This is a genomic window from Vicingus serpentipes (assembly GCF_007993035.1).
GTDB classification, from domain to species: Bacteria; Bacteroidota; Bacteroidia; order Flavobacteriales_E; family Vicingaceae; genus Vicingus; species Vicingus serpentipes.
The window spans coordinates 346,028-403,698 of the sequence record NZ_VOOS01000001.1 but is presented as its reverse complement, the minus strand read 5'-3'; the positions used below and the strand labels follow the sequence as shown (position 1 = coordinate 403,698).

Annotated in this window: 54 protein-coding genes (2 of these 54 running past the window's edge); 22 read left to right on the top strand and 32 right to left on the bottom strand. The window is 30.8% G+C overall.

The features are described from left to right. From serS to FRY74_RS01780, 7 genes are all read left to right on the top strand, one after another. A protein-coding gene (gene serS / locus FRY74_RS01810; RefSeq protein ID WP_147098030.1) for a serine--tRNA ligase crosses the window boundary here: on the top strand, window positions 1–260 show its end. Its footprint begins 1,012 nt before the window's first position; only the last 260 of its 1,272 coding nucleotides appear in the window; its start codon lies beyond the left edge, outside the window; the stop codon is at window positions 258–260. Between the two features lie 7 nt (window positions 261–267). Then, entirely contained in the window at window positions 268–807 is a 540-nt protein-coding gene (locus tag FRY74_RS01805) for a hypothetical protein (RefSeq protein ID WP_147098028.1), read from the top strand. Further along, complete coding sequence (locus FRY74_RS01800; protein ID WP_147098026.1) at window positions 807–2,663, top strand: hypothetical protein; 1,857 nt, start codon at window positions 807–809, stop codon at window positions 2,661–2,663. The genes FRY74_RS01805 and FRY74_RS01800 overlap by 1 nt, the downstream gene beginning before the upstream one ends. Beyond that, a complete protein-coding gene (locus FRY74_RS01795; RefSeq protein WP_147098024.1) occupies window positions 2,663–2,956 on the top strand; it encodes a DUF2752 domain-containing protein in 294 nt (97 codons plus the stop codon). The genes FRY74_RS01800 and FRY74_RS01795 overlap by 1 nt, the downstream gene beginning before the upstream one ends. Continuing rightward, window positions 2,953–4,446, top strand: coding sequence for an NAD(P)H-hydrate dehydratase (locus tag FRY74_RS01790; protein ID WP_147098022.1), 1,494 nt, complete (start codon window positions 2,953–2,955; stop codon window positions 4,444–4,446). Before FRY74_RS01795 ends, FRY74_RS01790 begins: the two co-directional genes overlap by 4 nt. Before the next feature lie 63 nt (window positions 4,447–4,509). Next, entirely contained in the window at window positions 4,510–5,046 is a 537-nt protein-coding gene (locus FRY74_RS01785) for a DUF5606 family protein (protein ID WP_147098020.1), read from the top strand. A gap of 64 nt (window positions 5,047–5,110) precedes the next feature. Next, window positions 5,111–6,835 (top strand): M3 family oligoendopeptidase, encoded by a 1,725-nt coding sequence (locus FRY74_RS01780; RefSeq protein ID WP_147098017.1) that lies wholly within the window; start codon window positions 5,111–5,113, stop codon window positions 6,833–6,835. Between the two features lie 55 nt (window positions 6,836–6,890). Here FRY74_RS01780 and FRY74_RS01775 read toward each other — a convergent pair whose 3' ends face one another. Both FRY74_RS01775 and FRY74_RS01770 read right to left on the bottom strand, forming a co-directional pair. Then, on the bottom strand, window positions 6,891–7,337 hold the full coding sequence (locus FRY74_RS01775) for a DUF1572 domain-containing protein (protein WP_223265797.1): 447 nt from the start codon (window positions 7,335–7,337) through the stop codon (window positions 6,891–6,893). A 132-nt stretch (window positions 7,338–7,469) separates the two neighbouring features. Further along, window positions 7,470–8,918, bottom strand: coding sequence for an ArnT family glycosyltransferase (locus tag FRY74_RS01770; protein ID WP_147098013.1), 1,449 nt, complete (start codon window positions 8,916–8,918; stop codon window positions 7,470–7,472). Window positions 8,919–8,986: 68 nt separating this feature from the next. Between FRY74_RS01770 and FRY74_RS01765 the strand changes: the two genes are divergently transcribed. The 8 genes from FRY74_RS01765 (at window position 8,987) to FRY74_RS01730 (ending at window position 15,741) form a co-directional block, all read left to right on the top strand. After that, window positions 8,987–9,337, top strand: coding sequence for a PadR family transcriptional regulator (locus FRY74_RS01765; protein WP_147098011.1), 351 nt, complete (start codon window positions 8,987–8,989; stop codon window positions 9,335–9,337). Next, on the top strand, window positions 9,325–10,536 hold the full coding sequence (locus FRY74_RS01760) for a tripartite tricarboxylate transporter TctB family protein (RefSeq protein WP_147098009.1): 1,212 nt from the start codon (window positions 9,325–9,327) through the stop codon (window positions 10,534–10,536). The genes FRY74_RS01765 and FRY74_RS01760 overlap by 13 nt, the downstream gene beginning before the upstream one ends. A 221-nt stretch (window positions 10,537–10,757) precedes the next feature. Further along, window positions 10,758–11,657: a MerR family transcriptional regulator gene (locus FRY74_RS01755; protein WP_147098007.1), complete on the top strand. Its 900-nt coding sequence runs from the start codon at window positions 10,758–10,760 to the stop codon at window positions 11,655–11,657. Window positions 11,658–11,724: 67 nt separating this feature from the next. After that, window positions 11,725–13,215, top strand: coding sequence for a phytoene desaturase family protein (locus tag FRY74_RS01750; RefSeq protein ID WP_147098005.1), 1,491 nt, complete (start codon window positions 11,725–11,727; stop codon window positions 13,213–13,215). Further along, a complete protein-coding gene (locus FRY74_RS01745; RefSeq protein ID WP_147098003.1) occupies window positions 13,199–14,038 on the top strand; it encodes a phytoene/squalene synthase family protein in 840 nt (279 codons plus the stop codon). Before FRY74_RS01750 ends, FRY74_RS01745 begins: the two co-directional genes overlap by 17 nt. 11 nt (window positions 14,039–14,049) lie before the next feature. Further along, window positions 14,050–14,589, top strand: coding sequence for an isopentenyl-diphosphate Delta-isomerase (idi, locus tag FRY74_RS01740; RefSeq protein ID WP_147098001.1), 540 nt, complete (start codon window positions 14,050–14,052; stop codon window positions 14,587–14,589). Window position 14,590: 1 nt separating this feature from the next. Next, window positions 14,591–15,031, top strand: coding sequence for a sterol desaturase family protein (locus tag FRY74_RS01735; protein ID WP_147097999.1), 441 nt, complete (start codon window positions 14,591–14,593; stop codon window positions 15,029–15,031). 2 nt (window positions 15,032–15,033) lie between these two features. Next, entirely contained in the window at window positions 15,034–15,741 is a 708-nt protein-coding gene (locus FRY74_RS01730; protein WP_147097997.1) for a lycopene cyclase domain-containing protein, read from the top strand. 3 nt (window positions 15,742–15,744) lie between these two features. Here the strand turns inward: FRY74_RS01730 and FRY74_RS01725 are convergent, their stop codons facing one another. Next, entirely contained in the window at window positions 15,745–16,605 is an 861-nt protein-coding gene (locus FRY74_RS01725; RefSeq protein ID WP_147097995.1) for a hypothetical protein, read from the bottom strand. Window positions 16,606–16,676: 71 nt separating this feature from the next. Further along, window positions 16,677–17,024: a 4Fe-4S dicluster domain-containing protein gene (locus FRY74_RS01720; protein ID WP_147097994.1), complete on the bottom strand. Its 348-nt coding sequence runs from the start codon at window positions 17,022–17,024 to the stop codon at window positions 16,677–16,679. A gap of 45 nt (window positions 17,025–17,069) precedes the next feature. Here FRY74_RS01720 and FRY74_RS01715 point away from each other — a divergent pair, with 45 nt between their 5' ends. Both FRY74_RS01715 and FRY74_RS01710 read left to right on the top strand, forming a co-directional pair. Beyond that, window positions 17,070–18,125 carry an acyl-CoA reductase gene (locus FRY74_RS01715; RefSeq protein ID WP_147097992.1) on the top strand — a complete coding sequence of 352 codons (1,056 nt, stop codon included), beginning with the start codon at window positions 17,070–17,072 and terminating at the stop codon, window positions 18,123–18,125. A gap of 65 nt (window positions 18,126–18,190) precedes the next feature. Continuing rightward, window positions 18,191–20,626: an outer membrane beta-barrel family protein gene (locus tag FRY74_RS01710; RefSeq protein ID WP_147097990.1), complete on the top strand. Its 2,436-nt coding sequence runs from the start codon at window positions 18,191–18,193 to the stop codon at window positions 20,624–20,626. A gap of 49 nt (window positions 20,627–20,675) precedes the next feature. On the opposite strand, the gene FRY74_RS01705 is transcribed toward FRY74_RS01710, so the two are convergent. The 6 genes from FRY74_RS01705 to FRY74_RS01680 form a co-directional block, all read right to left on the bottom strand. After that, window positions 20,676–21,677: a sensor histidine kinase gene (locus FRY74_RS01705; RefSeq protein ID WP_147097988.1), complete on the bottom strand. Its 1,002-nt coding sequence runs from the start codon at window positions 21,675–21,677 to the stop codon at window positions 20,676–20,678. Between the two features lie 278 nt (window positions 21,678–21,955). Then, complete coding sequence (gene priA, locus FRY74_RS01700) at window positions 21,956–24,445, bottom strand: replication restart helicase PriA (RefSeq protein ID WP_189765241.1); 2,490 nt, start codon at window positions 24,443–24,445, stop codon at window positions 21,956–21,958. A gap of 40 nt (window positions 24,446–24,485) precedes the next feature. Further along, entirely contained in the window at window positions 24,486–25,457 is a 972-nt protein-coding gene (gene pfkA, locus FRY74_RS01695; protein WP_147097986.1) for a 6-phosphofructokinase, read from the bottom strand. Next, window positions 25,454–25,831 (bottom strand): hypothetical protein, encoded by a 378-nt coding sequence (locus tag FRY74_RS01690; protein WP_147097984.1) that lies wholly within the window; start codon window positions 25,829–25,831, stop codon window positions 25,454–25,456. The genes pfkA and FRY74_RS01690 overlap by 4 nt, the downstream gene beginning before the upstream one ends. A gap of 78 nt (window positions 25,832–25,909) precedes the next feature. Beyond that, the gene (locus FRY74_RS01685; RefSeq protein WP_170227918.1) at window positions 25,910–28,042 is read right to left on the bottom strand and encodes an OmpA family protein; all 2,133 of its coding nucleotides are present in this window, start codon (window positions 28,040–28,042) and stop codon (window positions 25,910–25,912) included. 114 nt (window positions 28,043–28,156) lie between these two features. Then, window positions 28,157–29,215 (bottom strand): tetratricopeptide repeat protein, encoded by a 1,059-nt coding sequence (locus FRY74_RS01680; protein ID WP_147097979.1) that lies wholly within the window; start codon window positions 29,213–29,215, stop codon window positions 28,157–28,159. A 114-nt stretch (window positions 29,216–29,329) separates the two neighbouring features. Between FRY74_RS01680 and prmC the strand changes: the two genes are divergently transcribed. Continuing rightward, the gene (prmC, locus tag FRY74_RS01675; protein ID WP_147097977.1) at window positions 29,330–30,190 is read left to right on the top strand and encodes a peptide chain release factor N(5)-glutamine methyltransferase; all 861 of its coding nucleotides are present in this window, start codon (window positions 29,330–29,332) and stop codon (window positions 30,188–30,190) included. Here the strand turns inward: prmC and FRY74_RS01670 are convergent. Then, window positions 30,179–31,582 carry an MBL fold metallo-hydrolase RNA specificity domain-containing protein gene (locus tag FRY74_RS01670; RefSeq protein WP_147097975.1) on the bottom strand — a complete coding sequence of 468 codons (1,404 nt, stop codon included), beginning with the start codon at window positions 31,580–31,582 and terminating at the stop codon, window positions 30,179–30,181. The genes prmC and FRY74_RS01670 overlap by 12 nt on opposite strands. Before the next feature lie 80 nt (window positions 31,583–31,662). Here FRY74_RS01670 and bshB1 point away from each other — a divergent pair, with 80 nt between their 5' ends. After that, entirely contained in the window at window positions 31,663–32,379 is a 717-nt protein-coding gene (gene bshB1 / locus FRY74_RS01665; RefSeq protein ID WP_147097973.1) for a bacillithiol biosynthesis deacetylase BshB1, read from the top strand. 2 nt (window positions 32,380–32,381) lie between these two features. Here bshB1 and FRY74_RS01660 read toward each other — a convergent pair whose 3' ends face one another. From FRY74_RS01660 to FRY74_RS01595, 14 genes are all read right to left on the bottom strand, one after another. Then, on the bottom strand, window positions 32,382–32,945 hold the full coding sequence (locus FRY74_RS01660; protein WP_147097971.1) for a serine acetyltransferase: 564 nt from the start codon (window positions 32,943–32,945) through the stop codon (window positions 32,382–32,384). A 1-nt stretch (window position 32,946) separates the two neighbouring features. Then, window positions 32,947–33,759 (bottom strand): class I SAM-dependent methyltransferase, encoded by an 813-nt coding sequence (locus FRY74_RS01655; RefSeq protein ID WP_147097969.1) that lies wholly within the window; start codon window positions 33,757–33,759, stop codon window positions 32,947–32,949. 15 nt (window positions 33,760–33,774) lie between these two features. Then, the gene (locus FRY74_RS01650) at window positions 33,775–35,028 is read right to left on the bottom strand and encodes an oligosaccharide flippase family protein (protein ID WP_147097967.1); all 1,254 of its coding nucleotides are present in this window, start codon (window positions 35,026–35,028) and stop codon (window positions 33,775–33,777) included. Continuing rightward, window positions 35,025–36,677: an asparagine synthase-related protein gene (locus FRY74_RS01645; RefSeq protein ID WP_147097965.1), complete on the bottom strand. Its 1,653-nt coding sequence runs from the start codon at window positions 36,675–36,677 to the stop codon at window positions 35,025–35,027. Before FRY74_RS01645 ends, FRY74_RS01650 begins: the two co-directional genes overlap by 4 nt. A gap of 2 nt (window positions 36,678–36,679) precedes the next feature. Then, complete coding sequence (locus FRY74_RS01640) at window positions 36,680–37,837, bottom strand: glycosyltransferase family 4 protein (RefSeq protein WP_147097963.1); 1,158 nt, start codon at window positions 37,835–37,837, stop codon at window positions 36,680–36,682. A 91-nt stretch (window positions 37,838–37,928) separates the two neighbouring features. After that, window positions 37,929–38,675, bottom strand: coding sequence for a 3-oxoacyl-[acyl-carrier-protein] reductase (gene fabG / locus FRY74_RS01635; protein WP_147097961.1), 747 nt, complete (start codon window positions 38,673–38,675; stop codon window positions 37,929–37,931). Window positions 38,676–38,736: 61 nt separating this feature from the next. Beyond that, window positions 38,737–39,615 (bottom strand): succinate--CoA ligase subunit alpha, encoded by an 879-nt coding sequence (gene sucD / locus FRY74_RS01630; protein ID WP_147097959.1) that lies wholly within the window; start codon window positions 39,613–39,615, stop codon window positions 38,737–38,739. A 95-nt stretch (window positions 39,616–39,710) separates the two neighbouring features. Then, window positions 39,711–40,448: a Bax inhibitor-1/YccA family protein gene (locus tag FRY74_RS01625; RefSeq protein ID WP_147097957.1), complete on the bottom strand. Its 738-nt coding sequence runs from the start codon at window positions 40,446–40,448 to the stop codon at window positions 39,711–39,713. A 75-nt stretch (window positions 40,449–40,523) separates the two neighbouring features. Further along, window positions 40,524–41,141 carry a GTP cyclohydrolase I FolE gene (gene folE, locus FRY74_RS01620; protein ID WP_147097955.1) on the bottom strand — a complete coding sequence of 206 codons (618 nt, stop codon included), beginning with the start codon at window positions 41,139–41,141 and terminating at the stop codon, window positions 40,524–40,526. A gap of 10 nt (window positions 41,142–41,151) precedes the next feature. Next, entirely contained in the window at window positions 41,152–41,562 is a 411-nt protein-coding gene (locus FRY74_RS01615; RefSeq protein WP_147097953.1) for a 6-pyruvoyl trahydropterin synthase family protein, read from the bottom strand. A 16-nt stretch (window positions 41,563–41,578) separates the two neighbouring features. Continuing rightward, window positions 41,579–42,367 carry a CDP-alcohol phosphatidyltransferase family protein gene (locus FRY74_RS01610; RefSeq protein WP_147097952.1) on the bottom strand — a complete coding sequence of 263 codons (789 nt, stop codon included), beginning with the start codon at window positions 42,365–42,367 and terminating at the stop codon, window positions 41,579–41,581. Further along, window positions 42,368–42,595: a VF530 family protein gene (locus FRY74_RS01605; RefSeq protein WP_147097950.1), complete on the bottom strand. Its 228-nt coding sequence runs from the start codon at window positions 42,593–42,595 to the stop codon at window positions 42,368–42,370. After that, window positions 42,596–43,117 (bottom strand): KdsC family phosphatase, encoded by a 522-nt coding sequence (locus FRY74_RS01600; RefSeq protein WP_147097947.1) that lies wholly within the window; start codon window positions 43,115–43,117, stop codon window positions 42,596–42,598. Next, window positions 43,114–43,884, bottom strand: a complete 771-nt coding sequence (locus FRY74_RS01595) for a Rossmann-like and DUF2520 domain-containing protein (protein WP_223265796.1) — start codon at window positions 43,882–43,884, stop codon at window positions 43,114–43,116. Before FRY74_RS01595 ends, FRY74_RS01600 begins: the two co-directional genes overlap by 4 nt. Window positions 43,885–43,955: 71 nt before the next feature. Between FRY74_RS01595 and ccsA the strand changes: the two genes are divergently transcribed. Together ccsA and FRY74_RS01585 are read left to right on the top strand one after the other, a co-directional pair. Further along, a complete protein-coding gene (ccsA, locus tag FRY74_RS01590) occupies window positions 43,956–47,054 on the top strand; it encodes a cytochrome c biogenesis protein (RefSeq protein WP_147097946.1) in 3,099 nt (1,032 codons plus the stop codon). A gap of 101 nt (window positions 47,055–47,155) precedes the next feature. Then, window positions 47,156–47,644, top strand: a complete 489-nt coding sequence (locus FRY74_RS01585) for a hypothetical protein (RefSeq protein ID WP_147097944.1) — start codon at window positions 47,156–47,158, stop codon at window positions 47,642–47,644. 107 nt (window positions 47,645–47,751) lie between these two features. On the opposite strand, the gene FRY74_RS01580 is transcribed toward FRY74_RS01585, so the two are convergent. The 7 genes from FRY74_RS01580 to asnA all read right to left on the bottom strand — a co-directional run bounded on the left by FRY74_RS01580 (window position 47,752) and on the right by asnA (window position 56,830). Continuing rightward, window positions 47,752–48,132, bottom strand: coding sequence for a VOC family protein (locus tag FRY74_RS01580; RefSeq protein WP_147097942.1), 381 nt, complete (start codon window positions 48,130–48,132; stop codon window positions 47,752–47,754). Window positions 48,133–48,162: 30 nt separating this feature from the next. Then, complete coding sequence (locus FRY74_RS01575) at window positions 48,163–51,606, bottom strand: pyruvate carboxylase (RefSeq protein WP_147097940.1); 3,444 nt, start codon at window positions 51,604–51,606, stop codon at window positions 48,163–48,165. A gap of 124 nt (window positions 51,607–51,730) precedes the next feature. Further along, complete coding sequence (locus FRY74_RS01570; RefSeq protein WP_147097938.1) at window positions 51,731–52,834, bottom strand: chorismate mutase; 1,104 nt, start codon at window positions 52,832–52,834, stop codon at window positions 51,731–51,733. 5 nt (window positions 52,835–52,839) lie between these two features. Continuing rightward, window positions 52,840–53,682, bottom strand: a complete 843-nt coding sequence (locus tag FRY74_RS01565; protein WP_147097936.1) for a prephenate dehydrogenase — start codon at window positions 53,680–53,682, stop codon at window positions 52,840–52,842. After that, window positions 53,679–54,845, bottom strand: a complete 1,167-nt coding sequence (locus FRY74_RS01560; RefSeq protein ID WP_147097933.1) for a pyridoxal phosphate-dependent aminotransferase — start codon at window positions 54,843–54,845, stop codon at window positions 53,679–53,681. Before FRY74_RS01560 ends, FRY74_RS01565 begins: the two co-directional genes overlap by 4 nt. Next, complete coding sequence (locus FRY74_RS01555) at window positions 54,842–55,663, bottom strand: prephenate dehydratase (protein ID WP_147097931.1); 822 nt, start codon at window positions 55,661–55,663, stop codon at window positions 54,842–54,844. The genes FRY74_RS01560 and FRY74_RS01555 overlap by 4 nt, the downstream gene beginning before the upstream one ends. A 129-nt stretch (window positions 55,664–55,792) precedes the next feature. After that, window positions 55,793–56,830, bottom strand: coding sequence for an aspartate--ammonia ligase (gene asnA / locus FRY74_RS01550; protein WP_147097929.1), 1,038 nt, complete (start codon window positions 56,828–56,830; stop codon window positions 55,793–55,795). Window positions 56,831–57,414: 584 nt separating this feature from the next. On the opposite strand from asnA, the gene FRY74_RS01545 reads away from it, so the two are divergent. Next, window positions 57,415–57,671 carry the 5' end (the start) of an electron transfer flavoprotein subunit beta/FixA family protein gene (locus tag FRY74_RS01545; RefSeq protein WP_147097927.1) on the top strand. Its footprint extends 484 nt past the window's final position, so only the first 257 of its 741 coding nucleotides appear in the window; the start codon lies at window positions 57,415–57,417; its stop codon lies off the right edge, out of view.

The window sequence follows — 57,671 nt, the reverse complement described above, 5'->3', positions numbered from 1 at the left end:
ATATGGAAGTTTATTCTGCAGCTCAAGAAAAATGGTTGGAAGTGAGTTCAATTTCAAATTTTGAAACCTTTCAGGCAAACCGATTAAAATGTAGATTTAAAGATGCAGAGGGTAAGACGCAATTAGTACATACATTAAATGGAAGTGCTTTAGCATTGCCTCGTATTTTAGCTTCTTTGTTAGAAAACAACCAAACACCAGAAGGAATTAAAATACCAAAAGCTTTGATACCTTATACAGGTTTTGATATGATTAACTAAACGTTTTATGAAATATGTAATTCCATTAATACTGATTTTGATTGTGAGTTCATGTAGACAAAATACTACAGAACAAAAAGTACAGTTAAATGATTTATTAATGGAAGTACAACAATTTAAAGATTCGATTTCAGCAATAGATACCACATCTATTTTTGAATCATCAAGAACAATAAAACAAAATTTAAAATTTTTACATAATAATATAGATACTATTGATGTGAACACTGCTTCAATAATAGCAGAGGTTTATAAAGAAAGAGGAAAAGTATTTTTTGTTGAAGAGCATTATCATGATTTTTTAAATGAGTTATCAATTTCTCAACAACAACTAGAAAAATTAAAAATAGATTTAGAGAACGGATTATTAACTAAGGAGAATTTTAACACTTTTTATAAAGAAGAAGCGAGGATATTCGTTAATTTAAACCAAAAAATTAGATTAGCTTTTGCTGAGGCAGATAGTGCTAATGTATTTATTCAAGAACAATCTTATAAAATAGATTCAGTAAAAACATTTATTGATGAAAAAAGCAAAATTGATTAATGGTTAAAAGACTAATCATATTTAGTTTCATTATTTTGTTTGGTGTTTCACCTATGTTTGTTTATGCTCAAAATTCGAGTGATCAAGAAATTGCTAATGAATATTTTTCAAACAAAGAATATAGTAAAGCTGTAGTTTATTATCAAAAGCTTTACAATAAAACACCTAATCAAGTTTTCTATACTAAACTTCTCAATTGTTTTATTGAGTTAGAAGAGTTTAAAAACGGTGAAAAGTTGGTTAAAAGACAACTTAAAAACAATCCATTTGATCCATCTTATAATGCCGATTTAGCTAATCTTTATAAGGTTTCAGGTAAAGGAAATGAAGCTAAACAAACTATAGATAAATCAATAAAAGAACTTATTCCAAATCAACAAGTTATTAATGAATTGGCAATGGCTTTTATGCGTTATCAGGAATTAGATGCTGCTTTAGCAACATACTTGCATGGGAGAAAATTGTTAAAAGGAAGTTACCCGTTTAATTTTGAATTAGCCCAATTATATAATCTTAAAGGAGATACTAAGGCTATGCTTGAAGAATATATTGAAGTTTTAGCTTATCAAGAATCGTATTTACAAAGCGTACAAAATGCCTTACAAACTGCATTATATCCAGATGATGATGGCTCGAAGAAAAGCATGCTAAAAACAACATTGCTAAAAAGTATTCAGCGTTATCCAGACAAACGTGTATTCTCAGAAATGTTGATTTGGGTTTACATTCAAGAAGAAAATTATAAAGGAGCAATGATTCAAGCTAAAGCGTTGGATAAACGTTTTAAAGAACAAGGAGATAGATTAATGGCACTCGCTCAATTGAGTAGCTCTAATGGTGATTATGAAACTGCTATTAACTCATATCAATATGTTATAGATAAAGGATCTGATAGTTACAATTATATTTCTGCAAAAATGGAATTGGTAAATGTTTACAATCATAAAATAATTAAAACTCAAAATTACACTCAAGAAGATTTGTTAGGATTGGAGCGTAATTATTTATCTACCATTAGTGAGTTAGGAAAAACAGCAGCAACATCAAAATTATTGACAGGTTTAGCTCATTTACAAGCTTTTTATTTGCATCAAACCGACAAAGCAATAAATCTATTGCAAGAATCTTTAAAAATACCAGGTTTAAAAGCGCATGATGCTGCCGAAGCTAAGATAGAATTAGCTGATGTTTATTTATTTACTGGTGAAATTTGGGAAGCTTCATTGTTATATTCGCAAGTAGAAAAAGCTTATAAGTATGATGAGTTAGGAGAAAGAGCAAAATTTAAAAATGCCCGAATATCTTTTTATACAGGAGATTTTGCTTGGGCAAAAGCACAACTAAATGTGTTAAAAGCTTCAACATCAAAATTAATTTCAAACGATGCAATGCAGTTATCAATTTTAATTACAGATAACATAGGTATAGATACTACTGAAGCACCATTGTTAATCTATGCGAAAGCCGATTTGTTAGCTTATCAAAATAAGTATCAAGAAGCAATTAGAGTGTTGGATTCATTGCAGGAAACATTTCCTATACACACTATAAATGACGATATTTTATTTAAAAAATTTCAAATTAACTACGAACAAAAAAATTATGAAGCAGCTGTTAAAAATTTAGAAGCAATTGTTGATGATTATAGTTATGATATTTTAGCAGATGATGCGATTTATAATTTGGCCTTGATGTTCGACAATATTTTAAATCAGAAAGAAAGAGCAAAAAACTTATATAAGCGATTGTTGTTTGATTTTCAAGACAGTATTTATGGAGTAGATGCAAGAAAGCGATATCGAGAAATGGATAAAACAACTACCGAAAAAGAAGATTTAGAATTTGAAGCAAACTAATGGGGCTAATTAGTTGGTTAGAAAATAACTTATTAGATTGTCCATACAAAAAGTATTTTAATGTGGATTGTATGGGGTGTGGGATGCAACGTTCATTTGTTGCTTTGCTAAAAGGAAATTTTGCAGATAGTTTTTATTATTATCCAGCATTGCTGCCAATGCTTTTTATGTTTCTTTATTTAATTCTTCATATCGCTTTTAAATTTAAAAACGGAGCCAAATGGCTAATGTATATTTTTATCTTTAACATGGCTACAGTTGTTGTTAGTTATGTAATTAAATTATTCTTATGAAAATTTTAACTGCACAACAAACTAGAGAAGCCGATGCTTATACAATAGCAAATGAACCAATTGAATCAATTGATTTAATGGAAAGGGCGGCAACAAAATGCTTTGATTGGATTATTAAAAACTACAGTTCAGAAACTGAATTTTCTATTTTTTGTGGAGTAGGTAATAATGGTGGTGATGGATTAGTAATTGCACGATTATTAAAACAAGCTAATTATAAAGTAACTGTTTTTGTTGTTGAGTTTTCTGATAACTATTCTTCCGATTTTAAAACCAATTTAGGGCGATTGGAAAAAGTTGAGGTTAACTATTTAAATCAGGATAACTCTAGAATTGTTTTACGACCAAATATAGTTGTAATTGATGCTATTTTTGGCTCAGGATTAACCCGACCAATTGATGGTTTTATTGCAGAAATAGTTCATCAAATCAATAAAAATGAAATAATAGCAATTGATTTGCCTTCAGGGTTATTTGCTGAAGATAATCGTGAAAACAATTTTGATAACATTGTTAAAGCAAAAATTACTTTAACTTTTCAGCAACCTAAATTAGCGATGCTTTTTCCTCAAAATTATTTTTTTGTTGGAGAATGGATTGTTTTGCCAATAGGTTTGCATCAAGGTTTTATTTTTGGCTTAAATGTTACTAATCATATTGTTTCAACTTCTGATGCAAAATCTATGCTTAAGCCAAGAGCCAAATTTTCACACAAAGGTATTTTTGGTCATGCTTTATTGGTTGGAGGTAGTAAAGGGAAAATGGGCGCAGCTATTCTTTCTGCAAAAGCATGTTTAAGAGCTGGAGTGGGTTTACTTACAGTACATTTGCCAGCTCAAGGATTAGAAATAATGCAAACTGCTCTTCCAGAAGCAATGTGTAGTGTTAGTGGTGAAAATGATTTTATAGCCGATGTGCCTGACTTGTCAATGTATAGTGCAATTGGTGTTGGACCAGGGTTAGGACTGGAGAAACAAACTCAAAATACGCTTAAGTTATTAATTCAAAACTCAAATTACCCTTTGGTAATTGATGCCGATGCATTAAATATTTTAGCTGAAAATAAAACTTGGTTGGCATTTTTACCATCAGAAAGTATTTTAACACCGCATCCAAAAGAATTTGAGCGCTTAGTTGGTAAGTGGGATTGTGATGAAGAAAGATTAGAGTTGCAGAAACAATTTGCAATTAAACAACAAGTTATTGTTGTATTAAAAGGAGCAAATACATCTATTGCTTTGCCTAATGGTTATGTTTATTTTAATGCTACAGGCAATTCAGGTATGGCTACAGCAGGAAGTGGTGATGTGCTTACCGGTATTATAACTAGCTTTCTTGCGCAAGGATATTCGCCTAAAGAATCAGCAATTTTAGGTGTTTATTTGCATGGTTTGGCTGGTGATGTTGCAAAAGAAAACCTAACAGAATATGCTATGATCGCTTCAGATATTATTGATGCTATTCCTAAAGCGTATGGTTGGATAAATTAAGCGATATAAAAAGCGATTATATCAAACCTATTTTTATTACATTTGTTTTCCTAAAAATAAAACATGAATTTAAAATCTATTATTTCAATTACAGGTAAACCAGGACTATATAGTGTGGTTTCTCAAACAAAAAATGGTTTAATTGTAGAATCGGTTGGTGAAGGTAAAAGATTGCCAGTATATGCTTCTGATAAAGTTAGTGCTTTAGAAGATATAAGTATTTACACTACAACTGAAGACATGCCTTTAGCAGAAGTTTACAATAAAGTGTTTGAATTTACAAAGGGTAAAGAAGCAGTTGATCATAAGGCAAAGCCAGAAGAGTTAAGAACTTATTTAGCTGGAATAGTTGATTTTGATCAAGAAAGAGTTTATAATTCTGATTTAAAAAAATTGTTTCAATGGTTTAACTTGCTAGTAAAGGCAGGATTGTTAAAACCAGATGAAAAAGAAGAGAAGAAAGCTGAAAAAAAGGATGACAAAAAAGCTCCAGCTAAAAAAGCAGCAGCTAAAAAAACAACTACAGCCAAGAAGCCTGCTACTAAAACAGCATCGGCAAAAGCTGCACCTAAAAAAGCAGGTGGAGTTAAAAAAGGATAAAAACAAATTGATATAAAAAAATCCGAAACATTTGTTTCGGATTTTTTTTGATTAAAAATAAGATATGCAAGCATCACAAATTACAATTCCTACAATAGGCAAGAGAAATTTTTTACCAGATAATTTAGTTATTGATTCATGGGAGAAAATAGCACCTTACTTTGAAGACTTAAAAACGAGAACCATTAATAATGTAACTGAATTAGAAAAATGGTTGAAAGATAGAAGTGAGTTAGAAGCTGTTTTAGAAGAGGATATGGCTTGGCGTTACATCAAAATGAATATTGACACAACTGATGAACAATTAGCCGAAAGCTTTAACTTTTTTATTACTGAGGTAGAACCTAAAGTTGCTCCATATGATAATGACTTTAATTTAAAATTGGTGAACTCACCTTATGTGGATGAGTTAAACAAAGAGAAATACCACATTTATATAAGAGGAATAAAAAAACAAATAGAAATATTTAGAGAAGAAAATATTCCGTTAAATACCAAATTACAAGCTGATGCTCAAAAATACGGAGCAATTTCGGCTAAAATGACCATTAATTATGATGGCAAAGAATTAACCTTGCAACAAGCAGCCAATTACCTTAAAAATATTGATAGAGCTATTCGTGAAGAGGTTTTTCATTTATCGAACAATAGAAGATTAGAAGATGAGGAGCAATTAAATACCTTATACACTGAATTAATCCAGTTGAGAAATAAAGTAGCTCAAAACGCAGGATTTGCTAATTACAGAGATTATATGTTTGCTGCAATGGGTAGGTTTGATTACAAACCACAAGATTGTTTCGATTTTCATAATGCAATAGCAAAAGAGGTGGTTCCAGTTACTAACATGTTTGACCAAGAGAAAAAACAATTGTTGGGAGTTGATACGCTTAAACCATGGGATACAGCAGTTGATCCAACAGGAAAAGCACCATTAAAGCCTTTTGAAGGTGGTGAAGAACTAATAGATAAATCAATTCAATGTTTTTATAAAATTCGTCCGTTTTTTGGCGATTGTTTGGAGATAATGAAGCAAATGAAATATGTGGATTTAGACTCTAAAAAAGGAAAAGCACCAGGTGGTTTTAATTACCCTTTGCATGAAATTGGAGTACCATTTATTTACATGAATTCGGTTGGTTCACAACGAGATTTGGTAACTATGGTTCATGAAGGTGGACATGCAGTTCATTCGTTCTTATCAAGAGATTTAGAATTAACTGGTTTTAAAGATGCTCCATCTGAAGTTGCTGAATTAGCATCAATGAGTATGGAATTGCTAACCATGGATTATTGGGATGAGTTCTATACCAACCCAGAGGAATTAAAAAGAGCGAAAAAAGAGCAATTAGAAAAAGCATTAGAAACCTTGCCTTGGGTGGCTTCTATCGATAAATTTCAGCATTGGGTGTACGAAAACCCAACACATACTGTTGAGGAGCGTTATGCTACTTGGACAAACATTATGAAAGAATTTGGTAGCAATGTGATTGATTGGACAGGTAACGAAAATGCATTGGCAGCCTTATGGCAAAAACAATTGCACTTATACGAAGTACCTTTTTATTACATCGAATATGGAATGGCACAATTAGGAGCAATTGCAGTTTGGCGTAATTATAAACAAAACCCAACCAAAGCTATTGACCAATACATTGAAGCCTTAAAACTAGGTTATACCAAATCGATAGGCGAAATATACCAAGCTGCAGGTATTGAGTTTAATTTTACCCAAGCTTATGTAAAAGAGTTGGTTGATTTTATTAAGGACGAATTGGAGAAGATTTAACGGTCTTGTATAAGCAGTCGTTTTTATGCTGCTTATACGTTGTTGTAAGCAGATTTTATTTAATTCGTTTTTTAAGGAGCAATATTTGTCCAAGATGATAGTATGTATGTTCAATCATCACATCTATATTTCTGTAATATGTTCCATATTGTTTATCTACAAAATCCGACATTATTTCTTTGTCTGACATCTTATATACAAGCTCAATAAATTCTTCAGAATCAAAACAAAATTTATTTACTAGATTCTTCCAATCTTGTTCTGATGTTATGGGAGGAGAATCAAAACTAAATTTATCTCGTATGTCAAGAGTTCCTCCTTTAAAGACTTTTATCATACCATCCAAGTAATAATCAATGTGGAAAGTCAAATCAGCAATAGTGTTGTAATCTTCAACTTTTTGTGTTGCTTGTTTCCAGTTAAGATTAACTATCTGCTCTTTGAAATTTGTTCCTAAAACCCATTTTCCTTCTGTTAAGATCTCTTTTAGACGATTGGACAAATATTCGTTAAGTTTCATTCTAAATCAGTTTTAGTTTTTCAAATTGCTTACAACAACCGAATAAAGTGCATATGCACTTTATATCCATTTGTAGTCGGTTAAATAATTGCTTATAAATATAAGCAAAACCTTTTATTGTTTTTTATACAACTGATAAGTGGTAAGGCTTAAATCTAAAGGTCTGTAAAACTCATTTATATTTGCAGGTAGCTTTGTACTTTTTAGTACAATTAAGTATTCGTTCTCTAGGTTAGGAGTTATGCTTATTCCTCCAATTCTACTTAAATAAGCCATTGTTCCCCATTCGGTATAGAGTTCTGGCGAGCAACTTATAATGCTACCTTCATTAACAATGCTACTTATCTTATAAATGTCAGAAAGTTTATCGCTATCGCGAGAAAATTTACCATACTGTGAAAAAGAAAAAACTAGTGTAGCCACCAATAAAATAGAACCAATATGTTTTAATCTTTTTGTTTGTTTTTGCGTTAATTTTTCAATAAAAAATTTAAGGTAGGGAACAATAAAAACACTGATGCCTAAAATGAAATAAGGCAATGCAGTTACTAAATAATATCCACGTTGTTTAAGGGTAATCATAAGAGGAAGCGAAGCAGACAATCCTATTAAAATAAAAAATAATGCGGTGGCTTTTGGTGTAATTTCAGTGGTTTGCTTTTTTACTTTTTTAATTATAAATAGAATAAGTAAAATACTGGTTGGAATAATTAGTTCAAGCATTAAGCGCCCTAAAATTGCAAAGTGATTTCCTGTGGTTGTTTCTCTGGTATTATTTAATGATGGTAAAACTTGAGCATTATAATATTGGGTTAAATTTTCGATTAATCCTGGTTGGAGGATAGAAGTGATGTAAAATATTAATCCTGAAAAAAGAATCACAATTAAAGAATGTATGATTGCTTTTACAATAGAAAAAGGTTGTAGTGTTAGCCATAAAATACCCACTATAGCTAGTGGAAATAATCCAACAGGGCCTTTAGTAATTAATGCTAAAAAAATAAATAAACTCCCTATAAATAAATAGAAGAAATTGTTTTTTAAACTTCCTTTTGCAATAAAATAAACCGAGAATAAACAACAAAATGCTAAGGTATTTTCGAGCATATTACTTTGGTAAGACCAAAATATAAGAGGGGTAGCTATCCATAATAATATCGAAACCCATGAATAATTTTTGTTGGTTGCATTAAGCAAATTCCAATTGAGAACAATACCCATCGCAGTTAAAAAAGCAGTAAACAAAGTAAATATTCGTTCGGTTAAAAAGCCGTTACCTAGCAATTTAAAAAACAAAGCTTGTAAACCAAACACTAATGGAGGGTGCTCATGAAATTTGCTAAAATGTGTTAGGGTGTACTGAGGAAACCAGAAACTACCATAACCATTTGCCAAGTTTTTAGATATGGCAGCATAGGTAATACCATCTAAAAACATACCCTCTTGTACTAAAATTGGAATCAACACAGCAGAAAAAACTACAGCAGTAAAAATCCAACCAATTTTAAAAATATTTTTTTCGGGCATCAATTCAGTATTTATAAGGGTGTAAAGATAGTGCATTTAAAAAACATAAAAAAAAATACATCTAAAAATTACATACATAAGAAAATTATGTATATGTTTGTCTTATGTATTCAAAAGAACTATTAAAAGGCACCTTAAAAACTATCATTTTGAAATTGCTCTCAGAAAATGATAGAATGTATGGTTATCAAATAACCCAAAAGGTGAAAGAAATAACTGAGGGAAAAATTAACCTAACCGAAGGAGCTTTGTATCCTGCCTTACACAAATTAGAAGCCGACGGGTTACTAATGACTGAAAAGGAAGTAGTAGGCAACCGTATGCGAAAGTATTACAAGTTGACTAAAACAGGAAATAGCAAAGCAACTGAAATGGTTGATGAATTAAAGCAGTTTATTGAAACACTTAAAGCTATAATGAATGTAGCTCCACAAAATTTGTCATGGTCTGTTTAAACGAAAATCAGGTAGACGAAATAAGACAGCTTATAGAAGCTAGAGGAGCAGAAATGGAAGAGCTAACAAACGATTTGCTCGACCACATTTGTTGTATGATTGAAGACCGAATGAGTTTGGAAAGCGATTTCCATAAGGTTCTTCAAGAAACAATGGCTGTTTTTGGGAATAATGGTATCCGTAACATACAGGATGAAACAACATTTTTATTAACCAAAAACATATTAGCTATGAAAAAGACAACACACATCATCGGAATTACATCGGCAATTTTATTATTGTTAGCCACACTTTTTAAAATTTATCATTGGCCAGGAGCTGGCATGATGTACGTATTAGGAGGGTTTTTATTGAGTTTTATATTCTTGCCCTTAATGCTTACCATTAAAATAAAAGAGAAAATTAGTAAACCAAGAATTTGGTTAAATGTAGCAGGAACACTTAGTGGTTTTATAATGGTAAATGGAATTTTCTTTAAAGTTATGCATTGGCCATACGCTAATATGTTAACAACAGCGGGAATGATTATAGCATTATTTGTTTTTCTTCCTCTTTATATATACGCTTATATTAGAAACAAAGAAATGCGAACTACAACAATTACTACTGCAGTATTAGTGGTTGGAGCAATGAGTATGTTGTTTGCTTTAGTAAAACTACACAATAGTGGAGTTGTTACAGAAGCAATGGCAAATATTCATTACAATATGAATAATGAGATAGATCATACAATTGCATTTAATGAGGTTTTATTTAATGAATTAAAAAATGATAGTACTGTTGATGTAAACCTAATTAATGAGGTAAAAACAAAAGCAGCAAAAATTAATGAAACTATACAGGTAATGAATCTTCAATTTTCGTTAGCTGGTAATGAAAAACTAGCTGAAAATGAGATTAAACAAGCACTAGACAATAATTATCCATCAATTATGAATGGAAAAGGAGATTTAAATGCGATAAGATCTGGAAGTGCAACAATAGAAGATTTAATGTTGGATGTAACAAACTTTGAAGGCTTACTTCAACAAGTTTTTGGTTCAGAATATAAAGTTAATATGAATAAATCTAATTTCGATATTTATAGTAATAGTCAATACAATGACTTTCCATTAGAAATAGTTGTAAATGATTTAACATTTTTAAATATTGAAGTTCAACGACAATATACAAGCTTGCTATTAGCCATTAAAAAGTAAGGGTAATTTAAGCTCTCTTTTTAGAAAAATTGTACAAAAAGGTTTTGTAACATTAGTTAGTAGTTTATTTTGTTAGATATAAAAGAAAAGGTGTCCTAGTTTTATTGAATACATACTTTTTAACTAGAGAGCAATAAAAATCCCGGAAACGGGATTTTTTTATTTTTAAGATTATTATTCAAATAATATAACTAATTTTGTTTAAACAAAATAAAAATAAGTTGAACAATCCAATAAACACAAAATTTAACATTAAAGATTTAGAAAATCTTTCAGGAGTTAAAGCACATACAATTCGTATTTGGGAAAAGAGATATAAAATATTAGCACCAAAACGTACCGATACTAACATAAGATATTATGATGGTGAGGATTTACAGCGAATTTTAAATGTTTCTTTATTAAATAATAATGGGGTTAAAATTTCAAAAATTGCTGATTTAACTGATGATGCATTGTTATCTGCGGTTCGTGATCTTATCATTCAAAACGATAAGTATGATCATGCAATTAATGATTTTAAACTTTCGATGATGAACTTTGATCATCGATTATTCAATAAAACATACAATCAATTATTAGTAAAGAGTTCCTTTAGAGAGATTTTTTTAAAAATATTTGTTCAGTTGCTAAATGATATAGGATTGCTTTGGCTCTCAAATACTATATCTCCAGCTCACGAACATTTTTTGTCAAACTTAATTCAGCAAAAACTTCAATTACAAATTGAAAAGGTTCAAGCTCTTGATATTGTTGATAAAGATAAATTGTTTGTTCTTTTTTTACCAGAAAATGAAATACATGAACTAGGATTAATGTTTGTCCATTTAAATTTACTCCTTAATGGGTACAATTCAATTTATTTAGGGCAGAGTATTCCATTGGACGCATTAAAAGATTTTCATCCATTGTTTGATAACATTACTTTTATTTCTTACTTTACGGTAATGCCAGCAAATGAAGATTTGCCAATCTATTTAAGGAAAGTCAATGAAGAGGTGTTGAGGTCTGAGAAAGATTTGTTTTTAGTGCTGGGTAAAAAAATTAATGAAATTGATTCTGTCGATTATGATAATATTAAGTTTTATCCTTCTATCGATTCGTTGTTAGAATCTGTGTGATTAATTATTAAAATGTTTAATTATTTGTTTAAAAAGTTAAACAAAATAGTTATATTTGTTTGACAATATGAAAAAGAATATATATATAATCGGTGCAGGATTCTCCTCTTTATCAGCTTCTTGTTATTTAGCTAAAGCTGGCTATAATGTAACTGTTTTAGAAAAAAACTCAACAATAGGAGGTAGAGCACGTCAATTTATTAAAGACGGATTTACTTTTGATATTGGACCAACATGGTATTGGATGCCAGATGTGTTTGATAGTTTCTTTAATGATTTTAATAAAACCACTTCTGATTACTACCAATTAGAAAAGCTAAATCCAGGTTATCAAGTTTATTTTGATGTTTTAGAATCGATATTAATTGGAGATAACTTAGATCAGATTTGCGAAGTTTTTGAGAAAGAAGAAAAAGGAAGTTCCGTTTTCCTAAGAAAATTCATTAATGAAGCAAAAAATAATTATGAAATTGCAATAAAAGACTTGGTTTACAAACCAGGCTTGTCAATTTTTGAGTTAATTACCCCTCAAACTATTACTAAACTTAATCAGTTTTTTACAACAGTTAGTTACCAGGTTCGTGGACATATTAAAAGTCCTAAACTTATTCAAATACTAGAATTTCCAGTTTTATTTTTAGGTGCAAAACCATCTGATACACCATCGTTTTACAATTTTATGAACTATGCCGATTTTGGTTTAGGCACATGGCATCCAAAAGGAGGGATGTATGAAGTTGTCAAAGCTATGGAAAGTTTGGCTAAGGAGCTAGGTGTTAAATTTCTTACCAATCAAAATGTAGAAAAAATAGTTGTCAATAATAACACAATAAACGGTCTTATTGTTAATGGAGAGTTTTTAGAGGCTGATATTGTATTAAGTGGTGCTGATTATCAACATACAGAAAGTTTGTTAGATGAAAATTATAGGGTTTACTCTCAATCTTATTGGGAGAAAAAGACCTTTGCACCATCATCATTATTGTTTTATGTTGGATTAAACAAAAAGCTAGAAAATGTATCCCATCACACCTTGTTTTTCGATTCAGATTTTGATTTACATGCTAAAGATATTTACGATAATAAAAGATGGCCAGATAATCCTCTTTTTTATGCAAGTTTCCCTAGTATTACTGACGATAGTTTTGCTCCAAATGGAAATGAAGCAGCTACATTTTTAATACCTATTTCACCAGGTATTGAAGATACTCCAGAAATTAGAGAAAAGTATTTTAACTTAATTATTAATCGATTAGAAAAATTAACAAAGCAAAATATAAAAGATAGTATCTTATTCTATGAGTCGTATTGTGTTAAAGACTTTATAAACGATTATAACTCATACAAAGGAAATGCTTACGGCATGGCAAATACGCTTATGCAAACAGCATTTTTAAGACCTAAAATAAAAAGTAAAAAAGTAAAAAATCTTTTTTTCACTGGACAATTAACGGTTCCTGGGCCAGGTGTTCCTCCTTCATTAATTTCAGGAAAAATTGTATCGAACTTAATCTTAAAACAACTAAAATTAAACATAGACCATGAAACAACTATTTGACGATATTTCTTTTAAAAGTAGCCGTATGGTTACAAAAGAATATAGTACATCATTTTCTATTGCTGTAAATATGTTAGCTCCTTCCATAAGGAATGCTATTTATAGTGTTTATGGGTTTGTTCGTTTTGCTGATGAAATTGTAGATTCTTTTCATGATTATGATAAAGAAGAATTATTACGAGATTTTGAGATTGAATATTATAAAGCTATGACGAACGGTATTAGCTTAAATCCAATTCTTAACTCTTTTCAAAAAACAGTTAAAGAATATAAAATATCAGACGAATTAGTTCAAGCATTTTTAGCTAGTATGAAAATGGATTTAACTAAATCTGAATATAAAACGAAAGAAGAATATGAACAATACATATATGGCTCTGCAGATGTTGTTGGGTTAATGTGTTTGCAAATATTTGTGAATGGAGATCAGGAGAAATACAATGAATTGAAAGAATCAGCAATGCGATTAGGTTCTGCTTTTCAAAAAGTTAATTTTTTAAGAGACCTTAAAAATGATGTTGAAGATTTGTCAAGAACTTATTTTCCAGACATTGATTTAAAATCGCTAACACCAGAAAATAAACAAAAAATTATTGAAGAAATTGAGGAAGATTTTCGTGTAGCCTATGAGGGAGTGTTAAAATTACCATCGGAAGCAAAATTTGGCGTTTACACGGCTTTTATTTATTATAAAAGATTATTACTTAAATTAAAAAGAACACCTTCAAGTAAAATTATAGAAACACGAATAAGAGTTTCTAATCCAGCTAAAATAGGGTTGTTAGCTAGATCTTTTGTCGCTTTTAAATTTAATTTACTTTAAATAAGATTATTATGATAGAACCAAATGTAATATTAGTTGATAAGCATGATAATGAAATTGGAGTAATGCCAAAACTTAAGGCGCATATTCAAGGCCAATTACATAGAGCTATTTCTGTTTTTATATTTGATTTAGATGGAAACTGGATTATGCAAAAAAGAGCAGCTCACAAGTATCATTCAGCAAATTTATGGTCGAATACAGCATGTAGCCATCCACTACCTGGAGAGAAAACAATTGATTCGGCAAATAGAAGATTGATAGAAGAGATGGGAATAGATTGTAAACTTGATAAGGCTTTTTCTTTTATATACAGAGCAGAATTAGATCATAATTTAATTGAGCATGAATTAGACCATGTTTTTGTAGGTTATACTTCTCAATTGCCTAAACCTAATCCTGAGGAAGTTGCAGATTGGGAAGCAGTCAGTTTTGTAGATTTAGAAAGAGATGTTAAACTCTTCCCTGAGAATTATTCTGAGTGGTTCAAGCTTATTTACAATAAGGTGAATATATTTGCGTCTATCAATCAAGAATTTGTAAAAAATTAACATGGAATTTATAATAATTTTAGCAGCTACTTTTTTCTTTATGGAGTTTGTAGCTTGGTCGGTTCACAAATATGTAATGCATGGGTTCTTATGGAACTTGCATGAGGATCATCACACTAAAAATCCAAATTCTTTTTTTGAAAAAAATGATTACTTTTTTGTCATATTTGCTGTTCCAGGTATGACTTGTATTCTTTTAGGGACTGTATTTTTGATTCCATATACTTTGCCAATAGGTTTGGGTATTACGTTATATGGTTTTGCTTATTTCTGGGTGCATGAAATTTTTATTCATCAACGTTTCAAAATTTTAAGAAACTCTAACCTTAAGTATTTAAAAGCAATTAGACGTGCACACAAGGTACACCATAAGCATTTAGGCAAAGAGCATGGAGAATGTTTTGGTATGTTGTTTGTGCCATTTAAATACTTCAAACAATAGTTTTGAATTACCTTTATCTTATACTCAATCTTTTTTCTTTCATCATTCCGTTTGCTTATAGTTTTGAAAAGCGGATGAGTTTTATTTCACAATGGAAAGCGATTGCGTTAGCGTTAATTTCAGTGTCGACCATATTTATTATTTGGGACGTAATTTTCACAATTAATGGCGTATGGGGTTTTAATTCAGACTATTTACTTGGAATAAACATTTTGCATTTACCAATTGAAGAATGGATGTTTTTTCTATTAATTCCTTATGCTAGTTTTTTTATCCACTATTCACTTCTCTTCTTTTTCCCAAAAACACAGTTGCCAAAGAAATCAACAAAATGGATTACATTACTTTTAATTTTATTTACTTTAATAGTTGCAATATTAAATAATGATAAAGCTTACACATTTGTAAATTATAGTTTTTTGGCTTTTACTTTAATGGTAGGGTTGCTATATGGAAAGCAATTATTGCAACGGTTTTACCTTTCATTTTTAATTATACTAATACCATTTTTTGTTATAAATGGAATTTTAACGGGAAGCTTTATTGAAAATGAAGTGGTTTGGTATAACAATGCCGAAAATTTAGGAATAAGATTGTTTACTGTTCCTATTGAAGATATCGGTTATGCGTTTAGTATGATATTTTTGAATGTTTTCTTAATCGAGAAATTTAGAAAGCTTTTTAAACTACCAGCACTAAAAACACGTTAATTCCTATTTTTTAGGATCGTTCCAAATGTCATCTTTCAAGTTACGGTTAAGTTTTGCATCGTAATTAGGAGAAAATAACCATTTTCCATTTTCAACTTTAAAAGAATCAAATCGGTCTAAAGAAGGTCCATAATATTCAAACACACCATTTAGATTAGAACTAGGTGGAGCTAAATAATCAAACACAATTATTTTTTCCGATGAGTTATATTTTAAAGACATTACAGCACTTTCAGAATAGTGAAAGACAACTCTTTTTTGAGCTTTTTTTCCTACTTTAAGAATAGATGATCCAAACCGAACTGATCCACTATTAGAAACAGTCATAACCTCAATAACTTTTTGATTAGTAAGATTTGTTCCACCATTCCAGCCTAATAAGGTATAAGTGTTTTTACCTAGTTTTTTATCATAAATAATTTTATGATACAAAGCACCATACCAGCTGTTGTTGCTTAAGGATTTGTATTCTGGTTTTATGAGTTCACTAGATTTATCTATTAATTCGATAATCTTAAATTTATCTTTACCTAGTTTTATTTGAATATAAGCGAAGTATTCATAGGTTAAATCTTTTTTTGGTAAAGTCCAATTGTAAATCTTTATTGTTTCGTTAGATTTTAAAATGCTAATAGCCTGTATTCCTTTAAAATCATAATCAAAAGAACCTTCAGTTCTGATGGTTTTTAAAAGTAAAGCTTTAAATTCTTCATTTGCCATTAATTTACTTTCATCGCTATCATTATTAATAATATCTAAACTAAGTGTGTTCAATTCTTTTTCATAATCGGCTAACGATATAGTTTGACCAAAAACAAAAAGATTTGAAATTATTAATAAAGCAAAAAGACTTTTTTTAAGCATAGGGTATAAAAATAAAAAACCGTGCAAAATATTACACGGTTTTTTGAATCTAATATTGTACCACTTTTATATTATAAGTGTAATTTATCTTTTTTAGCTAATAATTCATCTTCAGTTTCTCTTACATCTTCATCATCTACACAACAATCAACTGGACAAACAGCAGCACATTGAGGCTCATCGTGAAATCCTTTACACTCTGTACACTTATCTGCTACGATATAGTAAAAGTCCATGCTAACAGGCTCTTGAGTAGTGTCAGCATCGATTGAAGAGCCATTCATTAACTTATAATCTCCACTTACAGAAGTTCCATCACTTACTCGCCATTCATCTCCTCCTTCGTAAATTGCGTTGTTTGGACATTCTGGTTCACATGCCCCACAATTAATACATTCATCTGTTATTATAATTGCCATCGTTTTCTGTTTTAATGTTTGTAAATTTGCACACAAATGTACGAAATGAGTTTAGAAAAAAGAATAAATGCCTTTATAGAATTAGGAACTTTTTTAAAGCAATTTAAAAATAAAGTTATTAATGATTCGGTTCAAAATTTAAACGAAAAGTTTTATGATGATTTTGACTATTTAATCAAAAGACAGAAAGCTTTTAATGGCTGGTTTACTGAAGTTTTTGTGCTTGAATCTATTGACGCAATTGCTGAAATGCTAACCAAAGAAAATTTACAAGAATGGGTTTCTAACTATGAAATTAATGATTTTACCCCTAAAAATGTAGGAGTAATAATGGCAGGAAATATTCCTTTAGTTGGATTTCACGATTTTTTAAGTGTTTTAATTTCTGGTAATAATGTTATTGCTAAAACTTCATCTGAAGACAACACTTTATTGAAAAAGATTGCTGAAATTTTGATTGAAATTGATGCTGAATTGGCAACCAAAATAAAATTTGTTGAACGATTAGAAAATTTTGAGGCAGTAATTGCAACCGGTAGTAATAATACAGCTCGATATTTTGAATCGTATTTTGGAAAATACCCTAATATTATCCGAAAAAATAGAAATTCGGTTGCAGTTATTAGTCATAATGATGAAAAGGAAAATTTAAATAAATTAGGTAATGATATTTTTCAATATTATGGATTAGGATGTAGGAATGTATCAAAACTTTATGTGCCTAAGGGCTATAATTTCAATCAATTTTTTGAAGCTATATTTGAAGATTTTCAAGACATTGTTAATAATAATAAATACGCTAATAATTACGATTACAATAAAGCAGTTTATTTATTAGGAAATAATCAATTATTAGATAATAACTTTGTATTATTAAAAGAAGATGAAAGTTTTTCATCTCCAGTAGCAGTTTTACATTATGAGTATTATGAAGATATTGAAGAGTTGAAAAATCATTTACAATCTCAAAAAGAAAATATACAATGTATAGTTTCTAATGAAGCACCAATAGAATCGTTAAAATTTGGAGAAGCTCAACAACCTAAATTATGGGATTATGCAGATGGAGTGGATACAATGGCTTTTTTAACAAATTTATAAATCGATTTTAACCCTTTAGGCTATTGATTAGTCTTAACTGAATATAATTTTACATCAATTATTTAATGAAATATTTTATCACATTATTTTTTTCTTTTTTATTTTTCTTTTGTGCCTTTTCACAAAAACCAAATAAACCAAACGGCCAAGGAAAACCATCTACTACATATAAATTACTTGGCCAAATTATAGATGATAAAGGAGAACCCTTACCATACGTTGCGGTCGCTTTATTTCATGTAAAAGATTCGAGTTATGCAAAAGGAACGGCAACTGAAATGAATGGTAAATTTTCTATGGATATACCTTCAGGAAACTATTATGCTAAAATTTCTTTTTTGAGTTTTGAAGATAAAATTGTAAACAATATCCAAGTAAAAAACCAAGATCTAGATTTGAAAAAAATTCAATTAAAACCATCAATGTTAAATATAGATGAATTTGAGTTTGTTGAAGAAAAGAAGTTGATGGAATTGGATTTGGATAAGCGTGTTTTTAATGTGGATAAAGACATTACTAATCAAGGTGCAAATGCATCCGAAATTTTAGATAATGTACCATCGGTTGCTGTTGATGTTGAAGGAAATGTAAGTTTAAGAGGAAGTGAAAATGTACGTATTTTAATTAATGGTAAGCCATCGGGTTTAACAGGAATAAGTACAGCTGATGCCTTAAAGCAATTACAAGGAAATCAAATTGAAAAAGTAGAAGTAATTACTAACCCATCATCAAGATATGATGCTGAAGGAGAAGTTGGAATTATAAATATTATTTTAAAAAGAGATAGGAGAGAGGGAATTAATGGTGTGGTAAATGTTGATGTTGGTTACCCAAGTAATTATGGTGGAGGATTTAATTTAACTTTAAAAAGTAAAAATTTTAATGTTTTTACTGGTTATGGAATAAATTATAGAAATTCACCAGGATCAAGTAAATCTATTCAAGATTTTACCTACCCAGATACTAGTTTTAGTTATACTAGCAATACAACTATGGAGCGATTAAGCCTTAACCATAATTTTAGGTTAGGTACAGAAGTTTTTCTAAACCCTTATAATTCTTTTGTGGTTTCAGGGCAATATACCTTTGGTGATGGTGATAATGAAAACGACTTAGAATATGCCGATTTCAATAATTTAGGAATCAATACTCAAAAATTAACTAGACTTGAAATTGAAGGTAAGGATAGGTCTTCTTATGATATTTCTTTTAACTACAGAAAAACATTTAAGCAAAAAGACAGGTTATTAACTTTTGATATCCAGCAATCAGAAAATATTGATAATGAGAGCTCTACAATTAGTCAAAAAAATCAATTTGATGCTTTTCAAAATTTAGAACAACGAGCATATAATGATGAAGGGGCGGTAAATTGGTTATTCCAAACAGACTATATTCATCCTATTTTTAAAGGTAAAATTGAATTTGGTTTAAAAGCAATGCTAAGAGAAGTAATTGATGATTACGGAGTAGAACAATTTAATGATACCATCAGTAATTGGGAATTTATAGAAGGGTTTAAAAACAGAGTTATTTATAATGAAAATATTTCTGCAGGTTATTTAATGTTTGGAAACAAAATGAATAAGTTTTCCTATCAGTTGGGAGTTCGAGCAGAGTATTCAGAAGTTAAATCAAATTTTGTAACAACAAACGAAGTAAACAATAGAAACTATTTAAACTTATTTCCAAGTACACATTTTTCGTATGAATTAAATAAAGACAATTCGTTGCAAGTTGGTTATAGTAGAAGAATTCAACGCCCTAGACATTGGTGGTTATTGCCATTTTTTAGTTTTAATGATTCAAGAAGTGTGTTTACAGGTAATCCAAATTTGAATCCTGAATTTACTGACTCTTATGAGATTGGGCATCTAAAATATTGGGAAAAAGGTTCTATCTTATCGAGTGTTTATTACCGATATACTACTAATGTAATTGAGCGAATTACATTTTCTGATGAAGAAGGAATTACCAGAAGATTACCTTTAAATATAGGTATTACTAATTCCTATGGAACTGAGTTTTCTGGTTCGTATAAAATGGCAAAATGGTGGGATTTAAGAGGTAGTTTTAATTTTTATAGAGAAATTACTGACGGAGAGTATGATGGAGTAGAATATAATAGTGATGCTTTAGTTTGGTCTACTCGATTAAACTCAAAATGGGCAATAAAAAAGAAGTTAAACATACAAGCATCATTTAATTATAATGCACCACAAAATTCGCCTCAAGGAAAAACACTAGCTCGTTATTCGTTAGATATTGGTGCATCGATGGATGTATTAAAAGGAAATGGAACCATAAGTTTAAATGCTAAGGATATTTTTAATACCAGAATGAGGCGTTCAATTGCATATGGAGAAAACTTTACTTCAGAGAGTGAAATGCAATGGCGATCTCGTTTTGTAAGATTAAGTTTTACGTACCGTATTAACCAGAAAAAGAAACGAGGCGATGATAAGAACTTTAATTTTGATGATGGAGGAGGAGAAGGATAGATTTTAGTGTTTCGTTTAACGTTTTGGTCAAACTGCGTTTTAATGCAGTTTAGGTTTTGTTAGGGTTAGTTATTTTTATTTTGGCCCGAGCTCCATTATTATTAAAGAACTGAATGTTTCCGTTTAATTGATCTACCAAACCTTCTATTATAGATAATCCAAATGAACTAGATTGTTTTATTGACTTCAGAGATTCTTCAGAATAACCAAGTCCATTGTCTGAGTATTCAATAACTAACTCATTGCTTTCTTCTTGAATTTCCATTTGAATATTTTTGAATTTAACATTACCAAAAGCATGCTTCAAGGAATTGTTAATCAATTCAGTTACAATTAAGCCAAGAGGTATTAGAAAGTCAATTTTGTTTTCTAATTCATCACAAATTATCTTATAGTCAATATCACCAACATTTAAAATGGTTAGAAATATTTGGTGGAAATATTTTTTTATGGAGATTTTGTCTAATCTATCTGATTTATATATCGCTTCATAAGCTGTAGCTATTGAACTTATAGAATCTTCAATTTCGGAAGTGCTTATTTTTCCATCTTGATCTTTTAGTCTTGATAAACTTAACAAAAGTTGCAGGTTGTTTTTTACTCGATGATGAACTTCTTTTAAAAGAATATCTCTCTCGTCTAGAGCTCTTTTCAGATTTACTTCTTGTAGCTTTTCCACTGTTATGTCAATGTGGGAGCCACACATTCTTATAGGGTTGCCATCTTCGTCCCACTCGAAAACCTTACCGCGATCATGGACCCAAACCCAATGCCCATCTTTGTGACGCATTCTTGATTGAAAGTCGTAATATTCAGTTTTACCTTCAAAGTGCTCTTGAATAAGCAGGTTTGATTTTTCTAGATCTTCAGGATGTGCAAATTTCAACCAAGTTTCAATGCTCAAAGGTTTCAATTCACTAATAGTATAGCCGATGATGTTAGCCCAACGCTCATTAAAATAAGTCTCACCAGTTTGTACATTCCAATCCCATATACCAATTCTAGTGCCTTCTATTACAAGCTCATTCCTTATGTTTTTTGACCTACTCATTATAAACTATAATGCCTATTTAGGAAACGTTTTAATGTTTTTCACATTGATTTAGACGAAGTTAGCGTTTTTTAAGGATAAAGTCAATAGTAAATTATATTTATTGATTTCCTTTAGGTTGATAGAATCGATAAGATAAAACGATTTATCTCCGAATTGAGTAATAACGTTAAACGTTAGAAATAATAAAAAAATAAGAAATAGCTTTTTCATTTTAATAAATGCAATCAATTCGAATGGAAAGCTAAAATACTTAAACTTTAACAATTTTAGTTTCATTACATCGGATCAACATCAATAGTAATTTTTACCGATTTATATTCGCTAAAAGATTCGAAGTTGTTTTTGATTTCTGTAATTATTTTTCGTGTAGAAGAAATAGAACCTTCACGTTCTATTTTCAGTAACACGTTTTTGTGGTAGTAATTTTTAATACGACTAATAACAGGGAACTCAGGACCTAAAACACGACTACCAAATTTTTGTTGCAGTTGATATGTAAATTCAGATGCTCCAGCATTCAACATATCTTTATCTCTATGCTTTAAACTAAAGTGAATTAAGCGATGAAAAGGAGGGTAGTTAAATTGTTTACGTTCTATCAATTCATTGTTATACATCCCCAAGTAATCATGTTCAATTACTTGTCGAATAATTCTGTGATAAGGGTCGTAAGTCTGTATAATTACTTTTCCTCTTTTTACTTTTCTACCTGCACGTCCACTAACTTGACTCATCATTTGGTATGCACGTTCAAATGCTCTAAAATCAGGGAAGTTTAGCATGGTATCAGCATTTAATATCCCAACCAAGGTTACGTTGTTAAAATCTAAACCTTTAGTTACCATTTGTGTTCCAACTAATACATCAATATTACCTTCTTCAAAATCAGTTATTAATTGGTGATAAGCATTCTTACTTCTAGTAGAATCGGCATCCATTCGAGCTACTTTTATTTTAGGAAAATAAATGGCTAACTCTTCCTCAATTTGTTCAGTTCCAAATCCTTTTAACGTCACTCTCGTGCTTCCGCATGCTCCACAAGCATTTGGCATTTTTTTATGTTGTCCGCAATAATGACAACGTAATTGATTAGAAAACTTATGATAGGTTAAAGAAACATCACAATTATTACATTCAGGTACATGACCACATTCTTCACAAATCATAAAAGGAGCATAGCCTCTTCTATTTTGAAATAAAATAACTTGTTCTTTATTCTTAAAGGCTTCTTCCATTTGCTCCATAAGTAGTGGAGAAAAGTGAGATTTCATTTTCTTTTTTCGAGTAGCTTCTTTTATATCTGCACATAAAATTTCGGGCATTTGAACTCCACCATGTCGTTTTTTCAATTCTACCAATCCAAATTTACCTTGTTGCGCATTCCAATAGTTTTCTATTGATGGGGTAGCAGAGCCCATTAATATTTTTGCTTTATGAATGTTTGCTAAAACTATAGATGAATCTCTTGCATTGTATCTTGGAGCAGGGTCGTATTGTTTAAAAGTGTTCTCATGTTCTTCATCAACAATTACCAACCCTAAATTGCTAAATGGTAAAAACATAGCCGAACGAGCTCCCATTACAACTTGGTATTTACTTGATTTTGTTTGCTCGAAATTTAATACCTGATTCCAAACTTCAACACGTTCGTTTTCGTTAAATTTTGAATGGTAAACTCCAATTACGTCTCCAAATACTTTTTGCAATCTAATAATTAACTGTGTAGTTAATGCGATTTCTGGTAATAGATATAAAACTTGGTTTCCTTCGGCTAAAGCTTCTTGAATTAATTTGATATAGATTTCTGTTTTACCTGAGCCAGTAACTCCATGTAAAAGAACAACATCTTTTTCTTTAAAGTGATTTTTGATTTCGACAGTCGCTTTTTCTTGATCTTCGTTTAGTTGATTAAAACCAATTATTTCATTTCCGTAATCATCTAATCGATTTGCAACAACATCGTAAACTTCAAAAATATTCTTTTTAACCAATTGAGTAATAACAGATGAAGTTGCATTAACAGCCTTTTGTAGCACTATTTTGTTAACCTCTTTAGGTTGTTCTTGATAGCGTTCGCTAAGTTGTATAAACTTCATTAACAACTCTAATTGCTTAGGTGCTTTGCTTAATTCTTCAAATAGTTTTTCAAGATTTTTTTCATTGTTGGCGTTTTCGGTTAACCGAACATATTGTACAACTTTTGGTTTAAATTTTCGCTTTAATTCCTCCTCAACAATGACTACTTTTTTATCAATAAGTCCTTTTACAACTTTATGGGTATATTTTATAAAAAGTAATTCGGCTATTTCGCTTAAGCTTAATACATTTCTAATACTCAAAGCTTCGTATACTTGATATTCCTTATCGGTTAAATCTTCAAGATAATCACCTGCAAAATCAGCATTTAAAACAATTTTAGTTTCACTAGCTAATTTTAGAGCTCCAGGTAAAGCAGCACTGTAAACTTCGCCTAAGTTGCTTAGGTAATAATCGGCTATCCAATCCCAATGTTTTAATTGTTTTTGGTTTACTAATGGTTGATCATCTAAAATAGAGTCGATGTATTTTGCTTCATAAGCTTTGGGTGGTTGGTTGTGTATTTTTTTTATAAGTGCCGAATAGAGTTTTCTTCCTCTACCAAATTGTACAACAACTCGTTGTCCAACAATAACTTCATTGGTTAACTCTCTAGGAACCCTATAGGTATACAAATAGGGTATAGATAGAGGAATAATAACATCTACAAATTTAGTTTCGGTACTCATTTTTGTAAAAATAAGCTAAAAATTTAAGGCAATAATCATCTTAATAAGATAGTATTTCAGCCAAATCTAATAAATCGGTATTTAACTTTTGATGGTGTTTTATTGCTTTACTAAAAGGTGTGTATGAAATTTGATTGTTTACAACTCCAATCATTAAATTGGTTTTGTTAGCTAATAAAGCATCAACGGCAGCATTTCCTAAACGGCTTGCTAAAACTCTATCTAAAGCAGATGGGCTTCCACCTCGTTGTATATGCCCCAGTACAGTTACTCTAGCATCATAGTTTGGACATTTTTGCTTTACTTGTTCAGCTATCTCGTAAGCACCTCCAGCATCGTCACCTTCAGCAACAATAACTATCATACTATTTTTGTGGTTTTTAGTACCACTTTCGAGTTTAGCTACTAGCTCGTTAATGTAAGTTTGGGTTTCAGGAATTAAAATTGCTTCGGCACCTACTGCAATACCACTTCTTAAAGCAATAAAACCTGCATCTCTTCCCATAACTTCAACTAAAAATAAGCGGTTGTGGGAATTTGCTGTGTCTCTAATTTTATCTACAGCCTCAATAACAGTATTTAAAGCTGTATCGTAACCAATGGTATAATCTGTTCCAAACAAATCGTTATCAATAGTACCAGGCAAACCAACAAAAGGAATATTAAATTCTCTGTTAAAAATATTTGCGCCAGTAAAAGTTCCATCTCCACCTATGGCAACAATTCCATCTAATTCATGTTTTTTTATATTATCATAGGCTTGTTGTCTTCCTTTTTTGGTATGAAATTCTTTACATCTTGCACTTTTTAGAAAAGTCCCTCCTCTCTGAATAACGTTACCTACATCTTTGGAAGTTAGCAGATAAATTTCACCAGCTATTAAACCTTTATAGCCTTCATAAATACCATAAGGTTCAATATTGTTATAGAAACATGTTCTAACCACAGCTCTAATCGCTGCATTCATTCCTGGTGCATCGCCACCAGATGTAAATACGCCTATTTTTTTCATGTCAATTGATTAATTCTAGTAATTCTATTAAATGAAAAATCTTTATCTATTATAGTTAGATAGTTCATTAGCTCTAAGGTAATTCTTTTCAAGTTTTGATTATTTAAATTCAATAAATATTTATGATAAAGCAATTCTTCTAATAACTTAAAGTGAGTGATTTCGAAATTGTGATTTTTAATTAATTCTTCGATACTTGAATCGTTGTATTTCTCAATAAGCTGATTTAAGTTTAAGCTTAAAAAATTTTCACCAAACTCATCTATCTGTAAATCCGCTTTTTTGGGTTCATTATTTTGTTTAAGTTTTAAAACAACAGCTAAAACTTTTGAGAGTTCATCAAGGTATCGTTGGATATAATCTTTTTTAATCATGTTGATTTTTAGTTCAATAAAAAACCCTCTATTGAGGGCTTTTTTTAATTTTACTAAGTTTTCTCGTTACTTCAACAATTATTTACTTAATATTTTAAATTCTGTTCTTCTATTTTGTTGGTGAGCATCTTCTTTCTCATCATCAAATTTTAATTTAGCTATTTCAGCATCACTAATTAACAGTTTTTCTTCACCATATCCTTTAGAAACTAATCTATCCGTTCCAATTCCATTTTTAATTAAATAATCAACACAAGATTGTGCTCGTCGTTGCGATAAGTCTTGATTGTATTTATCACCACCTCTTGAATCAGTATGTGCAGAAAGCTCAATTTTAATAGTTGGATTTTCTTTTAACAATTTTGTTAAACGATCCAATTCATTTTTAGAGGCATCACGTAAAGTTGCTTTGTTGTAATCGTAAAAGATATTTTTTAATACAATTGTGCTTCCAACTTCTACTTTTTGTAAGTCAATGTTTTTCTCAACTTCTTGGTAAGCAGCAGTTTCTGGAATATTAAAATTTTCAGAGTGGAATAAATAACCATCAGCTCTTACAATTAAACCATAGTTTTTACCAGAAGGAAGTGAAACTAAGTATTTACCAGTTGTTTCATTCGATTCAAATTTTGCCAAAGTTTTGTTCTCTTCAACATCAATCAACTCTAAGCTAGATAATAATGGTTTTAAGCTTTTTGCATCACGAACAACACCTTTTAAAATGGTAATTCTTTTTGTTGCGGCATCAACTTGCTTCTCAATTACTTTTTCTCTTACTGGTTCGGCAATGTTTGCTAATAGGTTATCTTCACCACTTAATTGAGCAGGTTTTTCTGGTCCTAAGAATGTAATTTGATAGATATCTTTCTCTCCATGACCGTCAGCTTTAAATGATGAATAATATCCTCTTCTTCCAGAACCATTAATTACGAAGAAAACATCATCATCAACACTATTAATAGGGTAACCTAAATTTTCTGGAGTGCTCCAAGAACCATCGTCTTGTAAAGTCGATTTAAAAATATCATAACCTCCCATTGTTTCAAAAGCTTGAGAGCTGAAGTATAGCGTTTTACCATCAGGATGGATAAAAACACTTTCTTCATTGTATTTTGTATTTACAGTTGGTCCCAAATTTTTTGCTTCACCCCAATCTTGAGCTTCTTCATCCCAAGTTGTAACATACATATCATGCTCTCCAAAACCTCCAGGTTTATTTGAAACAAAGTATAATGTTTTGCCATCATTTGAATAACTACAAGATGATTCGTGATATTTAGTATTGATATTTTTATTTAATGCTTGTGGTTTTGACCAAGTAGAGCCAACTAATTTACATTCAAATAAATCTCCATTTCCTTTGTTACCTTTATAAATAATCATACTTTGAGCATCAGGAGAAACAGCTGAAGTTGCATCATGCTCATCTGTATTTACATTGGTTCCCATATTAGCTGGAGAAACCCATTTACCATCCACTTTACTTGTAATGTATATATCTTCATAATATGGGGTGCCATCAGGTTGTTTATCAGCACCTGTTGAGGTATTTCTTCTTGATGTAAACATCATTACAGACTCATCAGCAGAGATAATAGCCCCATATTCTGGATATTTAGAGTTAATAACTTTTCCAAAATTATCAATGAATACTCTTTCAGGTTTAGCGACTAATTTTTTTCCAACTTCACACTCTTTTATTCTTTTTTCAGTTTCTTCAACTTCTAAAGGATCCTTACCAGATAGTATTGAACGGTGTATTTTGTATTCTGCAATGGCTTTGTCAAACTCCATAGTTAATTGATATCCTTGACCTAAATAAAAATGAACATCAGCCGCTACGTTTGGATTTAATTTAATTGCTTTTTGAAAGTGAGGAATACATTCTTCTTTAAAAACAGAAGAAGCCAAATAAGCTCTACCAATACGATAATTTAATTGGGCATTATTTGGGTTGAATTTGTAAGCATCATACATTGGAGAAAGAGCTTCTGCATGATACATCTTTCTCATTCTAAAATCATCATGATTAAAATGAATGTAAGATTCAGGCATTAATTCATATGATTCATAACCCAATTCTAATTGTTGTTTCGCTATTTTAAACTCATCCTTTTTTTCTTTGAACAAACCTTTGTCAAAAGGAACATCTTGAGCAAAAGTTAAAGAGTAAATAAATAGTGCTAGGGTAAATATTATATATTTTTTCATGTGGTTATTATATTTTTTTGAGGAAACATGGAACTCGCTTTTAGTCATTCTTTTTTTTGTTAGAAACTTTATGCTTGCTCGTTTCATGAGAAAATTTTTAGTCGATATTGAGAATTAATTACAGCTTTGTTGAGAAAATAACTTGCCATTTTTTAAACCTAAAGAAGCAGCTTTTTGCCAATCTTCACAAGCTTGATCTTCTTTTCTTAACATTTCTTCAGCAATACCTCTGTTTAGGTATGCGGGAGCAAAATCTTCTTGAAGTATTAATGCTTTATTACAATCATCTACTGCGCCTTCATAATCTTCTAATTTCAATTTTGAAGCAGCTCTATTATTAAATGCTTGTGGGTAACTTGCTTTTAAACGAATAGCGTCAGAAAAATCAGCAATTGCACCTTTAAAATCACCTTTCTCGTGTTTAGCATAACCTCTATTATTGTATGCGATGTAATAATCGTTTTTTAACTCAATTGCTTTAGAGTAATTAGCAATTGCTTCATCATAATTTTTATTAATTCGTAAAGCGCTACCTAAATTGTTGTAAGAAAAATAAAGTTTTGAATCGGCAGCTACTGCTTTTTTGTAATCAGCAATTGCACCAGGAATATCATTTAACATTCTTTTTACACTGCCTCTATCATTTAAGGCGTAAGCATAGTTTGGTTTGTTTTTAACTGCATTGTCATAATCTTTTAATGCTTCTTCATATTTTTCATCCATAAAAAGCATACCACCTCTGTAATAATAAGCGTCAGCATGAGCAGGATCTATTGTTATTGCCTTTGTGAAATTGTCCATTGCCAAGTCTTTTTCATTTCTCTCGTAATGTGAACGAGCCAATAAAAAATGCGCGTTGTTTGAATCTGGATTCAGTTGAACTACCGTATTAAAATCAACAATTGCACTTGCATAATCTTTTAATTGATATTTAACAGAACCTCTATTAAATAATGCTTTTTCGAAAGAAGGAACTAAAACCAGAGCTGAATCAAAGTCAGCAATTGCTCCATTTAAGTCTTTAGCATTAAATTTTGTAATACCATTATTGTATAGCTCTTCAGCTTTTGCAATGTTTAATGCATTTTCATCGCCAACAGACACATCCTGGGCTTGAGTAAATATTGTAAGGCAAAAAAGCGTTACAAAAAATGAAATTTTTATTTTTTTCATAAGATTTATTTTTCATCAACTAAGATAGTAATAATGTTGAATTACAAAAAATAAGCCGAATTAAGTTTTCTACAAGTTAATAACAGCTTTTATCTATAATTTTACTCCATGAAAATGCCTGAAAATTCAATTAGAGCAATTAAAACTTATTTTATAAATGAGTTGAATTCTTTTTATGAGCAAAGTGAGTTAGAAAGCATGTTTTACATAACTGTAGCGCACTATTTTAATTTTGAAAAGAAAGATTTTATTCTAACACCTGATAAGCGTTTTTCTGAATCGGAACTTTTAAAAATAATTTATTGTGTTAAAGACCTAAAAAATGGTAAACCACTTGCTTACATTTTTGGAGAATGGGAGTTTTTTGGACTGCCAATTAAAGTTAACGAAAGCACTTTAATTCCAAGACCTGAAACTGAAGAGTTGGTTGATATCATTTTAAAAGAAAGCAATCAAGTAGTTGATATTTTAGATATTGGAACTGGTTCGGGATGCATTCCGATTACTTTAAAAAAACAAAACAATAATTACCAAGTTTTTGCAGTAGATGTAAGTAAAGAAGCTTTAAAAGTTGCGACTCAAAATGCACAACTAAACGAAGTTGAAGTTACTTTTTTGGAATATGATATCTTAAAAAATAGAAACTCAATATTTCAACAACAGTTTGATGTAATTGTGAGTAATCCACCCTACATTCCAGGGAGTGATAAAACAGAAATGGCTAATAATGTTTTAGATTTTGAACCTCATTTAGCATTGTTTGTGGCTAATCATGAACCTTTATTGTTTTATGATGCTATTGCTGATTTTGCAAAAATAAATTTGAAAAATAACGGAAAATTGTATTTCGAAATCCATGAAAATTATGGAAATGAAACTCTAGATTTAATAGAAAGTAAAGGTTTTTCTGATGCAAGATTGATAAAAGATATTAATGGTAAAAACCGTATCGTTTCTGCTCAATTAATCAATTAAATATTCAGAGTTTAAATCAGGAATACGAATGTTTCTAAAGCCAGCAGCTTCTAATTTTTCGCGATAATTTAATTGAACGTCATATTCACCGTGAACCAGATACATTTCTTTTATTTTCATAGGGTCTTGACAACTTAAATATGTAATCATTTCTTCATAATCACCATGAGCACTATATTCATCCATAGTCATTACATCAGCTTTTACTTCATAATCTATCCCATAAATTTTTACTTCTTTATCGCCACGGGCAATTTTATTTCCTAATGTAGAAGGAGCACAATATCCTACAACTAAAATGGTATTCTTTTTATCATTAATATTATTTTTTAAATGATGTAAAATTCTTCCAGCCTCCATCATACCCGATGCTGAGATAATTATACAAGGTTCTTTTAATTCATTCAACATTTTCGATTCTTCTACATCTCTAATGTACTTCAATCGGTTAAAACCAAAAGGATCAGAATCTACTTTCATATAATCCAATACTTTTTTGTTGTAGCACTCAGGATGATTTCGCATTATTTCGGTTGCATTTGTAGATAATGGACTATCAACAAAAACTTTAATATTTGGTAAACGTCCGTTGGTTTCCAATCTATCTAGCGCATGAACTATTTCTTGAGTTCTACCTAAGCTAAAGGCAGGTATAATTAATTTACCTTTTTTAACTACGCAAGTTTCGTGTACTACTTCCATTAATCTTCCTTCAGAATGAGAAAGATCGGCATGTAATCGATCACCATAAGTACATTCGGTAATGATGTAATCTGCTTGAGGGAAAGGCTTTGGGTTTTTAATTATTTTATGGTTTTGACGACCTATATCACCTGTATAACAAAGCTTATGTGTTTTGCCATTTTCTTTAATCTTTAAATTAATTGCTCCAGCACCAAGAATATGTCCTACCACTGTAAAGCATAAGTCAACCTCTTCGTCAATTTTAAACCATTCTTCAAATTTTACACTTTCAAATTGTAATAATGCTGTTTTAGCATCCTTTATTGTGTATAAAGGGTCAATTGGTTCAAGTCCTTTTTGTTCTCTTCTTCTATTCGTGTACCTTACATCAGACTCTTGAATGTGAGCACTGTCTACCAACATAATTTCACACAAATCTCGTGTAGCATCAGTACAATAAATTTTACCTTTAAATCCTTTTTTTACCAAATAAGGGATTGCTCCTGAATGGTCGATATGAGCATGAGATAAAATACAGTAATCAACAGCACTTGCATCAAAACCTAAATTTTTATTGTCATTCATTTCAACAGCAGCTCTACCTTGAAACAACCCGCAGTCTAACAAAATCTTTTTACCATTGAATAAGGTAATTAAATGTTTACTTCCTGTTACAGTTCTTGCTGCCCCCTTAAATTCTATTCTCATACTACGATATTTACTTTACTCAAATATAAGCAAGATTAACCCGATAAATATTAATAATTTTATGAATTAAATCAGGTATTATGAAGATTGATATTTTAGCAATAGGAGTACACCCAGATGATGTTGAATTGAGTTGTGCAGGAACAATTTTAAAGCATATTGCACAAGGTAAAACAGTTGGGATTTTAGATTTAACAATAGGAGAGCTTGGATCGCGTGGAAGTGGAGCTTTGAGATTAGTTGAAGCAGAAAACGCAGGGAAAGTGTTAGGAGTAAAGTTTAGAGAAAATATTGGTTTGGCTGATGGTTTTTTTGAAAACAATAAAGCAAGTCAATTAGAGATAATAAAAATTATTCGAAAGTATCAACCTGAAGTGGTGTTGGCTAATGCCGAAAGTGACAGACACCCAGACCACGGTAGAGCATCGAAACTAATAAGTGACGCTTGTTTTTATAGTGGGTTAATTAAAATTGAAACTGAACTAGATGGAGTAAAACAAGAAAAATGGCGACCAAAAGCTGTTTATCACTACATACAAGACCGATTTTTAAAACCTGATTTTGTGGTTAATGTAACTCCATTTGTTGACCAAAAAATAGAAGCAATAAAGTGTTTTAGTTCACAGTTTTTTGATCCAAACTCTACAGAACCACAAACACCAATTAGTGGTGAACAGTTTTTTGATTTTATAAAAGGACGCATGATGCAGTTTGGACGAGAAATAGGCGTAGATTATGCCGAAGGTTTTACTGCGGAGCGTTATATTGGTGTAGAAGATGTTATGGGGTTGAAGTAACGTTACTTTTTAAGTAACTTAAGCTTAGTTTCATCTTTTTCAATAATAAACTTATCATCTTTTCTGTAGCCCCAATTATCACCTTTTTTTTGATAAATATTATTTATAAGATTTTCTTTTTGAATAACAATTGGTTTACCAGCAAAGCAAATACTATTATCAGGTAAGTCAATTGTAACTGTTGCATTAGCACCTATTCTACAATTATTTCCTATAGTTACTTTGCCAATAATTTTAGCGCCAGCACCAATAAGACAATTATTACCAATAGTTGGGCTACCTAGCCTTGTTGAGTCTATTAGCATGTTTGAGCCTATTGTTACTTGATGATAAATTGTACAATTACTTCCTATTTTAGCATCGCCACTAATAAAAACACCATAAGTACCATGAATAAAATTTATGGGTCCTTCTATGGTATTGTTAAAAGGTAAATATGAATTTGTTTCATGTTCAAATCCTTTATTTATAAAAAAGTAGAATTTTTTAAGAAACTTAGATTTTTGGTACTTTAGCCTCAACTTATAGTAACCCCCAATTTTATTTACTATTAGTCTAAAAATCATATTATAAAATAGAATGAGTTTTCAAATTCACTTCAAATTTCTTGGTAGGAATTATCAATTTACTTTTGTCCAATTCATTATATTGTGTTGTACTGTAAATAGCACACATGGTATTCGAAACGTGGTATAAGTTTTTTCTTTTGTCTTTTGGAGTACCTTCTAATATACCTCTAAAAACATCCCAACGAACCGTTTCTGGGGTATGTGCGTAATCGTGCCATACAATTACACTGGTTTCATCTTTTATTAATTGGTAAGCCAAAGCAGTATCTCTTTTTACCGCATCGTAATGGTGGTCGCCATCAATAAAAATAACATCGCATTTACCATAATAAGGAGAAAAATCGAAGATGTTAGAATCGCCTTTTAAGTGCGTTACATTGGTTAAGTTTTTAGAGTAAAAACTTTGTTGGCTAATGTATTCTTCTCTTAATCCAATTTCACGTAATCTCTCATCTGGCAAGTTTAGGGTAAAACATTGTTTTGCCATTTCAGCAACATTAGCAACGCTTTCACCTCTCCAAGTACCAATTTCAAAATAAGTGCAATCGGTATATTTTTTTGCTAATCCTTTTAGTAAAGCTAAATCGGTAAGTAGTGAGCCACCATCTAAAAAAGAATAGGGGTTAATGGTTTCATTAAAGTTGGGCAGCACTTCAGTTAAATCTATAGTAGGAATACCTTCTTTGTATTGTGTTCCTATTTTTAAAACTTCATCTTGGTGTACATCTTCGTTATCAATAACCTTATTAATCATATAAGGTTTCTGAGCTAAAATTTTAACGGCTTGGATTAGTTTGTTAAGTTTCGACATTGAAGATAAAGCGTTCTATTCGGTTTTTAAAAATTTTAATAATGCAAATAACGATAATATTCCTGAAAACCACATTAAGAAAACTGTTGTGTAAGCAGCACCCATTACACCATAATTAATTACACAATAATAGCCTGCAACGATGTTTATTAATAAAACGATTACCGAAAAAAGTGCGTTAATTTTTGGCCAACCAATTGCCGATAATATATTTCCTAATGGGATTCTAAATAATAATGCCCCAACAACACCCACAGAAAAGATAAACATGAGGTTGTTATCGTTGCTGTATTCTTTACCAAAAATGAGTAAAATTTCTTGTGAGAAAAAGTAAAATGTACCAAGAATTCCTAAACATATTACACTCATTATTTTAAGATAATTAAGGTAATAATGCCAAATGGAACGTTTGTCTTTATCTGCTTCGTTTGTTATTTTAACAAAGTCGTTAGTTAAAATAGCAACAGGTAAAATTAATAAACTAAAAGGAATAATGTTTGAAGTTTTATATTGAGCAATTATTTCTGCATCTTTAATTAAATTACCAATTAAAATAACATCTACAGCGTATAAAAGTTGAGATAACATTCCGCCTAAACTCATGTAAAAACCATAGCTTAAAAAGCTTTTATTCGATTCTGGCGCAGTTAGATTTTTATTGTAATTCAGCAATCTTAGTTTGAAAATCAAAAACAAACTATATATTGTTGGGATAGAAATTAAACTAACAATATAGCCTAACGCTCCCCATAAATAAGTAGCACCAATTACTCCTATTAGCAAAAAGATATTGTTGTAAATGGTTATGTTTGAATATAGTTTATTGAGGTGAATTAGTCTCGAATAAATTTTTATAATTTCTAGTAACAACAAACTCACTAATTGAAAACTCAATAAGATGATGTACAAAAAAGCATCTTCCATATTGCTGCTTAACAAAGGTGTGATTGCACATAAAGCACCAATAATCAATAGCGTATATAAAAGTCCTTTTTTTAAGGTTTGGTTGAGGTAGTATTTTTTAAGTTGTTGCGATTTAGAAATAGAACCAAATCTTAATAAACCTTGATGAATACCTAAGCCTTTAAAAGGAGCAATAAACGAAATGATGGTGCTAGCATAAACTATAAAGCCATACTCAGCTTTTGGAATAAATCTAATAATATAAACAGCAATAATAAAAGTAATCAACTTAGCAAAGTAAGATGAGAAAACCACATAACCGCCTTTTCGTTGCAAAAATGATTGTATGAAATTTACGGTACTCAAGCTTTAATTTTCAGTTTTTTAATTGTGCTAAGTAAGGTTAAAACCATCGACTTTTCAATGGTATTTCCAGTCTCAAATAAGAAGCACACATCTTTTTTTAGTTCGCTGTTGCTTATACAATCGATTTGATTTTTAAAAGTATTCTCAAAAAATAAAGCAACCTCTTTATTGTTGTTGTACCAGTAGTCATAAGGATTCATACTGGTTTTATGTTGTTGGTTAGTAACAGTATAATAAGTTATCTTTACCTTTTTAGAGTACTGACTCAATTTGTTTTTCCATTGTGCATCAGGTCTAAAACCTGTTTTTTCCCATTTGTATTTAGCCACTTCTGGTCTTAATTTATTTATCCATTCTAAATAGATTTTTCCTTCTTTCTTTAAGTTAGGATGTAAGGATAAACACAACGCAATAAATTCAGGATCTAAAAACGGAGCAACTATATACGATTGATGATGAGATGAAACATAGCATCCAGCCGTAGTTACATTAAATAATCTGTTATAAAGTTTAAATGTTTCTTCTGAAGCGTATTTTGAAGTGTCAATTGGAGCTAACTTATGTTCCAATTTTTTTGACATCATTGATGAAAAATAGTTGGGTTTGCTTAAAGAAACAAAGCCACCTAAAATTGCATCGCCAATTTGTCCGGTATGTATTAATCCAGATTTTTCTCTATCTAAATTGTTAAGTGTATAGTTATAATGAGCAGATGCTAAGTAAAAAATTAAACCATCATAAATTTCTATATTTTCATCCAATTGCGTTAAGTATTCAGCATTATCTAAGGAGATAAACGAAAACTTATTATTGAGGTCGTTGCTAATTTGTTCAGCTATTTTATGGTCGTCATAATTCGATTGTGAAAAACAAAAGTTATGTGTTTGGTAACCCATTCTGTTTGCAGCCATTACATTCATTCGAGAGTCTAAACCGCCGCTTAATGTTGCAAAGTGTTCGTAACCGTATTCTTTATCTTTTTCGTATTCAAGAGTTATTAATGAAGTAAACAACTCGTCAAGTTTTTGAATGGCTTTTTTGCTGTCAGTATCAGTGGCTTTAACGAAATTAAAATCTAAATATTTCGATACTTTAAATGATGTAGGAGTGACAGTAAGTTGCTCTCCACCCAATAAACGATAAACATCTGTTGCTAATGTTTTGTTTTCAATCATACCACCAAAAGTCATTAACTCATAAGCAGCAACAACATTTAAACGGTTCTCTTTTCTAAATTGAGTTACTGTTTCTAATCGATGACTTACAATAGTACTGCTATCAAGTTGGCTATAAAATAGTTTTTGCGAACCTATATGGTTAGTAAAACAAATTAACTCTTCAGTATTCTTATTAAATATAAAACCTGAAAAATCACCTTTAAACTGCTTAAAAAACTGTTTGTCTAAATCAAACAAATGAATGATAAGAGCTGTATAATCAATTATATTATGTTGCTTTTTAAGCTGAGATAAGTTTAAAATAACACCATCAATACCAATTATAAAATCAGGCGTTTCAGTAAAGATTTTATCGTTTAAAAACTTGCTGCTCTGCTCGTAAAAAAAAGAATGGTTTTTATATGAAATCGATTTTGAATTTTCAATTGAAAATTTCGATGTGCTATTGTATATGATAGTAAAACCGTACAAAACTATTTGCTCAACAATTTAGTGTAAATAGCTAAAAACTGTTTACCAACAGCTTCATAGCTGTATATATTGATACCATTTTTTGAAATTTCTTTACAATTATAGTTTGCTAAATTATCGAGCATGTAGTTTAACTTCTCTAATAGTATTTTATTGTTTTTAGGAGGTACAACAATTCCGTTTTCATCGGTAATCATTTCTGCAGTTCCTCCAGCTTTAGATGTTAAAACAGGCATTCCAGTTACCAAAGCTTCAGAAATTACACAGGGTAAGTTTTCGTAATTGCTATACAATAAAAACAAATTGTGTGATTGCATTAATTGGGCAACTTCTTCAGTACTTTTTGCTCCCTCAATTTTAAATAAGTTCTCTTGGATACCAATTTTTAATGCGTATTGATTAAAAAAATGATAATCGCCATTTCCAGCAATGGTAATAAAAAAGTCGTTTCTAGTTTTGCTTAGTTCTTTTATGGTATCTAAAATTCCCGTTATATTTTTATGCTCGTCTTTTAAATTAGAGATGTGTAATATCTTATTTTCTGCAGAATGTTCTTTGAAAGTAAAGGTATTTGTGTTTACCACATTTGGAACAATTTGATAATTAAGGTTTGCTGTTAATTTTTGTAAAGCCTGTTTCAAATCTTCAGAAACGGGACATAAAACATCGGCATTGTCTAATGTTTTTTGAACAATCTTTTTTGTGATGGTTCCTAATTGTGTTGGTGTGTTTTCTAATAACGCTGTCCAGTTTTCACTAATTATGAAAGGAATATTGAACTTCTTTTTAAGATATAATGCAAAACTACCAGCAGGGAAAACAACATTTAAATGGGTGATATCTATATGTCTTACTTTTTCTAAGATGGTTTTATACCCTAATAAATGTGCCTCTTGTCTTCTTTTTAATTTTTGAAACTGATGAATAGGAGAGTTGCTATTAATCTTTCTATAATAAACAATCACTTCATAAACATTATTGTTTTCTGCTGTATCGATTTTAAATTTTTCGTCTTGATTATGAGCAATAATATGCAAAACAGAAACATTACAAAACTTTGATACTGCTTGAGCATGCTTCTGGATGAAGTTGCCATTAAATGGTAACAGGTTATTTGGGTACCAAGATGCAAGAAATAGTATGTTTAGTTTTTTGCTCATTTATAGCTAAGGTATTAAGAAAAACTGACTTGTATAAACAAAAACTGCCTTAATAAATTAAGGCAGTTTTTAGAATAAATATTTTTGTTTATCAAGTTTGCATTCCACCACAAACATTTAATGTTTGTCCGGTAATGTATTGCGATAAATCAGAAGCCAAGAATAATGCAGCGTTAGCAACATCTTCTGGTGTTCCACCTCTTTTCATTGGTATATCATTAATCCAACCAGCCTTAACTGTTTCGTCTAATTCGGCAGTCATTTCAGTTTCAATAAAACCAGGGCAAATAGCATTACAGCGAATATTTCTTGACCCAATTTCTTGAGCTATAGATTTAGTAAACCCAATTGCACCAGCTTTAGAAGCAGCATAATTAGATTGACCAGCATTTCCTTCAATACCAACAACTGAACTCATGTTTATAATAGAACCAGAACGTTGTTTTAATAATGTTTTTAAAGCAGCTTTTGTAATGTTAAAAACAGACTTTAAGTTAACATTCATAACCTCGTCCCAATTTTCTTCACTCATACGCATCAATAAACCATCGCGAGTAATACCAGCGTTATTTACAATCGCATCAATTCTACCAAATTCTTCAACTACATCATTGATGAATTTTTCAGCAGCATTATAATCAGCAGCATTTGATTTGTAACCTTTTGCTTTAATTCCATATGCGTTTAACTCTTGTTCAAACACTCTTGCTTTTTCATCTGAAGAAACATAAGTAAAAGCAATATTGGCACCATTTTTAGCGAAAACTTCAGCTACACCTTTACCAATACCTCTTGTAGCACCAGTAATAACAGCAACTTTTCCTTCTAATAATTTCATAGTTGTATGATATAAAAAAAACCTACCATAAAAAGGTAGGTTTTCAGTTTTTTATAAAAAATTACGCGTTTACTTTCATTAATTCAGCCATAGCAGCACCTATGTCAGCAGGAGAATCAACAACTGTAATACCACATTCTCTCATTATTCTTTTCTTAGCTTGAGCAGTATCATTTTCACCACCGACAATAGCACCTGCATGCCCCATTGTTCTACCAGCAGGAGCAGTTTCTCCAGCAATAAAACCAACAACTGGTTTAGTGCCATTAGCTTTAATCCATTCAGCTGCGTTAGCTTCTAAGTTACCACCTATTTCACCAATCATTACTATCCCTTCAGTTTCTGGATCGTTCATGAATAATTCAATTGCTTCTTGAGTAGTTGTTCCAATAATTGGATCACCACCAATACCAATTGCAGTAGAAATTCCTAAACCAGCTTTTACAACTTGGTCAGCAGCTTCGTAAGTTAAAGTACCTGATTTAGAAACAATACCAATATTTCCAGCTTTAAAAATAAAACCTGGCATAATACCAACTTTTGCTCCATCAGGAGTCATAACTCCAGGACAGTTAGGTCCAATTAATCTACAATCTTTATCTTTTAAATATTCCTTAACAGGAATCATATCTTTTACGGGAATACCTTCAGTAATACAGATAATTACTTTAATACCTGCATCAGCAGCTTCTAATATTGCATCTGAAGCAAAAGCAGGAGGTACAAATAAAATTGAAACATCAGCACCAGTTTCTTTTACAGCATCTTCTACAGTATTAAACACAGGTCTGTCTAAGTGTTTTTGACCACCTTTACCAGGAGTTACACCACCAACAACGTTTGTACCATATTCAATCATTTGACTAGCATGGAAAGTTCCTTCCCCACCAGTAAAACCTTGAACGATAACTTTTGAATTTTTGTTTACTAATACACTCATTATATCTTAGTATTTTATTTATTTATAAGGTTTCCCAAAAGTATAATTTTAAACCGAAAAACACAACGTGATTTTAGATTAATTCTATTCAAGGATTATTTTCTATCTCCTAAAAAACGAAGCATGAATAAAAATAGGTTTACAAAGTCTAGATATAAACTTAAAGCACCCATAATTGCAAGTTTATTTGTCATTTCATGCCCATATTCCTGGCCACTTCCAATTCTTTTTAATTTTTGCACATCGTAGGCAATTAATCCTGTAAAAATTAAAACACCTAAGACACTAATAATTAAATCCATCATAGCATTACCCATAAAAATGTTTACAACACTTGCGATGATGATACCAATTAAAGCCATCATTAGAATTGAACCAAATTTGGTTAAGTCGGTTTTAGTAGTATACCCTAAAACTGCCATAACAGCAAAAGTTGCAGCGGTAATAAAAAATGTAGTAAAAATTGAACTACCAGTATAAACTAAAAAGATGGTACTTAAGCTCAATCCCATTAATAGCGAGTAAATTAGAAATAAACCTAATAGAACTGTTGAAGAAAACTTTTGAAACCCTGCAGAAATTAATAAAACAAATCCAAAAGGAGCAAACGTAACGATATATCCTAAAGCATTCATTCCTCCTTCAGCATTAAAGAGCATAGAAATTAAATCCATATCAGTACCAAACCAATAAGCAATAGCTCCGGTTATTGTTAGAGCAGATGCCATGTATGCAAACACATTTGATAAGAATGATTTAGCAATCGCATTTTCACCCGTAAAACTACTTTCTGTTCGTTGAATAGGGTCGTTAAATAAATTGTTATTTTCCATTTTTTATAATTTTATTTTTTATTCTAATACTCAAATCTCATTCCTTTTATAAAACAAAGTCAGTTTGACAGTGTTTTATGACATTTTGTGAGAGATTAAAGCAATAAACTCTTTTCTAGTGCTATCTTTTTCAAAGGCACCAGTAAATGAAGATGTTGTTGTTGTTGAATTTTGTTTTTGAATACCACGCATTTGCATACACATATGCTTAGCTTCAATTACTACGGCAACACCTTTTGGGTTTAAAGTTTCTTGAATACAATTCATAATTTGATCGGTTAATCTTTCTTGGACTTGCAATCTTCTGGCAAATGCATCAACAACTCTAGGAATTTTACTTAATCCAACAATATGACCGTTTGGAATATAAGCAATGTGAGCTTTTCCAAAAAATGGTAACATGTGGTGCTCACACATAGAATAAAGTTCAATGTCTTTTACAATTACCATGTGGTCATGGTTTTCAGCAAACATTGCTCCCTTTAATATTTCTGCTGGATCTAAATCATAACCATGTGTTAAGTATTGCATTGCTTTAGCAACTCTTTCTGGTGTTTTTTGTAATCCTTCTCTGTTTATATCTTCACCTAATTCAGTTATAATATTTTCATAATGTTTAGATAGCGACTCAATTTTTTTTTCGTTGTATTGTTCAACTTTTTCGTACCCATCCATATTGTTTTCTTTCATCATATCATTCATGTTATCCGTAATATTCTATTGAGTTATTTTCTGTTTCAACCACTTTTACACAATGTAATTGGCAATCTAATTGATTTACATCTTTTTCAATTTCTTCCCATATTGCAATTGCAATATTTTCAGCTGAAGTAATTTTACCTTTCATAAAATCTACATCCAGATTTAAGTTTTTATGATCTATTTTATAAATTACTTTTTCTCGAACTATTTTACTTAAAACCTTTAAGTTTACTACAAAGCCAGTTTCAGGGTTTATATCTCCTTTTATGGTTACAAAAAGCTCATAGTTGTGTCCGTGCCAATTTGGGTTTGAACATTTGCCAAAAACTTCAAAGTTTTTTTCATCGCTCCATTCTTTTTTAAACAAACGATGGGCTGCATTAAATCGTTCTCTTCTGGTTAGGTAAATCATAAAAACAAATATAAGTTTATTGACTAGATTTTTTCTGAGGAAGAACTATTTTTCTTACCCCGATTATCAATAATATAAATACATTGTAAATTATAAGGAACTCAGAAATGAAATTTATTAAGCCTAAAGTTAACATTACTCCAATTATTAATAATTGAAAGCCAAGTCCGTAAATTGATACAAATGTCATAAACCAATTAGGGAATGAACTTTTATTTTTAGCCCTTGAATCCATTGCAAAAATGATTTTATCATAACCACCATAAAAGATGGTATAGATAATAAAAAGAAAATTAACTATTTGTTGATTTTCGCCATGCAATGCTTTTGGAAAAGAAGATTCTTTGATGCGGCTAGTTGTATCACCTCCATCAGAATTGTTTCGAAGAATAGTATAATAATAATTGAAAACGGTACCTTGTAATTGAATTGAAAAAAAGGCCATTAACATTAATCCAAAGGAGTTTTCGGTAACAATATGAATGGCATAAAGGAAGCCGAAATTTAATGCAAAATCCAAGTTAGAATCTAAAAACCGACCAATATAAGAAGGTTTTTGTCTTAATCGAGCCAATTCGCCATCAGCAGCGTCTATTATTGATTTTAATATTAAAAGGAATAGAGCAGTGATGTAAAATTGATTAAGAATACAGTAAATTGCGGCCAATCCTACAAGAAAAAACAACAGTGTAACATGAACTGGTGTAAATGATGTTTTAACTAATGATTTGGCAAATATTCTTGCTAAAAAACGTCCATAATCAGATAGATCAATAAATTTATTCTCAGGTGCTAATTTTGACATTTACATCTTGCGCTCCATAATTTCAAGGTACAAGTCTTCTACCTTTTTACGTGCCCAATCTGTTTGGCGTAAAAATTTTAAACTTGAATTCATACTAGGATTACTAATGAAACAATTTATTTTAACATGCTTTCCTAGTTTTTCCCACCCATAATAATCTACTAAAGTGGTAAGTACAACTTTTAAGGTTATTCCATGTAACGGATTGTTTTTTTGAGTTTCTGTCATTTACCAAGTATGAGCATCTTTATCAAACCAGTTACCCTGACAACGTAATACTTGTTCTATAATATCTCTAACACAACCTTCGCCACCATTTTTATCAGAAATGTAATGGCTAATGTTTTTAATTTCAATTGCTGCATTTTTAGGGCAAGTAGCAACACCACTTTTTTGCATTACAGGGTAATCTGGAATATCATCACCCATATATAAAATATTCTCTTTTGAAATATTTTTACCATTTACATAGTTGTCAAAAATTTCAATCTTATTACTTGCTTTTAAAAACACATCAGTAATACCTAGTCCATTTAAACGTTTACGAACAGTTTCTGAACTTCCTCCTGAAATTATCGCAATGTTATAGCCTTTTTTTACAGCATATTGCAAAGCATAACCATCTTTAATATTCATTTGTCTTAGTTGGTCGCCATCTGGCATAATCATAACCATACCATTAGTTAAAACACCATCAATATCAAATATAAAAGTGTTTATTTTTGGAAGTAATTCTTTGAAATTGCTCATTTATCTTTTTGAATATTTTGAGTGATTAATCGGTAAATTTCTTGATAATTAATTAAATCATCTAATTGGCTTAAATGATTTGCAATAATTTTTTCATCATTTCTTATTGCTGGTCCAGTTTGAACATCTTTAGCATGATTCAGGGTGATTTTTTCTGCGGTTTCTCTAATTAGTGGTTTTAGAATATTAAAATTCACATTATTCTTTGAACACAAATCTTCTGCAATAGCATACATGTGGTTTGTGAAGTTACAAGCAAAAACAGCAGCTAAGTGTAATTTTTTTCGTTGTTCAGAACTTACTAAGTGAACAGAGTTAGATAGCTTGTTTGCTAAATCATAAAGTAAATCTTCATTCTCATTTGCTTCTATGCAAAAAGGTACTTCTAGTAAATTAATAGTTTTCGATTTGCTAAAAGTTTGTAAAGGATAGAAAATGCCGTAATTTTTAAATCCAGTTTCTTCAAAAATTGTAATAGGAATACTTCCTGAAGTATGAGTAATAAATATGTTTTTATCTAAAACTTGCTGAAGGACTGACTCGATAGCATCATCTTTAATTGAAATAATGTATAAATCTGCATTTGAGTTAAGGGTTACTAAATTATCAATTGCTATAGATTGAACTTCATCTGCAAGTAGCAAAGCATTATCTATATTTCGACTGTAAACTTGCTCAATATCAAAGCCTTCGTTAAAAAAAGCTTTAGCTAAATGGGTGGCAACATTACCAGCACCAATAAATGTTATGGATTTGATGTCTTTCAAATAATCAGATTTAAACCTAAGGTCTGTGTAAAATTAGTTATTTTTGCGGTCAATTTTCAAATCAATAAATCATGCTTAAAACCATTAAAGATATTCTATTTTCTACTCGTTTAACTGCTGTTTTATTGTTTGTTTTTGGAGCAGCTATTGGAGTGGCTACATTTATCGAAAACGATTTTGGAACACCAGCCTCTAAGGCAGTAATTTTTAATACACGGTGGTTAGAATTAGTAATGCTTTTATTAACCATAAATTTAATTGGTAATATATTTAAGTATAAAATGATCCAACTTTCTAAGTTGGCAACTTTAACTTTTCATGTGGCATTAATCATTATCTTAATTGGTGCAGGTATTACAAGATACATTAGTTATGAAGGATTGATGCATATTAGAGAGGGTGAAACAAGTAATACAATAGTTTCTGACGATACTTTTTTACAGTTTAAGGTTGACAATCAAGAAATACAAACTTCTTACGAGAAGAAATTATTTTTAAATCCTTTATATAACGCGCCTTTTAATATTGATTTTGATTTTGTAGGTTCTGATGTAGAAGTAACCTTCAAAGATTTTATTCAAAATTCTATTGACACCGTAATTCCAGATGATAATGGTAAAAATATTATTGAGATTGTAACTGTAGGTCAAAAAGGGAGAGTTTCTCGTTTTATAGAGCAAGGTCAAACTAAGTTTTTTGGCAACTTTCCGGTAGCTTTTGATAACAATACTGTTGCTGAAGCTGTAAAAATTATGACTACTGACACCGGTTTAATTATGGTTTCTCCATACGATGTGAACTATTTAAGTATGGATGACCAGAGCACAGGCTTATTAAAAAAAGATACGATTCACGTATTTAAAAACAGAAGGCTATATAGTATTGGGCAAGTACAAATGGTGTATAAGCAAGTGCATGAAAAAAGTGTAATAAAACAAGTAAGTGCCGATAAGAAAAATCCAAATGGAGAGGATGCATTAATAGTTGATGTAACTTGCAATGGAAAAAGTAAAGAGGTTATTTTATTTGGAGGAAAAGGTTATTTATCTAACCCAACTATATTTCAATTAGAAGGACTAAATTTTTCGTTAACCTATGGAGCAAAACAAACTACAGTTCCATTTGAAATAACTTTAGATGATTTTATTTTAGATAAATATCCAGGGTCAATGAGTCCATCTTCATACGAAAGTGAAGTAACTTTAAATGATAACAGAAATGGTGGAGTTAAATTCTCTCAAAAAATATTTATGAATAATGTGTTAGATTACGATGGCTATAGATTTTTTCAATCATCATACGATCAAGATGAGTTAGGAACTGTACTTTCTGTTAATCATGATTTTTGGGGAACAACTGTAACTTATATTGGTTACTTTTTATTAGCTCTTGGAATGGTAATTACATTAATTACTAAAAACTCAAGGTTTAATATCTTACGTCGTAAGGTGAAAGAAATTCGTTTAAAAAGAGAAGCTATGACAGTTGTTTTAGCGTTATTCTCTTTTGTTGGTTTACATGGGCAAGATGGCCACAATCATAAAAATGAAACAAAAGATTTTGTTGAGGTAAATAAAGAGCATGCAGACAAGTTTGGGCGATTATTGGTGCAAGATGCTGATGGTAGAATTAAGCCTGTGCAAACAATGGCTTCTGAAATGTTGCGTAAAGTAACACGTAAAGAAATGTTTAACAACATGACACCATCTCAGGTGTTATTGAGTATGATGTATAACCCACCTTATTGGCAACAATTACCAATGATTAAGGTAAATCATCCTGAGTTGGAAGAAAAATTGGGAGCCAAAGATCATTATGCACCATTTTTAAACTTTTTTGATAAAAACTTCCAATACATTATTCAAGAAGATGCAGAAATTGCAAACCGTAAAAAACCATCAGAACGAACAAAATATGATAAAGAAGTAATAGCTGTTGATGAACGAGCAAATGTTTGTTTTATGATTTTTGATGGTTCATTATTTAAAATATTCCCTAAAGTTGGCGATGAAAACAATACTTGGTTTACCAGTAGAGATTACAAGCAATTTACTTCGCACGATTCGGTATTTGTAAAGTCGATGTTGCCTTATTATTTCTCTGTGGTTTCAGAATCGTTTAAAACAAAGAATTGGGCAACTGCCGATAGTATTTTAACACTTGTTGCCGATTACCAATACAAATTTGGTGCTGAGGTAATTCCAGAACAATCTAAAATTGATCTAGAAATTACCTACAATCGAGTAAACATATTTAAGCGTTTGTTTATGTATTACACCTTTGTTGGTTTACTGATTTTGGTGTTTTTGTTTATGGATATTTTTAGTGCTAAAAAATGGAAAAAAACAGTTGTTAAGTTTTTAACAGGAGGTTTGTTTATTTTGTTTGGCTTACATACTATAGGCTTGGCTGCTCGTTGGTATATTTCAGGGCATGCACCATGGAGTAATGGATACGAATCGATGATTTATATTGGTTGGGCAACAGTTTTTGCAGGTTTTTTGTTTTCAAGAACATCAAAAATGACTTTGGCTGCAACTTCAATTTTAACAGCTTTAATTTTGATGGTAGCTCACCTTAATTGGTTAGATCCAGAAATTACACCTTTAGTACCCGTTCTTAAATCGTATTGGTTAATGATACATGTTGCTATTATTACAGGTAGTTATGGTTTCTTAGGTTTAGGTTGTTTGTTAGGTTTTATGAACCTTATATTGATGATAGTGAAAACAGCTAAAAACAGATTAAGAATTAACTCAACCATAAAAGAGTTAACCATTATTGTAGAAATGACCTTAACAGTTGGTTTGTTTATGGCAGCAGTAGGTACATTTTTAGGTGGTGTTTGGGCTAACGAAAGCTGGGGACGTTACTGGGGTTGGGATCCTAAAGAAACATGGGCGTTGGTAATAGTGTTGATTTATGCCATGATTTTACACTTACGTTTTATACCAAAAGCAAATGGAAAATACCTATTTAACTTGGTTGCTGTACTTGGGTTTAGCACAGTAATTATGACTTATTTTGGTGTAAACTATTACCTAGCTGGGTTACATTCTTATGCTAAAGGCGATCCTGTGCCAATACCTACATTTGTGCCGGTTACCTTAGCAGTTGTATTGTTGGTTGGTGTTGTTGCTTACCTTAGAAATAGAAAGGATAGGGTTTAAAAGCCAATCAGTATTTGGGATTATAGTACGTCAAATGCCGTATTTATCACATTGTTAGTGTGTTGAAGTGATATTTTACCTATTTTGGTAAAAAAAAAGACATGAAAAAATTATTGATTCTAAGTTTAATATTAACGCTAACTACTTTTGGTTTTACTCAAACCAAATCTTACACATTTAACTTAAATAAAGCAGAGCACAATTTTAAAGGCGATTTAATTAAAACAGGTTTTTTAGGTGAAGGAGATAATGCTTCACTTGTTGAAACTGTATATTTTATTGAAAATAAAATTTTGATAGTTTATAAAGTGAGTACAACCAATAAAGGAACTGGAGTAGTTATGTCAGCTGAGGTATTATCTGTTCCTATTGCTGATATAGATTTAGCGGCAGCAAAAATCGAGGAAGATAAAGGGAGCTTTGAAATAAGTTTTATGACAAAAGATTTTCAATCATCTGTAAAGAAAGATATCTATTCTGATTTTATGGCATTAATGAGTAATGATGCTTTTATGGGAGATATCGTATGCGGTGATAAAACTACAGCAGAAAATCTGTTAGCACTTTTAAAAGAGGAAGCTGTTAAATAGTTTATTTCTTTTTTCGTCTTTCCGAGCTTGTCTCGGAATATTGCTATTGAGATTGCGGATCAACATTTCGGCAAACTAAGGATGACATTGCCCGGAATGACGAATATTTACCTCATCGAATGAATACCAACAACGCTACCTTCAGTATCTTGTATGTAAGCAACAAAACCATTTTCTCCAATACTAAACTTAGGTTGTAAAATTTTACCACCAGCAGCTTCAACTTTTGCCAATACATTATCCATTGTTGGGTTAGCATTTAAATATACAAAAGTTCCTTTGTCGCTTGGTTTATGATACTCTCCAGTAGCAATTGCTCCTGATGCTTTTCCAGTTCCTGGTTCAAATGGAAATAGGGCTAATTTTTCATCACCCATGTCCATTAGCGTCATTTCTATGTCAAAAATGGTTTCGTAAAACTTTTTGCTTCGTTCTATATCTAAAGCAGGTATTTCAAACCAGTTTAATGCATTTGTAGTGCTATCCATCGTTTTTGCTTTTTTATTTAAACAATAAACTTACTCAAATTCTACTACTAAGTCGCTTTGTTCTACCATAGTACCTTCGGTTAAATGTACTTTCTTTACTTTTCCATCAGTAGGGGCCGTAACGGTAGATTCCATTTTCATGGCTTCCAGTACAAACAACGACTGTTCTTTTTTAACTACATCACCAGCCTTAACTTTAAGTTGTACTAGCTTGCCTTGTAATGGAGCTCCTATTTCATTATCAGCCTCAGCTTTTACGTGTTTTACTTTTGTAGAAACTGCTGTGTTGTCTTTAACTTTTACACCTCTTGTTTGTCCGTTAAGGTTAAAGAATACATTTCTATAACCATCATCATCGGCATTAGTGGTATATAAATACTCCACAATAATCATTTTACCCGATTCAAATTCTATGGTAATTTCTTCATTGTGTTTCAACCCATAAAAGAATGCAGTTGTTGGGATGTAAGAAACATCACCATATTGTTGATGGTGATTAAAATAATCTTCAAACACTTTTGGGTAAAATTTGTATGATAAGAAATCTAAGAAATTACAGTGCTTGTTAAACTTTACTTGAAATTCAGCAAATTCTTTTTCAAAATCGATAGGAGCAAGGTGAGCATTTGGTCTATCGGTATATGGTTTTACATTTTTTAAGATAACTTTTTGTAATTTCTCCGGAAAGCCTTGGTAAGGTTGCCCTAAATCACCTTTAAAGAAATTGATTACCGATTCAGGAAACGAAAGTGTTTCCGCTTTATCGTAAACATCTTGTTCGGTTAAATTGTTTGAAGTCATAAACATTGCCATATCACCTACCACTTTAGAAGAAGGAGTAACTTTAACAATGTCGCCAAACATATCGTTTACCGTTTCATAATTCTTTTTAATGGTTTCAAATTTTTCTTCTAATCCTAAACCTCTTGCTTGAGGTCGTAAGTTAGAGTATTGTCCGCCAGGTATTTCGTGGTCGAATACTTGAGCAGTACCTGCTTTTAATCCAGACTCAAAAGGATAATATTGTTCACGTACAGCTTCCCAATAGTTAGAATATTCGTTTAATTTTTTTAAGTCAAATTCTTCTGCTCTAGGGTGTCCTTGAAACATTGCAACCAGCGAATTAAAATTAGGTTGTGAGGTTAGTCCAGAAACTGAACTCAACGCTACATCCATAATATCAACGCCAGCTTCAACGGCTTGTAAATAAGTAGCTACTTGTAATCCCGAAGTATCATGTGTATGTAAATGAATAGGAATGTCAATAGTTTTCTTTAACTCAGTAATTAGTTTGTGAGCAGAATATGGTTTTAACAGCCCAGCCATATCTTTTATACCTAAAATATGAGCTCCGGCATCTTCCAGTTGCTTTGCAAAATCTAAATAGTACTGCAAAGTATATTTATGTTGGGTTGGATCTAAAATGTCACCAGTGTAGCAAATACAAGCTTCAGCAATTCCATCAGTTCTTTCATTAACAGCAGTAATACTCGTTTTCATCGAATCGAACCAATTTAATGAATCAAAAATTCTAAATACATCCAATCCATTTTTTCCTGATTCTTCAATAAATTTCTCTACTAAATTATCTGGGTAAGCGGTATATCCAACAGCATTAGAGCTACGAATTAACATTTGTGTTAACACGTTGGGCATAGCTTTTCTTAGTAATTGTAAACGAGCCCATGGGTCTTCATGTAAAAAACGCATCGACACATCGAAAGTAGCTCCTCCCCACATTTCCATAGAAAATAATTGTGGGAAATGTTTAGAAAAACCTTCAGCAACTTTTAGCATATCGGTTGTACGAACACGAGTTGCTAATAGTGATTGGTGAGCATCTCTAAAAGTAGTATCGGTATATTTTATGCTTGGATTTTCTTTTACCCAATCAATAAATTTATCTCTACCCAATTCGGTTAACAAGTCTTTTGTCCCTTTTGGATGAGTACTAAAACGGTCAAAATCTGGAACAATAGGAGTAACAAAAGTTTTGTTTGGATCAACAAACTTTACATCTGGATTTCCATTAACAATTACTTCTCCTAAATATTTTAATGTTTTAGTTCCTCTATCAAATTTTCTTTTAAACTCAAAAAGTTCAGGGTGGTTTTCAATAAATTTAACTGTTACATCTCCATTCTGAAAATCGGGATGAGTTATTACATTTTCTAAGAAACCAATATTGGTTTTTACACCTCTAATTCTAAATTCTTTTAAGGCTCTTTCTAATCTTTGGCAAGTTCCTTTTAAGGTTCTTCCCGAAGCAGAAATTTTTACCAACATTGAATCAAAAAATGGAGAAATAGTTGAGCCAGTATATAAACTACCAGCATCTAAACGAATACCATAGCCAGCTGCAGTTCGTTGAGCTACAATTGTTCCGTAATCAGGTGTGAAATTATTTTGAGGGTCTTCAGTTGTAATTCTACATTGTATAGCATAACCGTTACATTTTACGTCTTCTTGACTTTTTAAGAAAATTTGTGGATCGGCTAATTTATATCCTCGCGCAATTTGTATTTGAGAGCGAACAATATCAATTCCTGTAATTTCTTCAGTAATGGTATGCTCAACTTGTATTCTAGGGTTTACTTCAATAAAGTAAATGTTTTCATCTGGATCAACCAAAAACTCAACCGTACCAACATTATTGTAGTTAACCGATTTACAAATGCTTGTGGCATAATTGTAAATTTTGTTTTTTGCTTCTTGTGACAAATTTTGACATGGAGCAACCTCAACCACTTTTTGAAAACGACGTTGAACAGAGCAATCACGTTCAAACAAATGAACCATGTTGCCATGCTCGTCAGCCATTATTTGAACTTCAATGTGTTTTGGCGAATCAATAAATTTTTCAATAAAAATGGTGTCATCACCAAAAGCTGTTCCTGCTTCTCCTTTTGCTTCGTAGTACGACTTTAATAATTGCTCATCATTTCTAACTACACGCATTCCTCTACCACCTCCACCAGCGGCAGCTTTTATCATTATCGGATAACCAATTTTATGAGCTTCACTTAAAACGGTAGCATTATCAGATGTTTTAATTTCGGAGCCTTCAATTACTGGAACTTGAGCTTTTACAGCAATTAATTTTGCAGCAATTTTATCTCCTAACTGTTCCATTACTTCTGGAGCAGGACCAACAAAAATTATCCCTTCTTCTCTACATCTTTTAGCAAAATGAACATTCTCTGACAAAAAACCATAACCAGGATGAATCGCATTTGCACCAATATTTTTAGCTACGTTAATAATCTCTTCTATATCTAAATAAGGTTTTAACGGGTCGTCATTTTTGCCAATTTGGTAAGACTCATCAGCTTTATATCTGTGTAAAGAATACCTATCTTCGTAAGTGTAAATAGCAACTGTTCTAATATGTAGTTCAGTTGCAGCTCTAAAAATTCTTATCGCAATTTCACCACGGTTTGCTACTAAAAGTTTGTTGATTTTTTTGAGTTCCATTTTTTAACCAGTATGTTAAATATTTAAAAAAAGTTTAGTTTTTTGCAAAATTAGACTAAATATATTGTTTAATGAATTTTAGCGATAAAAAAATAGCGTCTATCTAAAATTAAATGTTATTCATCTATCTCTTAACTAAAATTTTGTCTAACCATTTGTTTGAATTCATAATATTATTTTGCCGAGTTATTGATTCTAGATGAATATCAGATAAAAATTTTACAATAAAATCTTTTGTTAAACCTTTAGATTGACCTTCTATTACACTTTTTTCAACAATTTCTTCCCAACGGTTCGACTGTAATATTTTAATTCTATTTTGTTTTTTGTATTCACCAATTAAATCTGTTGTTTTCATTCGCTGAGATAAAATTTCAATCAGTTCACTATCTAAAATATTTATTTTTTGACGTAAATTATCTAACTCAGTATCTTTCCCTTTTTTAGGGAGTTTACTTTCTCTTATGACAATTTGCTCAATTAATTTTTTTAATTCAAAAGGAGTGATTTGTTGCTTGGCATCACTCCAAGCTTTATCAGGGGTAATATGAGATTCAATCATAAGTCCATCAAAATTTAAGTCAATAGCTTCTTGTGATATTTCTAATAAAGTATCTCTTTTTCCACAAATATGACTTGGATCGCAAATCAATGTTAATTCAGGAAAACGTTGTTTTAATTCAATAGGAATTTGCCATTGAGGAGGGTTTCTAAAATTTGATTCTCCATATTTAGAAAATCCTCTATGAATTGCTCCTACATTTTTAACACCAGCTTTTAAGATTCGTTCAATACCACCTTCCCATAAATCAATATCTGGATTTACAGGATTTTTTAATAAAACGGTAATATCAACACCTTCTAAAGCATCAGCAATTTCTTGCACTGCAAATGGATTAACTGTTGTACGAGCTCCTAACCACAAAATATCTACATTATGTTTTAATGCAGAGTAAACATGTTTAACATTCGCAACTTCAACAGCAGTTTTTAAGCCAGTTTCTTTTTTAGCTTCAGCTAACCATTTTAAACCCTCAGCACCCACACCTTCAAAACTTCCTGGCTTGGTTCTCGGTTTCCATATTCCTGCACGTAATACATCTGCCTTTTTAGTTTCTGCTAGCTGAATAGAAGTTGTTATTAATTGTTCTTCAGTTTCTGCACTACATGGACCACTAATTAAAATTGGACCACTGTGTACACTTAATTCATTATTTATTGATTTCATCTTTTTTAGTTTTTTATAATTTTTCTTATTTCATTTGCTTTTTTCATGCTACTTATTAATTCCGTAGAATTACCTTCCTCAATGTTTTGTTTCAACGTTTTTAATTTCTCGATATAACTTTCAATTGCTGGCAATAAATTCTCTTTGTTTTGCATCGCAATAGACTCCCACATTTGAGGAGAACTTTTTGCCAATCGTGCAGTTGATGAAAATCCACTTCCAGCTAAGTTGAAGATATTTTGTTCATCTTTTTCAATAGCTAAAACTGTTAAGCTTAAAGCGAAAGAGCAGATATGAGATAAGTGAGAGATGTAAGCTAAATGTTTGTCATGCTCTTTCGAGTTCATAAAAACGATATCGCTTTTTAGCTTTTTAAATAACTCAACTATTTGTGATAGTAGATTCTCATTACTATCCTCTTTATCACAAATCACAATTTTTTTACCATCAAACAAATTTTGAATGGCAGCTTGTGGCCCTGAATTTTCTGTTCCAGCAATAGGGTGGGCAGCTACAAAGTTTTTTCTGCTAGGATGTTGTTTTAATGCATCACAAATTTTACTTTTTGTAGAGCCCATATCTATTATTACTTGTTGAGGTTGAATATTATCTAATAAGCTCGTAATTATTGACGTGCTCACTGTTGTTGGTGTTGCTACAATGATAATATTACACTCATCTAGAAGCGTTTGTTCATTAGCTATTTTATTTATCAATCCTAACTTTAATGCTTGACTTTGATGAGCTGTTTGAACATCTAAACCAAAAACAATAAATCCTTCTTTTTGTAAAGAAAGACCTAGTGAACCACCAATCAATCCCAATCCTATAATTCCTATATTTCTCATTGTGCTATAAATTTTTTAATTCTAGTTATTGCTTCATCTAATGTTTCAATATTATTACATAATGAAACTCTAATGAATTTACCTCCTTTACTGCCAAAGATGCTTCCAGGAGTAATGAAAACTTTAGTATTGTACAATAGCAAATCTGAAAAAGAAGTTGAATTTGAAATGCTTTCAGGAATTTTAGCCCAAACAAACATCCCAACTTGATTTTTGCTGTATTTACATTTTATTACATCTAACAATTCCCAAACCTTTTTTCTGCGTTCTTCATAAATTAAATTATTGCTTTTGTACCAATCTTTACCTAATTCGAGTGCTTTAATGGCAGCATGTTGTACTGGTAAAAACATTCCCGAATCCATGTTGCTTTTAAATTTTAATATTTCATCAATTCGTGATTGATTTGCTACTAACATTCCTAATCTCCAACCTGCCATATTATGCGATTTACTTAACGAATTAAGTTCCATTACAACTTTTTTGTTTGGGTCTAATTCCAACAGACTTTTTGGAGTATCATTTAAGGTTAAGCTGTAAGGATTATCATTACAAATTAAAATGTTATTGCTTTTGGCTAAAGCAATCAATTGTTTTAAAGTGTTCCAATTTCCATTTGCACCAGTTGGCATATTAGGGTAGTTTACCCACATTAATTTAGTTTTGGCTGATATAAGTTGTTCAATCTCTTTTAGGTTAATGTCCCAATCGTTACTCTCATCCAAATTGTAGTGTACAACCTTTCCTCCAGCTAAATTAGTAGCAGAAGTGTAGGTTGGGTAACCCGGATTTGGCACCAAAACTTCATCACCTTCATTAAGGTAGGTCATGCTGATGTGCATAATTCCTTCTTTAGAACCAATTAATGGTAGAACTTCATGATTGCTATCGATAGCTATTTCGTAAATAGAATTGTACCAATTTGCCATTGCATATCTTAATTCAGGAATGCCTTTATAGCTTTGGTAAGCATGGTTGTTAAAGGCATTAGCTGAGTCAGTTAATGCTTTTACAACTCCTAATTCAGGGGCTAAATCTGGGCTTCCAATTCCTAAGTTTATTACCTTTTTCCCAACCTTATTTAACTCATCTATCTCTTTCATTTTTTTTGAGAAATAGTATTCATTTACGGTGTTTATTCTATTTGCTGTTTGAATGTTCATTTTATTCCTTTTTTGTAGTTTCCTAATATTTTAACTTTAGTTGTGTGATTATTTAATTGTAGAATTAAGTTGTTGAAATTGCTGTAGGCACTATATTCTAAATCGCTATGGAAATAATATTGCCAACTAGATCCAACAATTGGAAACGACTGTAGTTTAGTTAGATTAATGTCATTTTTTGTTATTAATTCTAACACTTTAGCCAAGCTTCCTTTGGTATTTTCTACTGAAAAATAAAGGGATGCTTTATTAGTGTCTTTAACTTCTTCAATTTCATTTTTACTTAGTATTAAAAAGCGTGTGTAATTAGCTTTGTTTGTTTCAATTGAACTAGTTAAAATTTCCATTCCGTAAATAGAAGCTGATAACTCACTTGAAATAGCTGCTTTTTTTCCCCAGTTATTGTCTTTAATTCTTTTAACACTCGCCGCAGTATCTTCAGTTTCTATAACTTTTATATTTTTTAGCTTAGAAAGAAATTCACTACATTGGTAAATTGCCATAGGGTGAGAATGAATCTCTTCTATATCTTCAATTTTAGTTCCCGGTATCACAATCAAATTTTGAACAATTGGTAAGTATACTTCTCCAATTATTTTTAAATTAGACTGCTGTAATAACTTGTAATTTTGTAAAATGCTTCCTGCAATAGAATTTTCTATTGCCATAATACCTAAATCACATTCTTGTTGAGTTGTAACTTTATTTACTAACTCATGGAAGTTTACGCAACAAAGCACTTCCACTTCTCTATTGAAAAATTTATTGGCTGCTATTTGATGAAAGCATCCTTCTATTCCTTGTATTGCTATTTTCATAAGTTTAAATTTTATTAAAATAAAAAAGGGAGCTTATTAGGCTCCCTTCAGTTTTAAACATGATTAGGTAACCCTCAATTTTTGAAGTTGAAGAAATAATAAAAAAAGTATGTGATGCTTTTGTTCATTTTATAATAATTTAATTCCAGAGTAAGAACAGATTTCTTTCATTGATTTTGGCCAAATACTAGCTTGAACTTCACCAACATGAGCCTTTTGTAACAAGTACATGCAAGTTCTCGATTGGCCAATTCCGCCACCAATTGTGTAAGGAAGCTGATCATTTAATAATAACTTATGAAACAAAAATTCTTTTCTACTTTCTTCACCAGAAATTTCCAATTGTTTTAATAACGCTTTTTTGTCAACTCTAATTCCCATTGATGATACTTCGAAAGCTCTTTCAATTGTAGGGTTCCAGAAAACAATATCTCCGTTTAAACCGTAATAACCTTCTTTAGTTTCAGTTGTCCAATCATCATAATCTGGAGCTCTACCATCGTGAGGTTCTCCGTTTGAAAGTTTTCCACCTATTCCAATTATGAAAACAGCACCATACTTTTTAGCAGCTTCTGTTTCTCTCTGTTTTACAGTTAATTCAGGGTATTCTCTTAATAAATCTTCAGCATAAACAAAAGTGATTTTACTTGGTAAAGTTTGTTTTATTTCTGGGTACTCTTTTGTTAAATGTTCTTCAGTTCTTTTATATACATTAAAGATTTTCTCTACAGTTTCTTTTAGATAATCTATAGTTCTATCTTTTTGGTCAATTGTTTTTTCCCAATCCCATTGGTCAACATATATAGAGTGTAAGCTTCCTAGTTCTTCATCTGGTCTTAGAGCATTCATGTCAGTATAAATTCCACGACCAGTTTCTAATTTTAAATCGGCTAACTTTAAACGTTTCCATTTTGCTAGCGAGTGAACTACTTCTGCTTTTTGTTCGTCCATTCCTTTAATAGGAAAAGATACTGGTCTTTCAATACCATTTAAATCATCGTTAATTCCTGTTCCTCTTAAAACGATTATAGGAGCAGTAACTCTTCTTAATAATAATTCATCTGCAATGGCTACTTGAAAGTAGTCTTTAATTTTTTTAATTGCCTTTTCTGTTGTCTCAACATCAAGTGCAGGTTTGTAATCTTTTGGTAAAATTAATTCGCTCATTTTTTTAGTTTTTATAATTGGTTATGATTTGATTTTAAAATAAAAAAGCCTTTCTCTGTTTGGAGAAAGGCTTTAAAAAAATTGATATAAAATTTCAGTCTCCTCCAGGTGGGGTTGCATAATTAAAATTGTTATTAAAGTAAAAGTTCATCATGTTTTGTTTCAAAAAAAAAGCCTTTCAAAATTGAAAGGCTTTCGTAAATATTTTATATAAAATAACCTTTCGTCCTAGTTTTTAGGATTAAAATAAAAGTTATTATTAAAATTTGTTTTCATTATTTGTTTAGTTGATGAGGCAAAACTATATAAAAAATACTTTCAAAATAATTTTATTTCGTCAAAAATTATTTTAAAAAATTAAAAAGCCCTATTTGATATTTTTATAATAGTTAATGAGTTCTATTTTCTACAATTATTTTGTCAATTTAAAATCAAAATTTTAAACAAATTCTTATCAATTTTTTAAATTCTATTTTATGTTAAAAACATGTTAGTTATTGATGAGTATCATTTTTTTTATATGGGCTATTATTATTAATTTCGTTGCAGTCAAAACAATTATAAAACATATATAATATATAATTATGAAAATATTAGTTTGTATAAGTAAAGCTCCTGATACAACTGCTAAAATTGCCTTTACGGATGGTAATACGAAGTTTGATGAAAATGGAGTCCAATTTATTGTAAACCCTTACGATGAATGGTATGCATTAGTTAGAGGATTAGAGTTGAAAGAAGCAAATGGAGGTTCTGTTACTGTTTTAAATGTAGGAGGAGTTGAAAACGATCCTATTATTAGAAAAGCTTTAGCAATTGGTGCTGATGATGCAGTTAGAAT

What these genes read in the sequence shown, in the direction of transcription:
- asnA (WP_147097929.1), bottom strand. Translation starts at nt 56,830, where the DNA reads ATGAGCGAATTAATTTTACCAAAAGATTACAAACCTGCACTTGATGTT.
- FRY74_RS01660 (WP_147097971.1), bottom strand. Translation starts at nt 32,945, where the DNA reads ATGATTTTTAGACTAATAGTAAATAAAATTGGGGGTTACTATAAGTTG.
- pfkA (WP_147097986.1), bottom strand. Translation starts at nt 25,457, where the DNA reads ATGAAAAAAATAGGCGTATTTACATCTGGTGGCGATGCACCAGGAATG.
- folE (WP_147097955.1), bottom strand. Translation starts at nt 41,141, where the DNA reads ATGATGAAAGAAAACAATATGGATGGGTACGAAAAAGTTGAACAATAC.
- priA (WP_189765241.1), bottom strand. Translation starts at nt 24,445, where the DNA reads ATGAGTACCGAAACTAAATTTGTAGATGTTATTATTCCTCTATCTATA.
- FRY74_RS01670 (WP_147097975.1), bottom strand. Translation starts at nt 31,582, where the DNA reads ATGAGAATAGAATTTAAGGGGGCAGCAAGAACTGTAACAGGAAGTAAA.
- FRY74_RS01710 (WP_147097990.1), top strand. Translation starts at nt 18,191, where the DNA reads ATGAAATATTTTATCACATTATTTTTTTCTTTTTTATTTTTCTTTTGT.
- FRY74_RS01555 (WP_147097931.1), bottom strand. Translation starts at nt 55,663, where the DNA reads ATGAAAATAGCAATACAAGGAATAGAAGGATGCTTTCATCAAATAGCA.
- FRY74_RS01800 (WP_147098026.1), top strand. Translation starts at nt 807, where the DNA reads ATGGTTAAAAGACTAATCATATTTAGTTTCATTATTTTGTTTGGTGTT.
- FRY74_RS01680 (WP_147097979.1), bottom strand. Translation starts at nt 29,215, where the DNA reads ATGAAAAAAATAAAAATTTCATTTTTTGTAACGCTTTTTTGCCTTACA.
- FRY74_RS01615 (WP_147097953.1), bottom strand. Translation starts at nt 41,562, where the DNA reads ATGATTTACCTAACCAGAAGAGAACGATTTAATGCAGCCCATCGTTTG.
- FRY74_RS01655 (WP_147097969.1), bottom strand. Translation starts at nt 33,759, where the DNA reads ATGTCGAAACTTAACAAACTAATCCAAGCCGTTAAAATTTTAGCTCAG.
- FRY74_RS01605 (WP_147097950.1), bottom strand. Translation starts at nt 42,595, where the DNA reads ATGACAGAAACTCAAAAAAACAATCCGTTACATGGAATAACCTTAAAA.
- FRY74_RS01760 (WP_147098009.1), top strand. Translation starts at nt 9,325, where the DNA reads ATGGTCTGTTTAAACGAAAATCAGGTAGACGAAATAAGACAGCTTATA.
- FRY74_RS01735 (WP_147097999.1), top strand. Translation starts at nt 14,591, where the DNA reads ATGGAATTTATAATAATTTTAGCAGCTACTTTTTTCTTTATGGAGTTT.
- FRY74_RS01690 (WP_147097984.1), bottom strand. Translation starts at nt 25,831, where the DNA reads ATGATTAAAAAAGATTATATCCAACGATACCTTGATGAACTCTCAAAA.
- prmC (WP_147097977.1), top strand. Translation starts at nt 29,330, where the DNA reads ATGCCTGAAAATTCAATTAGAGCAATTAAAACTTATTTTATAAATGAG.
- FRY74_RS01580 (WP_147097942.1), bottom strand. Translation starts at nt 48,132, where the DNA reads ATGGATAGCACTACAAATGCATTAAACTGGTTTGAAATACCTGCTTTA.
- bshB1 (WP_147097973.1), top strand. Translation starts at nt 31,663, where the DNA reads ATGAAGATTGATATTTTAGCAATAGGAGTACACCCAGATGATGTTGAA.
- sucD (WP_147097959.1), bottom strand. Translation starts at nt 39,615, where the DNA reads ATGAGTGTATTAGTAAACAAAAATTCAAAAGTTATCGTTCAAGGTTTT.
- FRY74_RS01705 (WP_147097988.1), bottom strand. Translation starts at nt 21,677, where the DNA reads ATGAGTAGGTCAAAAAACATAAGGAATGAGCTTGTAATAGAAGGCACT.
- FRY74_RS01780 (WP_147098017.1), top strand. Translation starts at nt 5,111, where the DNA reads ATGCAAGCATCACAAATTACAATTCCTACAATAGGCAAGAGAAATTTT.
- fabG (WP_147097961.1), bottom strand. Translation starts at nt 38,675, where the DNA reads ATGAAATTATTAGAAGGAAAAGTTGCTGTTATTACTGGTGCTACAAGA.
- FRY74_RS01805 (WP_147098028.1), top strand. Translation starts at nt 268, where the DNA reads ATGAAATATGTAATTCCATTAATACTGATTTTGATTGTGAGTTCATGT.
- FRY74_RS01575 (WP_147097940.1), bottom strand. Translation starts at nt 51,606, where the DNA reads ATGGAACTCAAAAAAATCAACAAACTTTTAGTAGCAAACCGTGGTGAA.
- FRY74_RS01790 (WP_147098022.1), top strand. Translation starts at nt 2,953, where the DNA reads ATGAAAATTTTAACTGCACAACAAACTAGAGAAGCCGATGCTTATACA.
- FRY74_RS01585 (WP_147097944.1), top strand. Translation starts at nt 47,156, where the DNA reads ATGAAAAAATTATTGATTCTAAGTTTAATATTAACGCTAACTACTTTT.
- FRY74_RS01745 (WP_147098003.1), top strand. Translation starts at nt 13,199, where the DNA reads ATGAAACAACTATTTGACGATATTTCTTTTAAAAGTAGCCGTATGGTT.
- FRY74_RS01640 (WP_147097963.1), bottom strand. Translation starts at nt 37,837, where the DNA reads ATGAGCAAAAAACTAAACATACTATTTCTTGCATCTTGGTACCCAAAT.
- FRY74_RS01625 (WP_147097957.1), bottom strand. Translation starts at nt 40,448, where the DNA reads ATGGAAAATAACAATTTATTTAACGACCCTATTCAACGAACAGAAAGT.
- FRY74_RS01750 (WP_147098005.1), top strand. Translation starts at nt 11,725, where the DNA reads ATGAAAAAGAATATATATATAATCGGTGCAGGATTCTCCTCTTTATCA.
- FRY74_RS01770 (WP_147098013.1), bottom strand. Translation starts at nt 8,918, where the DNA reads ATGCACTATCTTTACACCCTTATAAATACTGAATTGATGCCCGAAAAA.
- FRY74_RS01720 (WP_147097994.1), bottom strand. Translation starts at nt 17,024, where the DNA reads ATGGCAATTATAATAACAGATGAATGTATTAATTGTGGGGCATGTGAA.
- ccsA (WP_147097946.1), top strand. Translation starts at nt 43,956, where the DNA reads ATGCTTAAAACCATTAAAGATATTCTATTTTCTACTCGTTTAACTGCT.
- FRY74_RS01570 (WP_147097938.1), bottom strand. Translation starts at nt 52,834, where the DNA reads ATGAAATCAATAAATAATGAATTAAGTGTACACAGTGGTCCAATTTTA.
- FRY74_RS01715 (WP_147097992.1), top strand. Translation starts at nt 17,070, where the DNA reads ATGAGTTTAGAAAAAAGAATAAATGCCTTTATAGAATTAGGAACTTTT.
- FRY74_RS01795 (WP_147098024.1), top strand. Translation starts at nt 2,663, where the DNA reads ATGGGGCTAATTAGTTGGTTAGAAAATAACTTATTAGATTGTCCATAC.
- idi (WP_147098001.1), top strand. Translation starts at nt 14,050, where the DNA reads ATGATAGAACCAAATGTAATATTAGTTGATAAGCATGATAATGAAATT.
- FRY74_RS01560 (WP_147097933.1), bottom strand. Translation starts at nt 54,845, where the DNA reads ATGAACATTCAAACAGCAAATAGAATAAACACCGTAAATGAATACTAT.
- FRY74_RS01565 (WP_147097936.1), bottom strand. Translation starts at nt 53,682, where the DNA reads ATGAGAAATATAGGAATTATAGGATTGGGATTGATTGGTGGTTCACTA.
- FRY74_RS01685 (WP_170227918.1), bottom strand. Translation starts at nt 28,042, where the DNA reads ATGAAAAAATATATAATATTTACCCTAGCACTATTTATTTACTCTTTA.
- FRY74_RS01765 (WP_147098011.1), top strand. Translation starts at nt 8,987, where the DNA reads ATGTATTCAAAAGAACTATTAAAAGGCACCTTAAAAACTATCATTTTG.
- FRY74_RS01725 (WP_147097995.1), bottom strand. Translation starts at nt 16,605, where the DNA reads ATGCTTAAAAAAAGTCTTTTTGCTTTATTAATAATTTCAAATCTTTTT.
- FRY74_RS01610 (WP_147097952.1), bottom strand. Translation starts at nt 42,367, where the DNA reads ATGTCAAAATTAGCACCTGAGAATAAATTTATTGATCTATCTGATTAT.
- FRY74_RS01785 (WP_147098020.1), top strand. Translation starts at nt 4,510, where the DNA reads ATGAATTTAAAATCTATTATTTCAATTACAGGTAAACCAGGACTATAT.
- FRY74_RS01600 (WP_147097947.1), bottom strand. Translation starts at nt 43,117, where the DNA reads ATGAGCAATTTCAAAGAATTACTTCCAAAAATAAACACTTTTATATTT.